The organism is Celeribacter baekdonensis B30 (assembly GCF_000299875.1).
GTDB lineage: Bacteria > Pseudomonadota > Alphaproteobacteria > Rhodobacterales > Rhodobacteraceae > Celeribacter > Celeribacter baekdonensis_A.
Genome location: NZ_AMRK01000003.1, coordinates 227,328 through 282,807, shown reverse-complemented (window position 1 = coordinate 282,807; position 55,480 = coordinate 227,328). Strand labels below are relative to the sequence as shown.

Genomic DNA, 55,480 nt, shown 5'->3' with positions numbered 1-55,480 from the left:
CCCGAGGGATTTGATATAGGTGTTGGCGCTGTCATTGAGCGTATTCAACCAACTTTCCAGCCGGCAGGATGGTGCGGAAAAGGCGGATGTGGCGGCAAAAAACAGCGAGGCAAGGCCAAAGACTGCGATCCGGGCGAGGCCAGAGCGGAAAATCCAAAAAGTGCGTCTCAGATCAAAGGTCATGGGAAGGGCCACGCGTTTTGGTCTGTGATAACTGAAAAAGCGTCAAAATCTGGTTTACGCAACAGGAGCGCAGCACAGGTCAAAGGGGTATGGGGCGATTTTCCGGCTGCGGAAATGCGCCCGAGCACTGTCTCGGACTTCCATCAGCGGAAAAGGCCGTGTATTGAAGGGCTGATCAAAATGAGGGGGCCAGAATGCGCCGAGTAGTTGTCACAGGACTTGGGATGGTTTCGCCGCTGGCGTGCGGTGTTGAGGAAACATGGACGCGCCTGTTGGCGGGGGAATCGGCCGGGGGCACGATTCAGCGGTTTGACGCGAGCCATTTGGCCACCGATTACGCCTGTGAGGTGAAAATCGGCGATGGCACCAACGGGACGTTCAACCCCGAAGATTGGATGTCGAACAAAGAGCGCAAAAAGGTCGACGATTTCATCCTTTTTGGCATTGCGGCGGCTGAACAGGCGCTGACCGATGCAGGATGGAAGCCGGAAGACGAGGAAGATCGTCTGCGCACCGGTGTGTTGATTGGCTCGGGCATTGGCGGTCTGTCGTCGATTGCAGATGCGGCGGTTTTGCTGAAAGAAAAAGGCCCGCGGCGGATTTCGCCGTTCTTTATTCCGGGCTCTTTGATCAACCTGATCTCGGGCCAAGTGTCGATCCGCTACGGGTTTAAAGGCCCGAACCATTCGGTCGTGACCGCCTGTTCGACGGGCGCACATGCGATTGGCGATGCGGCGCGTCTCATTCAGTGGGGCGACGCGGAGGTGATGGTTGCGGGCGGTGCGGAAGCAGCAATTTGCGAATTGGGCATCGCGGGCTTTAACGCCTGTAAGGCGCTTTCGACCAAACGCTCCGATGATCCGGCAAAGGCGTCGCGGCCCTATGACGATGACCGTGACGGCTTTGTCATGGGCGAGGGCGCGGGCATTGTGGTGTTGGAAGAATATGAGCACGCCAAAGCGCGCGGCGCGAAGATTTATGCGGAGATCGTCGGCTATGGCCTGTCGGGCGATGCCTATCACATCACTGCACCGGCCTCCGATGGGGACGGCGGGTTCCGGGCGATGCAAGCGGCGCTGAACCGCGCCGGGCTTGAACCCAAAGACGTGGATTACATCAACGCCCACGGCACATCGACCATGGCGGATACGATTGAATTGGCGGCTGTGGAGCGGCTTTTGGGGGATGCGGCGGCGAAAACCACCATGTCCTCGACAAAATCCTCCATCGGCCACCTTTTGGGGGCTGCGGGGGCTGTTGAGGCGATTTTCTGTGTCCTGGCGATCCGCGATCAGGTGGCACCACCAACGATCAACCTTGAAAACCCGGCAGTGGAGCCGGTGTTGGATTTGGCGCCGAACGTGAAACGTGAGCGTGAGATCAATGTGGCGCTGTCCAACTCCTTTGGCTTTGGCGGCACCAATGCCTCGCTGGTGTTGAAGAAGGTGACAGATTGATGTGGAGGTCTATCGCCTCGAATGCGCTGACACTTTTGATTGTGGTGCTAATCGCGTTTGCGGGTGTGATTGCATGGGGCAAGCGGGAATATACAGCGGCGGGTCCGTTGGAGCAGGCGGTGTGTTTGCGCGTGCCCTCCGGGTCAACGATGCGCCGGGTGTCGGATGATCTGGCCTCAAAAGGCGCGATTTCATATCCGTCGATTTTCCGCATTGGCGCGGATTATTCCGACAAAGCGCAGCAGTTGAAAGCCGGGTCGTTTTTGGTGCCGGAAGGGGCGTCGATGGCGCAGATCACCGATTTGATTACCCGTGGCGGGGCTTCCACCTGTGGCACCGAAGTGGTGTACCGGATTGGGGTGAACCGCGCCCAGATGCAGGTGCGACAGTTGGATCCGGCGACCTCGGCCTATGTTGAAACGGTTGAGTTTCAGCCGGGCGAAGAGGGCGTTGCGACGCCTGAGGCCTATACCAAGGTGCGTGGTGAGGCGGACACACGGTATCGCGTGTTGGTGGCCGAGGGGACGACGGTGTGGCGCGTGGTGGAGAGCCTGAAACAGGCGGATTTCCTCAGCGGCAGCGTTGAGGGTGAGGAGATGCCGAAAGAGGGCATGTTGGCTCCTGACAGCTATGAGGTGCGTGCGGACTCTGACGTGGATGAGTTGATCGCGCGGATGCAAGAGTCGCAGCAGATGCGGATTGATACGATCTGGGCGCAGCGCACCGAGGGTCTGCCGTTTGAGACGCCGGAAGACATGCTGACGCTGGCGTCGATCATCGAGAAAGAGACCGGCGTGGCGGAAGAGCGGCGTCAGGTGGCGTCTGTGTTTGAGAACCGTTTGAAACGTGGCATGCGGTTGCAGACCGATCCGACGGTGATTTACGGCGTGACCAATGGAGTCGGTGTTTTGGGGCGTGGTTTGCGGCAATCTGAGTTGCAATCTGACAGCCCCTATAACACCTATGTGGTCGAGGGCTTGCCGCCGGGACCGATTGCCAATCCGGGGTTTGCCTCTTTGGAGGCCGCTGTGAACCCGGATGCCACGCCCTATCTGTTCTTTGTGGCGGATGGTACAGGCGGGCATGCCTTTGCCGAGACCTTGGCCGAACACAACGCCAATGTTGTGAAATGGCGCGAGATCGAGGCACAAAGAGCGAGTCAGTAAGTCATTAAAGCGCCATGCCACAAACCTGAAACACGGGTTTATGGCGTGGCGCTTTAATATAATTTAGAGAAGGGCGCGTTCATTGCGCCTTTTTTCGTTTTGAGGGACCGAGTGTAAAAACATTGGCGGTAAGCCGGACGTCGTAAGGATCTTTCATCTTCGCTCCTATGTGCGCGGTGATGTTTGATTACGCGTTTGTTTTCAGAGGGAAAGGCGTGGGAACGCAAAAGGTTAATGGTGCGGAAATTCGAGAGTTCTGTTGGTTAACTTATTGAAAGTATTAAATAACTTGACGTGAGAACGATTTTATGGCAGCCTTATGGCATGCTAGAAGACGTGGGTGAAGCGGCCAAAGTGGGTGCCTGAGGGGGCGCGCGCGATGGGCCGCTTTTTCTTTGGGGTGATCCCGCGGGACCGTCCATATCAAAGCGCTCGCCTCTCTCGTGCGGAGATTCAATGCATGAGAGGCAGATCCTATGAAAGTAGAGACTTCATCTGTGGGGGATGACCGCAATCGCGACAGTCTGGTCGAGATTGCAAATGAGAGCGTGGTCCGGGCGATCCGGGCCATTCACGATGCCATTGACGGCGTGCGTGCCGGAGATCCGAAATCGGCGAGCGAGATCGCCAAACATATGGCGGATCTGAACAAAGCGCTGAATATTTCGTTTGAGGAAAGGAAGCGTCTCGATGACCACAAACGCAAAACCGGAGAGCTTGGGGGCGGAGAACTTGATCTTGACGCAGCCCGATCTCAGATCCTTGATGGCCTGGGTCGCCTCAGAGCCGCGAGAGGTTCAGGGCCAATTTCTCAATGATCTCGATGAGGGGGCGCTTTTGGCGCTCCCTTTTTTGTTTGAGGCCTGGGCATTGGATCACCAATTGCCGCCCGAGGGCGATTGGCGCACGTGGGTGATTTTGGGCGGACGCGGTGCGGGCAAGACACGGGCCGGGTCCGAATGGGTGCGCGCGATGGTGGAAGGATCGCGGGCCTGTGATCCGGGGTGGGCCAAACGCGTGGCCTTGGTCGGCGAGACCTATGATCAGGCGCGCGAGGTGATGGTGTTTGGCGACAGCGGTATTTTGGCCTGTAGCCCGCCGGATCGGCGTCCGAAATGGGTGGCAACGCGGCGCACGCTGGTGTGGCCCAATGGGGCGGAGGCGACGGTGTTTTCAGGCAATGATCCGGAGGCATTGCGGGGGCCGCAGTTTGATGCGGCCTGGATCGACGAATTGGCGAAATGGAAAAAGCCGCAAGAGGCGTGGGACATGCTGCAGTTCGGCCTGCGGTTGGGCGATGATCCGCGCGCGGTGGTGACAACGACGCCGCGCAACATCGCGATTTTGAAAACGCTGTTGCAACGGTCCTCGACAGTCTCGACCCATGCGACGACAGAGGCGAATGCAGCGAATTTGGCGGCGTCGTTCCTCGAAGAGGTGAAAACACGCTATGCGGGGACACGATTGGGGCGGCAGGAACTGGACGGCGTATTGATCGACGAGGAAGAGGGCGCGCTGTGGTCTTTGGCCCGGCTTGAAGAGATGCGCGCGGGCGATTTGCCGGAGTTTGACCGGATCGTCGTGGCGGTGGACCCGCCGGTGACCGGCCATGCGGGATCGGACGAATGCGGGATCGTCGTGGTGGGTGCCGTGACCCAAGGCGCGCCACAGAATTGGCGGGCCTATGTGTTGGAGGACGCGACGGTGTCGGCGTCGTCCCCGACCGTGTGGGCCAAGGCGGCGATTGATGCGTTGGCGCGCTGGGAGGGTGACAAGATCGTGGCGGAGGTAAACCAAGGCGGCGATTTGGTCGAGACCGTGTTGCGGCAGATTGATCCGATGGTGCCGTATAAATCGGTGCGCGCGACGCGGGGCAAGGCCGCGCGGGCGGAGCCTGTGGCGGCTTTGTATGATCAGGGCCGGGTCAGGCATGTTTGGGGCGGGTTGGACGCGCTGGAAGACCAGATGATCAAGATGACGGCACAAGGGTTTCAAGCGCCCGGAAGCCCGGACCGTTTGGATGCGCTGGTCTGGGCGGTGCATGAGTTGATGATTGTGCCTGCGGCGGGGCATTTGCGGCCACGGATACGGACGCTTGGTTAGGTGTTGCGTGTCACGCGGAGCAGCGCGCGGCCTGCTTAGAACTTCTTTTACCCTGTCGTTTAGAACGTTTTTACCGAAGGCGCAGTGATGGACACATCAAGGGTCCTGAGGGGCGGGAGAGCCCGCAAGAGGTCTCGGGGAGGCGCGGGCGCCACGACAGGTTTGGTGAGGTTGAAAGATCCCATCATGCTCCCTTTCCGGGCCTCGTGTGCGTCAGGTGGATCGGGGCAGGTGCCCGGATGCGCCAATGCCACGAGGCCGAAACAGTCGAGAGTAACAGCCAAGGCTTGGCGGGGTTCTTTGCGGGCCGCGCACAGTGGAGGCATGGATGCCACAGCGGCATCGCCGGACAAGAGATGAGGAGAGACACGGATATGGTGTTTGACTTTCTGAAGCGGGGCGCACCCGAGATGCCCGAGATGAAGGCCTCGGCGACCGGGCCGGTTGTGGCGTCGGTTTCCGGCGTGGGCCGCGTGGCCTGGAGCCCGCGCGATACGGTGACGTTGACGCGGGTGGGGTTTATCGGCAATCCGGTTGGGTTTCGCTCGGTCAAATTGATTGCGGAAGCGGCGGCGGCATTGCCTTTGGTGATGCAGGATGCAGAGGCGCGGTATGACGTGCATCCGCTTTTGTCGGTGATTTCGCGTCCCAATCCGGCACAGGGCCGGGCGGAATTGTTTGAGGCGCTCTATGCCCAGCTTTTGCTGTCGGGCAACGCTTACCTTGAGGCGGTTGGCGACTGGGGCACGGCACCGCAGGAGTTGCATGTGTTGCGCTCGGATCGGATGAACCTTGTGCCCGGTGCGGATGGTTGGCCAGTTGCCTATGAATATGCGGTGGGCGGGCGCAAGCACCGGTTTGACGTGATCGACGGGCATTCCTCGATTTGTCACATCAAGACCTTTCACCCGGCGGATGATCATTACGGGCTGTCCCCGATCCAGGCGGCGGCGACGGCGATTGATGTGCATAATTCGGCCTCGCGTTGGTCGAAAAGCCTTTTGGACAATGCGGCACGGCCTTCGGGCGCTATTGTGTACAAGGGCATGGATGGTCAGGCGTCGATGGGGGCGGATCAATATGATCGGTTGCTCAGCGAGATGGAGAGCCATCATCAGGGCGCGCGCAATGCGGGTCGGCCAATGTTGTTGGAAGGGGGGCTTGATTGGAAACCGATGGGGTTCAGCCCCTCCGACATGGAATTTCAAAAGACCAAAGAGGCCGCGGGACGCGAGATCGCCCTGGCCTTTGGGGTGCCGCCGATGCTTTTGGGCATCCCCGGTGACATGACCTATTCGAATTACCAAGAGGCGAACCGGGCGTTTTATCGTCTGACGGTGCTGCCGATGGTGAGCAAGGTGACGGCGGCGATCGGGCATTGGTTGTCTGAGCGCACGGGGGAGGCGATTGAGCTGAAACCCGACCTTGATCAGGTCTCCGCGCTGTCGAGTGAACGCGACGCGCAATGGAACCGGGTGGCGAGTGCCGATTTCCTCACACCCGAAGAGAAGCGCGCGATGTTGGGTCTGCCGCCCTTGGCTGCGGAATCCGCTTCACCAAAGGCTGAGGATCAGGCCCAAGAAGATGAGGGGAACTGAGATGAACAAGGAGTTTCAAGGCGGTCTTGAGCACAAGTTTAGCCGGTTGGGCGAAGATATTGTGGTGACGGATGGGGTCGAGATCGAAGGCTATGCCTCGTTCTTTGGGCTGACAGATCAAGGCGGCGATGTCGTTTTGAAAGGGGCCTATGCCACGTCTCTCAAAACGCTGAAATCGAAGGGTCGTTCGGTGAAGATGCTGTGGCAGCATGATCCGAGCCAGCCCATCGGCATTTGGGACGAGGTGCGTGAAGACGCGCGCGGGCTCTATGTCAAGGGACGCCTGCTGACCGACGTTGCAAGAGGTCGCGAAGCGGTGGCGCTGATCGAGGCGGGGGCGATTGACGGGTTGTCGATCGGATACCGCACCGTGAAGGCGCAAAAGGACGCGAAAGGCGCGCGCCTTTTGTCCGAACTGGAACTTTGGGAGGTGTCTTTGGTGACATTTCCGATGCTTCCCGAAGCGCGGTTGAGCACGGAGGCAAAGGGGGATGACCCGTATGCGACCGAGACGATGCTGCGTGACCTTGCGGACGCTTTTACCAGAGCCCGCAAGCAGCTGGCCAGCGAGAGCTAACGCCAGCGCAGTCACCCGCGATACCCAACACAACAACGAAGGATTGTTTGGATGAGCAAAACCGAGATGAAGGCCCAAGGCGGCTTTCAGGCCGGGACCGGTATGTCCGAGACCTCGGCCTATAAGGGGGGCCAGTTTGGTGCCCAAACCGGGGCCCATATTGGGACCGGACCGGCCACCGAGGTGAAGACCGCGTTGGCCGAATTCGTAAGTGATCTCAAAGACTTTCAAATCGAAATCAAATCTAAACTTCAAGAACAGGAAGAGCGACTGACCATGCTTGATCGTAAATCCCACACCTTTGGCCGTCCGGCCCTGTCCGCAGCGCGTGATGTGGACATGTCCCACAAATCGGCTTTTGTGACCTATGTGCGCAACGGCGACGATGACGCGTTGCGTGGCGTCGAACTCGAAGGCAAATCCATGTCCACCGCCATCAATGGCGACGGTGGCTATCTTGTGGACCCGCAGACCTCTGACGTGATCAAATCGGTGCTGAAATCCACCGCGTCTATCCGGTCCATCGCGACTGTGGTGAATGTCGAAGCGACCTCTTATGACGTGCTGATCGACACCACGGATATTGGCTCGGGTTGGATCACGGAAACTGGCGCCGTGGGTGAAACTTCCACGCCGACCATCGACCGTATTTCGATCCCACTGTTTGAGCTGTCGGCTTTGCCGAAGGCCTCTCAACGTCTGTTGGACGACTCTGCGTTTGACATTGACGCGTGGCTTGCCGGTCGCATTGCCGACAAATTCGCCAGTGCTGAGGCGTCTGCCTTTATCAACGGTGATGGCGTTGATAAACCGACCGGCTTTTTGGCGCACGCACAAGTGGCCAATGACAGCTGGGCTTGGGGCAGCCTTGGCTATGTCGCCACCGGCACCGATGGCGCGTTTGATGCGGCCAATCCGGCGGATGCGATTGTGGAGCTGGTCTATGCGCTGGGTGCACAGTACCGCGCCAACGGCACCTTTGTGATGAACTCGAAAACTGCGGGCCAAGTGCGCAAGCTCAAAGATGCGGATGGCCGTTTCTTGTGGTCAGACAGTCTTGCAGCGGGTGAGCCGGCGCGTTTGATGGGCTACCCGGTTTTGATCGCGGAAGACATGTCGGACATCGCCTCTGATGCGGCTGCAATTGCCTTTGGTGATTTTGCCTCGGGGTACACCGTTGCCGAACGCCCGGACGTGCGCATCCTGCGCGATCCGTTCTCGGCCAAGCCGCATGTGCTGTTCTATGCCACCAAGCGCGTGGGCGGTGACGTGTCTGACTTTGCAGCGATCAAACTGCTGAAGTTCTCGGTCTCCTAAGATCGTTTGAAGACGTGCCCATGGCCGCACCGCATCGGTGAGGTCATGGGCAATGGATGCGCGCCCCATAAAGCCCGTGTTGTCTAGCTGCTCCCCCTCCGTCCGAGCAACAAGGGGGGACGCGCATCCATACTCACTGCAACCAGGGGGACCCGGAAACGGAGATGTACCATGATGTTAATGGAGCAGACCCAGGTGCCAAGCGCGGCATTGCCGGTCGCTGAATTCAAAGATCATTTGAGACTGGGCACCGGGTTCGGCGATGATGGGGTTCAGGACGGGGTCCTTGAGACGTTCCTACGGGCGGCGATGGCGGCTGTCGAGGCGCGGACCAACAAGGTTCTGATCATTCGCGACTACACCTATACGCTGTCGGCGTGGCGTGATCTTGGCGCGCAGGGGCTTCCTGTCGCTCCGGTCCGTGCGATCACTGCTTTTGTGATTACGGATCGTTTGGGCGCGGAAACTACGATTGACCCAGCCAAATATGTGCTGGAGCAGGATATGCACCGCCCCCGGCTTGTCTCGACAGGGTTCGTGTTGCCGCAAATCCCGGTCGCCGGACAAGCGCGGATTGAATTTACGGCCGGGTTTGCAAATGCTTGGGGCGATTTGCCCGCAGATATTGCGCAGGCCGTGATGCTTTTGGCGTCGCATTATTACGAACACCGCCATGAGACGGCGGTGGGTGAGGCAACGATGCCTTTTGGCGTGAATGCCCTGCTTGAGCGCTATCGCAACCTGCGTCTGTTTGGAGGGCGTTTGTGATGGCAGACGTCGTTCACCTTAATCGCAAACTCGTTTTGGAGGAGGCCAACCGGGTCTCCGACGGGGCGGGTGGTTATGTTGAGACCTGGGCACAGGTTGGCACGCTCTGGGCGTCCATTCAGTCGGGAACAGGGTCTGAGACCTCAGAGGATTTTCTAACCGTGAGCCGAGTGCCGATGAAGATCATCGTACGGGGCGCCCCGGTTGGATCGCCCCGACGTCCGAAACCCGATCAACGCTTTGTCGAAGGCGGGCGGATGTTTCGCATCCTGTCCGTGACGGAGCTTGATCCGCAGGGGCATTACCTGACCTGCAATGCGCGTGAGGAGGTGGCGTCATGAGTTACGGTGTTGCGGCAGCTTTGCAGACAGCGGTGTATCAGGCGCTTGTAGCCGATGCGACGCTGACGGGGATGGTGGGCAGCGCGATTTACGATGCGGCCCCGACCGGCACCTTGCCCTCTTTGTATGTGAGCCTTGGCCCGGAGGACGTGACAGATGCGTCTGACAAAACCGGAGCGGGGGCGCGCCACGAGTTCACGGTGTCCGTGGTGGCGGATACGGCGGGTTTTTTGACGGCAAAACAGGTGGCCACGGCCATTTCCGACGTGCTTGTCGATGCGGATCTTGCGTTGAGCCGCGGTGTGCTCGTTGGGCTCTATTTCGTGTCGGCCAAGGCCCGGCGCGTTCAGGACAGTGATGTGCGCAGGATTGATTTGAAATTCCGCGCGCGTGTTGAAGACAACTGATTATTCCAAGACGGAGTACACGACCATGGCTGCTCAAAACGGCAAAGACCTTCTCATTAAGCTGGATATGACTGGCTCCGGCTCTTTCGAAACCATTGCGGGGCTGCGGGCGACGCGGATTTCATTCAACGCAGAAAGCGTGGATGTGACCTCGCTGGAAAGTTCCGGCGGTTGGCGAGAACTCCTCGGTGGTGCCGGGGTGAAGAGTGCCACGATTTCGGGTTCTGGTGTGTTTAAGGACCAAAGCACGGATGAACGCGCACGCCAGATTTTCTTTGACGGTGAAGTGCCCAATTTTCAGGTGATCATCCCGAATTTTGGCGTTGTCGAAGGGGCGTTTCAACTGACCTCTATCGAATACGCCGGCTCTTACAATGGCGAGGCCACCTATGAGCTGGCGATGTCATCGGCGGGTCAACTGACCTTTACGGCGGTGTAAGTCATGGCGAACCCCTTTCAAGGTGAAGTGGCGCTGACGCTCGATGGTGAACGTCATGTTCTGAAGCTCACGCTTGGGGCGTTGGCGGAACTCGAGGCGGGTCTGCAGACGGACACGTTGGTGGAGTTGGTCGAGCGCTATGAGGCGGGTCGGTTTTCGTCCGCGGATGTGCTGCGTGTTGTTGTGGCGGGCCTGCGCGGCGGCGGCTGGAAGGGGCGCTATGACGACATTCTGACGGCAGAGATCGAAGGTGGGCCGCTTGAGGCGGCGCGGGTTGGCGCAGAGCTGATCACGCGGGCCTTTATGGTGCCTGGATGAGGGGGGGCAAATGAGCCTGATGACAGATAAGGGGGGGGTCGATTGGCCCGCGCTGATGCGGATCGGCATCCGGGGGCTTGGGTTGAAACCCGATGAGTTCTGGCGGCTGACGCCTGCCGAACTGTTGCTGATGTTGGGCACAGGAAGCAGCACCGCACCGATGGGCCGCACCCGGCTCGATGAATTGGCCAAAGCCTTCCCCGACGAAGGCGCAATGAAAGGGCAAGACGATGGCTGAGATCAACGGCACAGATGTAAATGGCCTTGACGCCTTTGAAGACAAGGTCACGCAGATGGAAAGCGCCATTGGCGGTGCCGAGGCGATGGCGGCGGCATTCAACCAAGAGATGGTTCGGCTTCAGGCAACGGTGGCCGAGACTCAGCGTGAGGTGTCCGCACTTGAGCGCGGGATTTCCCGAGGCTTGAAAAAGGCGATTGATGGCTTGGTGTTTGATGGCGACACGCTGGCACAGGCGCTCAAGGGCGTTGGCACGTCGATGTTGGATGCGGCTTACAATGCGGCATTGAAGCCCGTGACGAGCCATGTGGGTTCGGTGCTGGGCTCCGGGCTTGAGAGTATCATTCGGGGCCTAATGCCGTTTGAAAAGGGCGAGGCTTTTGCACAGGGCAATGTGATGCCCTTTGCCAAGGGCGGCGTTGTGTCCAGCCCGACTTATTTCCCGATGCGCGGCGGCACGGGTCTTATGGGCGAAGCGGGAGCGGAGGCGATCATGCCACTGACGCGCGGGGCCAATGGTAAATTGGGCGTTCAGGCATCAGGGTCAAGCAGCCCAGTCAATGTCACGATGAATATCACCACGCCGGATGTCGAAGGTTTTCGGCGCAGTCAAAGCCAAGTGGCGGCGCAGCTCAGCCGTGCGCTGGGCCGTGGTCAACGCAATCAATAACGCAATACGGGCCGGGACCGGCCTCAACCGCCATTCGAATGGAGGGGAACACCTATGGGTTTTCATGATGTGAGATTTCCGGCGAACCTGAGCTTTGGGTCCGTTGGGGGACCAGAACGGCGCACCGATGTTGTGACGTTGGCAAACGGCTTTGAAGAACGCAACACCCCATGGGCACACTCCCGTCGGCGGTACGACGCGGGGCTTGGGATGCGGTCCTTGGATGATATCGAATTGCTCATCGCGTTTTTTGAGGCGCGGCAAGGGCAACTCTACGGGTTTCGATGGAAAGACTGGTCGGATTACAAGACATGTCGGGCCTCTGCGGCCGTCGGATTTGAGGATCAGATTGTCGCCTATGGCGATGGCGAAACCACGCAATTCCAACTCACCAAGAGCTATCAGTCAGGGGACGCGGTTTATGTCCGTCCGCTGAAGAAGCCGGTGTTGGGAACGGTTAAAGCGGGTGTGCAAGGTCAGGAGCTTTTTGAAGCGATTGATTGGGAGGTAGATACCTTGACGGGGATCATTACCTTTACCACTCCGCCAGCGGAGAACGCGGTCGTGAGTGCCGGGTATGAGTTTGACGTGCCTGTACGGTTCGACACCAACCGGATCGCGACCTCTGTGGCGTCATTTCAGGCCGGAGAAGTGCCCAATGTGCCGATTGTGGAGGTGCGAGTCTGATGGCTTTTCCAGAAAATTTGCAAACACATTTGGCCAGTGGGACGACGACGCTGTGTCGCGCTTGGGTGCTGGTGCGTCGCGATGGTGAGACCTATGGATTTACCGATCATGACAATGATCTGAGTTTCGACGGGTTTGTTTTTAAAGCGGATACGGGTCTTACGGCCAATGCGCTTGAGCAATCCACGGGTCTGTCGGTTGACAACACTGAGGCGCTGGGCGCGTTGAGTTCGGCCTCGGTACAAGAAAGTGACATTCGGGCTGGGCGCTTTGATGGCGCTCTGGTGCGCTCTTGGCTTGTGAACTGGGCCGACGTGGATCAGCGTGTGCTGTTGTTTAAAGGGACATTTGGCGAGATTACACGGGTGTCCGGCGGTTTTCGTGCGGAACTACGGGGTTTGACCGAAGAGCTCAACCAGCCACAAGGGCGGGTCTATCAACCCGGTTGTTCGGCGGTTTTGGGCGCAGAAGGCTGTGGGTTTAACCTCAATCAGCCGGGGTATTTTGCCGAAGTTGCGGTAGAACGCGTTGAAAAAGGGAAGTTATTTTCGTTTTCTACGTTCGAGGGATTTGATGACCGTTGGTTTGAACGCGGGCGTTTGAGTGTTCAAACGGGTGCTGCCGCGAACCTTGTGGGGGTGATCAAAAATGATCGCCTGTCGGCGGATGGGCGGACAATCGAACTCTGGGAAGAGCTCAGAGCCGAGGTCGCGCCCGGAGACCTCATTCGGATTGAGGCAGGATGTGATCGGCGCGCGGCGACATGTCGGTTGAAGTTTGACAACTTTCTAAACTTTCGCGGGTTTCCGCATATTCCGGGCGAAGACTGGCTGGCCAGCTATCCGATCCAAGGCAAAACCAACGATGGTGGCAGCCGCAGGTCGATTTTTGGTGACCCAAGCACTCCGGTTTTTGGGGGCTAGAATGATGGATATGACGATTGCAGATCGTGCCCGTAGCTGGCTTGGAACGCCCTATCGGCATCAGGCCTCTTGCAAAGGGGCGGGGACGGATTGTCTTGGGCTATTGCGTGGAATTTGGCGCGAGGTCTATGGCGAAGAGCCTGAAATGATCCCGCCCTACACGAAAGATTGGAGTGAGCCGCAGAACGAAGAGCGGCTTTTGGATGCAGCTCAACAGCACCTCATTGCCAAGCCGGTGAGCGAGATGGCCGCAGGTGATGTGCTTTTGTTTCGAATGCGCGATGGAGCGGTGGCCAAGCATCTTGGCATCGTCGGAAGGGTGGGCGAAAGCCCCTCATTCATTCATGCCTATTCCGGTCACGGCGTCGTTGAGAATGCTCTGAGCACACCATGGCGCAGGCGTGTTGTGGCCTGTTTTGCATTCCCACTTAAGGGAGATAAGTAATGGCAACTATTGTACTTTCAGCCGCAGGCGCGGCGATTGGGGCCTCCGTTGGCGGAGGTGTATTGGGCTTGTCTTCTGTGGTCATTGGTCGTGCGATCGGGGCCACACTTGGGCGTGCGATTGACCAGCGACTTATGGGCGCGGGAAGCCAGACCGTGGAAACCGGTCGGGTGGAACGGTTCCGTCTGACGGGTGCCTCCGAGGGAGCGCCTGTTGCGCAGATTTACGGGCGAATGCGCGTAGGTGGACAGGTGATTTGGGCGACCGAATTTCAGGAGAATGTTGCCACATCGGGCGGTGGGGGCAAAGGGACTCCAAGCGCTCCGACAGTCAAGCAGTATAGCTATTCGGTGTCTTTGGCGGTTGCCCTATGTGAAGGTGAAATTTCTCGTGTGGGCCGGGTCTGGGCCGATGGCACTGAGATTGATGTCAGCACGTTGAATATGCGCGTTTACGCAGGTACGGAAAATCAGTTGCCAGATCCCAAGATGGAAGCGGTGGAAGGGACGGGCGACGTGCCCGCATATCGCGGCATTGCTTATGTTGTGCTTGAAGACGTTGATTTGACGCCATTTGGCAACCGGGTGCCGCAGTTTACGTTTGAGGTGATGCGTCCAGATCAGGCCGAGGGGCAAAAGAGCGATTTGACCCATTTGATCGAAGCCGTCGCGATGATCCCTGGGACGGGGGAATACGCGTTGGCGACGACGCCTGTGTATTTGCAAGGCGGCGCGGGGGATGTCTCAGCGTCCAACGTCAATTCCGCCTCAGGTCAACCCGATTTCACAACCTCTTTGACGGCAATGTCGCAGGAGTTGAAATCCTGTCGATCGACGTCGCTTGTGGTGTCTTGGTTCGGGGATGATTTGCGCTGCGGATTCTGTCAACTACAGCCGAAGGTAGAGCAAGCGGAGGCGGATGCGTCGAACATGCCATGGTCTGTGTCTGGGGTGTCGCGTGGCTCTGCAAGCCTCGTGCCGCGTGATGCTGATGATCGGTCTGTATATGGCGGGACGCCGACAGACCAGTCCGTGGTTCAGGCCATTCATGCGCTGCATGATGCGGGGCAGGAGGTTGTGTTTTATCCATTTATTCTGATGGATCAGCTTTCAGGCAATGGCTTGGTTGATCCGTGGACGGGAGAGCTTGAACAGCCGACACTGCCTTGGCGGGGGCGCATTACCACGTCTTTGGCTCCCGGCATTTTGGGGACCACAGATGGCACTGCCTCCGCAGATGCCGAGGTTGCCGCCTTTTTGGGGACCGCACAGGCAACGGATTTTACAGCCTCCGGATCAACCGTGTCTTACACGGGGCCAGCCGAGTTTTCGTATCGTCGGATGATCCTGCATTACGCTCATCTGTGTGCGCTGGCAGGTGGGGTTGAGGCATTTTGTATCGGCTCAGAGATGCGGTCTCTGACGCGTATTCGTGGTGCGGCTGGTTTCCCTGCCGTTGACGCCTTGGTCCAGCTTGCCGCAGACGTGCGCGGTATCCTTGGAACACAATGTAAGATTGGCTATGCGGCGGATTGGTCTGAATATTTCGGTCATCAAGCGGAGGGTAATCTTTATTACAATCTTGATCCTCTTTGGGCCGATGCAAACATCGACTTTATCGGGATCGACAATTATATGCCGCTGTCGGATTGGCGCGATGGCGACGATCATGCTGACGCGGGTTATGGAGCGATCTATAACCTCGAGTATCTCAAAGCCAACATTGAAGGCGGTGAGGGGTATGATTGGTATTATGCGTTTGACGAGCACGACAAGGCACAGATCCGCACCCCGATTGTAGATGGCACTTACGGTGAAGATTGGGTCTGGCGCTACAAAGACATTCGGGGCTGGTGGCAGAACGATCATCACGAACGGGTCGGCGGTGTGCGCAATGAGACATCCACGGCCTGGGTGCCTGGGTCCAAGCCGATTTGGTTTACTGAAATGGGCTGTGCCGCGATTGATAAGGCGACCAATCAACCCAACAAGTTTTTGGATGCTAAATCGTCGGAAAGCGCACTCCCAAAGTACTCTTCCGGGGGGCGAGATGATTTCATTCAGCTTCAGTATGTCCGGGCGATGACGGAATACTGGAAAGATGAGAGCCATAACCCGATGTCAGACATTTATGGTGGCCCAATGATCGACATGAGCCGGGCCCATGTTTGGGCTTGGGACGGACGACCATATCCGGCTTTTCCGGCTGTCGCCTCCGTTTGGAGTGATGGTGACAATTACGCCAGAGGACATTGGTTGAACGGTCGCAGCACGTCGCGATCTTTGGCTGATGTTGTTACAGAAATCTGTGCGCGTTCAGGTGTTTATGAACTTGACGTGAGTGAGCTATGGGGCGTTTTGCGTGGCTATAGCGTCAGCGACATCTCGGGGGCCCGCTCTGCGTTGCAGCCGCTTATGTTGGCCTTTGGCTTTGAGGCCATCGAACGCGAAGGTCGGCTGATTTTCCGATCTCGCGATGGCAAAGCAAAGGTCGCGCTGAGCGAAGATCAAATGGCGGTCTCCGATGAGTTGGACGGGGTTCTGGAACGGACCCGTGCCCCAGAAGCGGAAGTGGCGGGACGGGTTAAGCTGACCTTTGTCGATGCGGACGGGGATTATGCTGCCCGCGCCGAAGAGGCTATGTTTCCGGATGAGCAAAGCCGGCTTGTGTCCCAATCTGAATTGCCTTTGGCTCTCACGCGCTCAGAGGGGCGGCAGGTTGTGGAACGATGGTTGGCAGAATCGCGGGTGGCGCGAGATACGGCCCGATTTTCGCTCCCTCCATCGCTGTTTTCTTATGGGGCTGGTGATGTGATCACCGTGACCACGGAGGACGGCGCGTTGCGGTATCGGGTCGATCATGCCACATTTGGTGATCTACAACAGATCGAAGCGGTGCGGGTCGAGCAAGAAATCTATGTGCCCTCTGATGCGGTTGAAGACATCATTGAGGCCAAGCCGTTTGCGGCCCCTGTGCCGGTCTATCCGTTGTTCTTGGATCTTCCGCTTTTGACCGGGGATGAAACGCCTCATGCGCCGCATGTTGCGGTCACGGCAAACCCCTGGCCGGGGTCTGCAGCGGTCTATGGCTCTGCATCAGACAGTGGCTATGAGTTGAACACGTTATTGCCAACTTGGGCCACCATTGGTGTGACGCAAACGGCGCTTGAGAGTGCGGAGCCTGCGGTTTGGGATCGGGGGGCGGCTTTGCGGGTCAAGCTGACCAAAGGAGAGCTGGCCTCGGTCGGCCTCATTGATGTTCTGAATGGTGCCAATGTCGCCGCGATTGGCGATGGATCGTCTGGCAATTGGGAAGTGTTCCAGTTTGCCACTGCAGAATTGGTTGCGCCGCAAACCTACGATCTGTCGTTGCGCTTGCGTGGACAGGTGGGGACCGATGGATTGATGGCAAGCTGGCCTGCAGGATCTCGCTTTGTCCTGTTGAACTCGGCGCTTCGACAAATCGACATTGCCCAATCGGCTCGTGGCCTCGCGCGTCATTACCGCATAGGCCCGTCACAACGCGGCTATGACGATCCAAGCTATCAGCATTTGGTCGAAGCCTTCGATGGGATCGGCCTGCGCCCCTACGCTCCGGCGCATCTCAAAGCCCAGATGGCCCTCTCGGGCGACACAGAACTGACTTGGGTGCGGCGCACACGGATCGACGGGGACAGTTGGCAATCGGTCGACGTGCCGCTTGGCGAGGCCTCCGAGCTTTATGTTGTGCGGGTCGTTCAGGGCGGGTCCATTCTGCGCGCAAGCGTCGTGGCGGCCCCAAATTGGAGCTACTCCGTTAGCCAGAAAACCAGCGACGGCGTGACCGGCGCGTATGAAATCCATGTTGCCCAGATGTCTGAGAGTTTCGGACCGGGCCTCTTTCAAAGGATTGAGATCAATGAGTGACACATCCCGCTTTGAATTGCCGCTGCTGCAAGCGTCACAAGCGCAAAAACATGTAACCGTAAACGAGGCGCTGACCCGGATCGACGGGTTGCTGCAACTCACGCTCCAATCGGTCACCCTCAACACACCACCGCTGACCCCGCAAGAAGGGGAGGCCTACGGGGTGGGGGCGGCTGCTGTGAATGAGTGGGCTGGGCAGGAGGGCGCGATTGCGCTTTACGTTAACGGCGGCTGGGCTTTTGTACCCGCCAGCTTGGGGATGCGGGCCTATGTTGCCGATCAAAACGGTTGGGCGGGGCACGATGGGGCCGGTTGGGTGCTCGGGATGCAGACTCTTTCCGCGCATGGGGCGGGGATGATCTCAAAGGTGATTGAGGTAGATCATGTGCTCTCTGCCGGGCCGACGTCCAATGCCGCCTACGCTATTCCGGGGCAATCCGTTGTGTACGGCGTCACCGGCCGTGTACTGGCCGATATTACGGGGTCGGGCCTCTCTGGGTTCTCTTTGGGTGTTTCCGGGTCCACCAACCGCTATGGTTCCGGCCTGTCGCCCGCTCAAGGCAGTTGGTTGCGTGGCCTAACTGGGACACCTTTGACCTATTATTCCAGTGAAGATCTTATCCTCACGGCTGAAGGCGGGGATTTCACGTCTGGAACGCTCCGTCTGGCCATCCACTGTTTGCAGTTCACGCTGCCCTCTGAATAATTTATCTCTCAACACATTCTATACCCCGTGCCGTTCCCGGCGCGGGGCTTTTTGTGTTTGCGCACCTCAAATTCACATTGTTTCCCTCGATCGCACTCTTGCTCTTTTGAAATCAGGCCTATCTATAGTAAGCTCTCTCAAAAGAGGAAAAGCGCATGGCCAAAACACGCACTCACCTGTCCAAACTCGACCCGGTTTGGACCCAAATCGTTTCCGAGGCCCGTCAGGCCGTGGATGCTGAGCCCCTGTTGGGCGGGATGGTGCATGCCTGTATCCTTCACCATGAAACCCTTGAGGCCGCTTTAGCCTATCGCATCGCGCAAAAAATGGCCTCTGCGGAAATGTCAGAACAGCTTATTCGCGAAATCGCCGATGCCGCCTATGCCGCAGACCCGTCCTTGGCCGAATCCGCACGTGCCGATATTTCCGCCGTTTATGAGCGCGACCCGGCGTGTCACCGCTACATCCAACCTTTGCTTTATTTCAAAGGGTTCCAAGCCATTCAGGCTCACCGCGTCGCCAATTGGCTCTGGCGCGAAGGTCGTCGTGATCTGGCCTATTTCTTCCAAATGCGCATGTCGGAGCAATTCTCCGTCGACATCCACCCCGCTTGCCGGATCGGCAAGGGTCTGTTCCTTGATCACGCCCATTCTCTGGTCTTTGGCGAAACTGCCGTCATTGGTGACAATGTCTCGATCCTGCATGACGTGACCTTGGGTGGCACTGGCAAAGAGGACGAAGACCGTCATCCGAAAATTGGTGATGGCGTCCTGATCGGGGCTGGGGCCAAGGTGCTTGGCAATATCAAAATCGGCTGCTGCTCGCGCATCGCTGCCGGTTCCGTTGTCTTGGCCAACGTGCCACCCGCCACCACGGTTGCGGGCGTTCCGGCCAAAGTTGTGGGCGAGGCGGGCTGTTCGCAACCCTCGGTGTCGATGAACCAACTCATCGGCGCGCGCGATAAATAAATTTTATTCAATCCATAATAAAAATGCCCCACTGGACATGTCCGGCGGGGCGTTTTTGTATGCCATTAAGGTGTCGTAAATGCGCGGCGAAATACCTTCGCCGCGCGTTCTCTTACGCCAGCATCGCCACCGGATTCTCCAGATTATCAACGATGGCTTTGAGCAAGTTCGCTCCCAAAGCGCCGTCAATCACCCGGTGATCCACGGACATCGTCACGCTCATCACCGTTGCAACCGTCAACTCGCCATCATCCCCTACAACCGGCTTTTTCACACCCGCGCCGACGGCCAAGATGCCCGCGTGCGGCGGGTTCACGATGGCGTCGAAATTGTCGATGCCGAACATACCGAGGTTGGAGATTGCGAACGATCCCCCTTGGTACTCATGGGGTGCGAGCTTGCGGTCGCGTGCGCGGTGGGCGAGGTCTTTCATCTCTTTCGAGAGCGTTGAGAGTGACTTCATGTCCGAGTCCCTGAGCACCGGCGTGAACAGCCCGCCCTCAATCGCCACAGCCACGGCCACATCGGATGATTTCATCTGCAACACACGGTCACCGGCCCACACTGCGTTGGCCTCTGGGACCTCTTGCAGCGCATTGGCGACGGCTTTGATGATGAAATCATTGACCGAAAGTTTCACACCCTTGCCGGTGAGCTGATGGTTCAACTCAGCACGGAATTTCAACAGCGCGTCGAGTTTGATGTCGCGGCGCAGGTAGAAATGCGGGATGGTTTGTTTCGCTTCGGTCAAACGCGCGGCAATGGTTTTGCGCATGCCATCGAGTTTGATTTCCTCATACGCGCGATCCGCGTACATTTTCGCAACCATATCTGCGGTCGGACCCGTTGGGGCCGCTTTCGCAGGGGCGGCCTCGGAGGTCGCGGCGGCTTTCGGAGCCTCCGCTTTCGGTGCGGCCGTGGCGTTTTCGACATCGGCTTTCACGATCCGGCCTTTCGGGCCAGAGCCGCTCATGGTGGCCAGGTCGAGACCCTTTTGCGCCGCAATCCGACGCGCCAAAGGTGAGGCAAAGATGCGCTCGCCAGACGCCGCAACCGGAGCTGCCGGGGCTGGGGTCGCAGCGCTGGCCTCTGCCTTCGAAGCCTCAGCCGGAGCCGCTTCAGCTGTCGCAGGGGCGGGAGCCGCCCCCATGTTGTCCATCGCAGAGGCGTCTTCGCCCTCTTCCAACAGGATCGCGATGGCCGCGTTGACCTTCACACCCTCGGTGCCTTCCGCCACAAGGATCTTGCCGATGACACCTTCGTCCACCGCCTCGAATTCCATCGTCGCCTTGTCGGTTTCGATCTCCGCGATCACATCGCCAGAAGAGATCGTGTCACCCTCTTTGACCAACCATTTCGCCAAAGTGCCTTCCTCCATCGTCGGAGACAGCGCGGGCATAAGTAGTTCAATTGCCATTGTCTTTTCTCCTTAACGGTAGGTGACGTCTTTGACGGCCTGGATCACGTCAGCCGTGGTCACAAGCGCGAGTTTTTCCAAATTGGCGGCGTAGGGCATGGGCACATCTTTGCCCGCACAGGTGATCACCGGTGCGTCGAGATAATCAAACGCCTTTTGCATGATCACCGAGGAGATGTGGTTGCCGATGGAGCCGACCGGGAAGCCTTCTTCAACGGTCACACAGCGGTTGGTTTTCATCACAGAGGCAATCACCGTGTCATAGTCGATCGGGCGCAGGGTGCGCAGGTCGATGACCTCCGCGGAAATGCCCTCTTCGGCCAGTTTGTCCGCCGCTTCCAAGGCATAGGTCATGCCGATGCCGAAGGAGACGATGGTCACATCCGTGCCCTCGCGCCAAATCCGCGCCTTGCCGAACGGGATGGTGAAATCGTCCATCACGGGCACTTCAAACGACTTCCCATACAGGATTTCGTTTTCGAGGAAGATCACCGGGTTCGGATCGCGGATCGCGGTTTTCATCAAGCCTTTGTAGTCGGCTGCCGAGTAAGGCATGACCACTTTCAGACCCGGAATATGCGCATACCATGCGGCATAACATTGCGAGTGCTGCGCGCCCACACGGGCCGCCGCGCCGTTCGGCCCCCGGAACACCATCGGTGCGCCCATCTGGCCGCCAGACATATAAAGCGTCTTGGCGGCAGAGTTGATCAGGTGGTCGATCGCCTGCATGGCAAAGTTAAAGGTCATGAATTCAACGATCGGACGCAAACCACCAAAGGCCGCCCCGGTCGCGATTCCGGCAAAGCCATGCTCGGTGATCGGTGTGTCGATGATGCGTTTCGGACCAAATTCGTCCAACATGCCTTGGGAGATTTTATAGGCGCCTTGATATTCGGCCACCTCTTCGCCCATCAGGAACACGCTGTCGTCGCGGCGCATCTCTTCGGACATGGCGTCGCGCAATGCTTCGCGCACCGTTTGTTGTTTCATCTCGGTGCCCGCCGGGTAATCCGGTTCGACCGATTTCGACACAATCGGTGCGGCGGCTGTGGCGGGTACTTTGGCCGGGGCAGGGGCCGCGGCCTCAACCGCTGCCGCCTCTTCAGCCGGGCCTGACGCAGACAGGTTGGAGGCGTCTTCGCCCTCGTCCACGAGGATCGCGATGGGGGTGTTCACCTTCACGCCCTCAGTGCCTTCCGCGATCAGGAGTTTCCCCATGATCCCTTCGTCCACGGCTTCGAATTCCATCGTCGCCTTGTCGGTTTCAATTTCCGCGATAATGTCGCCGGAGGACACGGTGTCCCCCTCTTTGACGAGCCATTTCGCAAGCGTGCCTTCCTCCATGGTCGGAGACAGCGCGGGCATCAGCAGTTCGGTAGCCATTGTCGTCTATCCTCCCAAATCAGGCGTCGTGCTGCGGAATTTCATCCGCATAAATGTCAGTCCAAAGCTCGCTCAGCGCCGGTTCCGGGCTTTCTTTCGCGAACTCAGCAGAGGCGTTCACCACCGCTTTGATGTCTTTGTCGATGGCTTTGAGATCGTCTTCCGTGGCGTGGTTGCCGGTCAAAAGAATGGACCGCACGGCCTCAATCGGATCGCGCTCTTCGCGCATCTTCTGGACCTCTTCGCGGGTCCGGTATTTCGCCGGGTCGGACATCGAGTGGCCGCGATAGCGATAGGTTTTGACCTCAAGGATGTAGGGGCCTTTGCCCGCGCGACAATGCGCCGTGGCCCGCTCTGAGGCCTCTTTGACCGCCAAAACATCCATGCCGTCGACTTCTTCGCCTTCGATTCCATAGGCGGCGCCACGTCCCCAATAGCTCGGCGATTTGGTCGAGCGTTGGGTCGAGGTGCCCATGGCGTATTGATTGTTTTCGATGACGAAAATCACCGGCAAGTCCCAAATTTCAGCCATGTTATAGGTCTCGGCAACCTGACCTTGGTTCGCCGCGCCATCACCGAAATAGGCAAAGGTCACATTGTCATTGCCTTTGTATTTGTCGGAAAAGGCCAGACCCGCACCCAACGGCACCTGTGCGCCGACGATGCCGTGACCGCCATAGAAATGTTTCTCTTTCGAGAACATATGCATGGAGCCGCCTTTGCCTTTGGAATAGCCGCCCTCGCGACCGGTCAGCTCGGCCATCACACCTTTCGGGTCCATGCCGCAGGCGAGCATATGCCCGTGATCGCGGTAAGAGGTGATGCGTTTGTCGCCCTCTTTGGCGGCGGCCTCAAGCCCAACCACAACCGCCTCCTGGCCGATGTACAGGTGACAAAAGCCGCCGATCAGGCCCATGCCATACAACTGGCCGGCCTTTTCTTCAAAACGGCGAATAAGAAGCATATCCTTGTAATAGGCGAGCAATTCGTCTTTCGAGACGTTCGCTTTGCTCGCCGGCGTGGATGCTGATTTCCGGGTTGCCATATGGCCTCCTCCTCCAAAGTCCGACATATAAAGTGGTCTGCGTGACATCCGCGTGACGAATGCTGTGCAAGGCGCCCACGCCCCTCAAAGAAGCGCGGTCCTTTTCCGCTTTTCCCGATGAGGAAAAGGCGTAAAAGGGTTTAGTTTAGTATTAAACTATATAATACAGACGCAACGTCACGAATGCACGGGTTTTTTGAGTTGCAATTTGGGACGCAGCTATGCGTTTGGGGAATAGCTTTGATCCGACGCCCTTAACGACAGCTGATAAGCTGTGCCTCATAGCGCGCGGCCCGTGCGGCCACCCCATCCGCCACGTCCAAAAGCCATGTCTTGCCGTTGTGTGATCCGCGCCGATAGCCCGTGCGGCCCTCGTGATAGGCCAGATAGCTGTTGCGGGCGTCCGTGTTCGCGATCCCTAGGGCGGCATTGTTGGTCGAGACATACCAGCCGATGAAATCGGTGGCGTCGCGGATGTTGCTGCGGCTGGCACCGGCGCGCCCCGGCCCGTTGCGGTAGTCGTCCCAGGTGCCATCGAGCGCCTGAGCATAGCCGCGCGCCGAGCTGGCCCGGCCTTTCGGGATGATGAACAGCACATAGCGTTTCGGAGGGCGGGCCGTCGCGCGGAAGGTGGATTCTTGATAAATCAGCGCCATTTGTACCGGAATTGAGACGCCCCATTTGCGTTCCGATGCTTTGAGCGCCTGTTGGTAATGCGGGCGTTCTTTGAAAATGGAGCAAGCGTTTTCGGGGTCCTGTGGTGGGTTTCCGCCACCGCTGCACGCCATGAGCGCGCCAAGCAAAAGACCCGCAAAACCCAATTTGGAACGGCGCGTCAGGCGGGTCGGGAAAATGGCTTTCATATCGGGACTCGTTTTGCTCGTGTGTCCTTGGTGATCCGCCTTGGGCCTTGTGCGGCCTTAGCGAATGACGATCTCATCCGAACGCAGGTATCCCAAAATATCGCGCGCCTGTTCGTCCAGAAGGTCAAGGTCAAGATAGCTGTCTGACAGGCGCATCGTCTTGTTGCGCATCACCGCCAACTCTTCGTCAAGTTGGCCGCTCACCGTCTGCAAACTCGACAATTCAGCCTCGATTTGCAGACGGCGAAAAAGTCCGTACTCACCCTGCACGGAGGCAAAAGTGAAATAGCCACCTAAGGTGACAATCACGCCGGTGTACAAAAGCACGGCCAGCGACGGACGTTTGCGCGGATGAGCCATGATAGGCTTCTTACCTTTGTATGATAGGTGCTTTTGGCACCTGTACTGCCTCAAACGGGCCACCTCTTTGGTCGGGTCGCTCCGTAACTCTCTTATGACACAAGTGATTCGCTCTGTGAATCCCAAAAACGAATCATCGGCAGAAAAAAGCTCTCAAAAACAAAGCGCCCCAGAATGGAGCGCTTTGCCGTCTTGTCATAGGGCTGGCTTAGCCTGCGATGGAGGCCGCGTGGATGCTGTCCACGGCGGCCTGTAACATGGCGTCAAATTCCGCGTCGGTTTGTTTGGCGTTCAACCCTTCGGACAGAGCGCGCGAGAAGGACGCGATCATGCCGGTGTTTTGGCTCAGGATGGCGTTGGCGTCGTCGCGGGAATAGCCGCCGGACAATGCCACAACCTTCAAAACGCGCGGGTGATCGACCAGCGGTTTGTAGAAATTCGCAACACTGGGCAGTGACAGTTTCAACATCACTTTTTTGCTTTCATCCAAAGCGTCGAGATGGGTCAAAATCTCGTCGCGCAGGATCGCTTCGGCCTCGGCCTTATCTGCGATGGTGATGGTCACTTCCGGCTCAAGGATCGGCATCAGGCCCGCCGCAATCACTTGCTCGCCAATCTCAAACTGCTGATCCACAACCGCTTTGATCCCCACCGGGTTGGCGGCATTGATCACAGAGCGCTCTTTGGTGCCAAACACGCCCAATTTGAACGCCCGCGCCAAAAGGTCGTCCAGACCCGGCATTGGTTTCATCACCTGAACGCCGTTGTCTTCGGCCTCAAGCCCTTTGTCGATTTTCAAAAACGGCACAACGCCCTTTTCTTCCCAAAGGTAATGCGAGGTCGGCTTGCCCGCCACATCGCGGTCCATCGTCATTTCAAACAGGATCGCACCGATCACTTTGTCGCCGGTAAACGCCGGAGATTGCATGATCCGCGAGCGCATCGCATGCACCGCGTCAAACATTTCGGCTTCGCCGTTATAATCGCTTTCCTCAACGCCATAGAGTTTCAGCGCCTTGGGTGTCGAGCCACCCGATTGATCCAGTGCTGCAATAAAGCCTTGGCCTTCGCTCATCTTGGCGGTCATTTGTTCAATAGACATCTGTATCCTCTTTTGGCTCACTCGTTGCTCACGTGACCCCTCATCAAGGGGAGGCTGCGGGTCTTGCTCCGGGTTACCGTGCCCAGCGATTTGCCGCAATCGTGGTGGCGCTAACATTTTGGATGATTGCGCTCACGGCCCCATCGCGTGACACGCTAGGCGGTTTTGCAGGCACGGGATTTGATTTGGAGCAACAGACGGCCACATAGCCGCCATTCGATTTCGCGATTGCACCCAAAATAGAAAAGGCCCACGCGGGGATCATCCGAGAGGGCCTTTCCATGTGTTGAAAGCAGGGCGGTTAGCCGAGCGCCACAACCCCCGGAAGCGCTTTGCCTTCCATCCACTCAAGGAACGCACCGCCTGCGGTCGAAATATAGGTGAACCCATCGGCAGAGCCTGCCATGTTGATCGCTGACACCGTGTCGCCACCACCCGCCACTGAAATCAGCTTGCCGGCTTTGGTTTGTGTCTCAATCTCCGCCAACATTGCAAAGGTACCGGTGTGGAACGGCGTCAATTCGAACACACCCAACGGGCCGTTCATGATCAATGTTTTCGCCTCGTCAATGATGTCGATGATGCGCTTGACCGAAGCCGGGCCCGCATCGAAAATCATCGCATCGCTCGGGCATTCGGTCACCGGAACGACTTCGTTTGCCGCATTCGCTTTGAATTCGCGCGCCACGACCACGTCGATGGGCAAAACGATCTCGCAACCCGCCTCATCGGCCTTTTTCACGATCTCAAGCGCGGTTTCCGCCAGATCATGTTCACACAGGGATTTGCCGACATCGACGCCTTCTGCGGCCAAGAATGTGTTGGCCATGCCGCCGCCGATGATCAGATAATCGACCTTGCGCACCAGATTTCCCAAAAGATCCAGTTTGGTCGACACTTTCGCCCCACCGACCACCGCCACGACCGGGCGCTCCGGTGTCGCCAAAGCGGCCTCAAGCGCGGAAAGCTCCGCCTGCATCAACCGACCGGCGCAGCAGGGCAACAATTTCGCCAAGCCTTCGGTCGAGGCATGGGCGCGGTGCGCCGCTGAGAAGGCGTCATTGACATAGACATCGCCCAGAGCGGCCAAGGAGGCGGCGAATTTCGGGTCGTTTTGGGTCTCACCTTCATGGAATCGGGTGTTCTCAAGCAACAGCACCTCACCAACCTGAAGCTCGGCCACGGCGGTTTTCGCCGGTGCGCCAATGCAGTCGCTGGCAAATTTCACCGGCACGCCCAAGACCTTGGCCACCGCATCTGTGATCAACCCAAGGCTCATCTCGGGGACAACCTGACCTTTCGGGCGACCAAAATGCGCCATCAAGACGGGTTTGCCGCCTTTGGCCAGAATATCGTCGATCGTCGGTTTGATCCGCTCAATCCGGGTGGCGTCGGTGACATGGCCCGCCTCAAAGGGGACGTTGATGTCCACCCGTGTGAGCACCACTTTGCCGTCCAAATCCATGTCGTCGAGGGTTTTCCATGCCATGTTTGCGTCCTTTCGGGGAGGTTGCAGCATCTTTGGCCCTTGTTTGCGCTTTAGACACGCTTTCGTCAACTCCGGGCTGCCCCTCTGTGCGCGCTTGCCTCTTTCCCTCGCGCGCGTGCCGCTTTAGAGTGCGCGAAATTTCTGATGGTGAGGAGGCTTCCATGGCCGAAATTAAAGATCCCGAAAACACGATTATCCTGACGCTTGAAAATGGCGAAGTGGTCATCGAGTTGATGCCCGAAATCGCGCCCAAACATTGCGACCGGATGAAAGAACTGGCCCGCTCGGGTGCCTATGATGGCGTTGTGTTCCACCGCGTGATCGACGGGTTCATGGCCCAAACCGGCGATGTGCAGTTTGGCAACAAAACCAAAGACTACGAGCCGCGCCGCGCTGGCACAGGCGCGTCCGATTTGCCCAATGTTGAGGCCGAGTTCTCCGGCATCCCGCATGACCGCGGCACCATCGGTGCGGCCCGCGCGCAAAACCCGAACTCTGCCAACTCGCAGTTTTTCATCAACTTTTCCGACAACCATTTCCTCAATCGCCAATACACGGTCTATGGCCGGGTGATTTCGGGCATGGATGCCGTGGATAAAATCACCCGTGGCGAACCGCCGCGCGACCCCGATGTCATGGTCTCGATGAAGGTGGCCGCAGATGTTTAAATCCGCACTGACAGCTCTGGTCATCTGCGTGGCCGCGCCGAGCTTTGCGACGGGTCTCGACATCGTGGTTGAAGGCGCAGCCAATGGCGTGGTCCATATTGACCTGTTCGAGGATGTGGCCCCCGGCCATGTCGCCCAAATCACCGCGCTTGCCAATGAGGGTGCCTATGATGGCGTGGTGTTCCACCGTGTGATCGACGGTTTCATGGCGCAAACCGGCGATGTTGAGTACGGCAAAATGGGCGCGGAGGGCTTCTCCATGCAGATGGCTGGCCGTGGCGGGTCGCATTTTGACGACCTCAAGGCCGAGTTCTCTGACAAGACCTTTGACACCGGCGTCGTTGGCATGGCGCGCTCGCAAAACCCGAACAGTGCCAATGCGCAGTTCTTCATCATGTTCGCTCCGGCGCCGCATCTTGACGGACAATACACGGTGGTTGGCAAGGTGACGCAGGGGATGGATGTGGTCAACGCGATCAAACGCGGCACAGGTCCGAACGGGGCCGTCATCGGCGCGCCGGATGTGATGACGTCGGTCAAAGTCACCGATTAAGCCCTACCGTAAGCAAAGATCAAAGGGCGCTTTCGGGCGCCCTTTTGGATGTGGCTGATTAGAATTCCAGCCGCAACCCCGCCATAAAGGCGCTTTGCGTGTCCGCATAAGAGGCTGCGGCATTCAATGACCACGCCCCGCCAAGCCCGACCTGCGCCCCCAGTGCCACAAGTGCTTGATCCGGCGCCGAGAGCGGCACAGAGACGATCTCGCTCAGGGTCACACGCCCCCCAACCGGATGGCGATAGGCCAGTTCCAATTCCGTGCCCGCCGCATTGGCGCCGCTGTAAAACAGGCTGGCCGAGGCCGCGCCGGGGCCCAGGTCGCGGTTCAGTTGCAGTTTCGCATTGGCCTTGGTCGTGTCGCCATCGACCAGCTCAAGAGCAGCATCGACGCTCATATCGGAGAGATCCATACGCCCAGAGACGCCCAGGATATAGGTGTCATAGTTTTCCACATAGTGCAGCGACATCGCCGCCCCATTGCGGGTGTAAGAGGCCCCAAGCGGTAGGTATTTCGGCTCGGTGATCGTGCCATCCGTGGCGCGGCTAAGGCCCACCTCACTGCGCTCAAGGGCCGCCGACACAAACACATCGGTGAGGGCAGGGCGGGCAAAGAGATCATAGGCCGGGCGCGGATTGCCAACCGAAAACCGGTCCCCTTGCACGGTCTGCCACGTCACGGCGGCGTAGGTCTCGTGCAACCGCCCAAGGTTGCCAAATGCGCCAAAGCTCAGGCCTAGGCCATCCCCGTGCGTCGACCAAGTGCCATTGCCACCGAACGTCAGGGCTTCGTCCTTTGAGCTGTGGTCAAGCCCATCTGTGGCCCCCAACATCACCCAGCCCTCGCCAAGCAACCAGGAGTCCGCATTGGCCGTCCCGGCACAGGATGCGCCAAAGCCGAGGCCGAAACAGAGAGACACCAGTGCAATCCGTGGACAGTGAGAGGGTTTGGAATAGGTCATAGACCCAATATGTCTTGTGCTGCCGCAGCATTCAAGTTTCACGGGCGGGTCCAAATGCACATTCGAGTGAGCATAAAATGCCGCGCCCAGAGGCATAGGGCGCGGCAGGCCGTTCACTTTATGGTCAAACCTGACCGGTGTTTCAGGCTTTCAACGTCACCAAAGCGTGGCGCTTTTTGCCCGCTGAAAGTTTCAGCGGTGTACCAAGATCGGCGGCAGTGATCAAAAGACCTGCGTCTTTGTGGTCGGCATCGTTCACCTTGGCGCCGTTGTCGGCAAACAAGCGCTTTGCCTCTTTGCCCGTGCCCACAAGCCCCGAGCGCACAAACAGTTGCACGATGGAAATCCCGTCGCCAATCTCCTCGGCCGAAAGTTCCAACGTCGGAAGGTCGTCGCCCATTCCGCCCTTTTCAAACACTTCGCGTGCCGTGGCTTCTGCCGCCGCTGCGGCCTCAGCCCCGTGCAAAAGCGTAGTGACCTCATTGGCCAAAATGATCTTCGCCGCGTTGATGTCAGAGCCTTCCAACGCGCCAAGACGCTCACATTCCTCCACCGGCACTTCGGTAAAGAGCTTCAAAAACCGCCCGGTGTCCGCATCCGTGGTGTTGCGCCAGAATTGCCAGAACTCATAGGGCGACAACATGTTGCCATTGAGCCAGATGGCCCCGCCTTGGGATTTGCCCATCTTGCGGCCATCAGAGGTGGTCAAAAGTGGTGTGGTCAGGCCAAAGATTTCATTGTCCAGCACGCGCCGGGTCAGGTCGATCCCGTTGACGATATTGCCCCACTGATCCGATCCGCCCATCTGCAACACACAGCCATAGCGGCGGTTCAGTTCCAGGAAATCATAGGCCTGAAGGATCATGTAGTTGAATTCGAGGAAGGACAGGCTTTGTTCCCGGTCCAGACGTGATTTCACGCTCTCAAACGACAACATCCGGTTGACCGAAAAATGCCGCCCGATGTCGCGCAGGAACTCAAGGTAATTGAGCTGATCCAGCCATTCGGCATTGTTGAGCATGAGGGCACCATTTTCAGCCGTCGTGCCATCGTCCTTGTAGTCGAGGTAGCGCGCAAACACCTTTTGCATCCCGTCGATATTGGCGTCGATCTGCTCAGAGGTCAGCAAAGGCCGCTCATCGGCACGGAACGAGGGATCGCCCACTTTGGTGGTGCCGCCGCCCATCAGGGTGATCGGCTGGTTGCCGGTTTTCTGGAACCAGCGCAGCAACATAATGTTGAGCAGGTGCCCGACATGCAAGGAGGACGCCGTGGCGTCATAGCCGATATAGGCAGTGACCATCCCTTTGTTCAGATAATCGTCCAGCTCTTGCAGGTTTGTGCAGTCGGCCAGGAACCCGCGTTCAATGATGATACGCAGAAAGTCTGATTTGGGATGGTAGGTCATCGGTCACATTTTCCGTTCAAAGGGTCAGCGCGGCCTGATATATCCGGGCAAAGGCCAAAGGGAAAGAGTGTCATGCGCGGTATCAGTAGAGCAGAGCCAATCTGGGTGGCCGGATGTATGTCCGGCACCTCGTTGGATGGGGTCGATGTGGCCATGGTCCTGACCGATGGGATTGAGATTTTCGAATTCGGCGATAGCCATTTTCGACCCTATTCTGAGCCGGAACAGGCGCTGTTGCGCGCCGAACTGGGAGGGTGGTCCGCCTCAAAAGGGCTGTGCGAGCTGATCGAAACCGCCCATGCGGAAGCGCTTTCAACCCTCAAAGGGGTTGATCTTATTGGCTTTCATGGTCAAACACTGGCTCATGATCCCGACATGGGCCGCACCTATCAGGCTGGCGATGGCGCGGTTTTGGCCGAGCTGTTCGACGTGCCTGTGGTGTGGGATTTTCGCAGCGCGGATGTCGAAATGGGCGGGCAGGGCGCGCCGCTTGCGCCGTTTTACCATCACGCTTTGGCCCGTCGCATCGGTGCGACGTCCCCGATGGCTTTTCTCAATATGGGTGGGGTTGGCAATCTGACTTGGGTCGACCCGCGCGTCGCCGATCCGTCAGAGGCGGGCGCTTTGCTGGCCTTTGACACTGGTCCTGCCAACGCCCCGGTCAATGATCTGATGCGCGAACGCCGCGGATTGGCCTATGATGCCGATGGCGCTTTGGCCGCCAGTGGCACGCCCGATATGGCCGCCGTGTCGATGGGGCTGGAGCTTCCGTATTTTTACAAAATGCCGCCCAAGTCTCTGGACCGGAACGATTTTCACGGCATCATAAATGCGGTTTCAACTTTGACAGATGCCGATGCCGCCGCCACCTTGACCGCCTTCTCTGCCGCCTGCGTTGCCCGCGCGATGGAGCATTGTCCCGCCCCACCGAGCGCGCTGTATGTCACGGGCGGAGGGCGGCACAACGCCACTTTGATGACCATGCTCGCCGCCGGGGTCGCCGGTGATCTTGAGTGCCCGGTGCTCCCGGTGGAAGAGGTCGGTTTGGATGGCGATATGTTGGAAGCACAGGCCTTTGCCTTTCTCGCCATGCGCGTCAAACGCGGCTTGCCGACCTCATGCCCTGCGACCACAGGGGTGCGGGCGGCGATTGGCGGTGGGCGTGTGTCGAAACCCGGCAGTAAGGCTGACCCGTAAGGTTTGGGCAAAACACCCCCGATCCATGGTGGACGGGGGTGTTTTGTCGTTCGGACCGCTTTAGGCGGCTTCGGCCGCGTCCGATTTTGCGGTCAACAGGCCTGCACCCTTTTCAGAGACAAAGCCAAACAGCGTGCCGATGATCATCGACACCAGAACCATCACCGTGGCCTGCGCGGATGCGACCAGATCGCCAATCGCCACGCCGGACAAAAGCGCAAACCCTGCGGTTGCGGCATAGCCATAAACCGCCGCCGGGATGGTGGCCAAGGCCGGAAGATGCGCGCCCAGCACAAGCACCACAACCGACAGGCCAACAATGATCGAGGTGACTGCGACCGAACCGCCAACCGTTGCCACAACAAACAAGGCGGCCGTGGCGACAACCGCGCCCCAGGCGTGGTTGATGGCGCATTTGCTGATGGAGGCGGCGGTGCCCCCGGTGTGATAATAGGCGCCCCAGCCAATAAAGAGCGCCCAAACCTGTAGGCCCAATCCGGTCCCAAGGCAAAGATATGTGGCGACCGACGCCAGCACGCCGATAGAAATCGCCAAAGCGTTGATAAGATTCATGTGACTTTCCTCCCAGTCTGTTCGAGGCGCTTTGCCCTGTGGTCTACAGGTTCTTCTCAGCGCGCCTCTTGATGTGAGCCTAGAGGGACGGGATGTTTCGCGGCTATCGGGACCATGGTGGGTCGGGTCTTGCGACCGACCCGACCAAAGGCGCGAATGCAGTTGCGGCATGAACTGGCCGATTCTATTGGAAAGCTATTGGGAAAGATCAGAGTTTGACAGCTGAGATGTGGAACGTGGCTGGCGGGCAGGCAGAGTGGCGGTTCCCCCCCAGCCCCTCCTGACCGACCAGCGCTTACTCCACCAACCCAACGGGACAGGTAAACACACCACACGTTCCCGCACTCTTTAACTGACGCTAAGTTAGCCTTGCGTTAGTTTGGGGCTAGTGTGGAAATCCTTACCTTTGGGGGGAATGGGCGGGGAAAAAGACTGTGGATTTCCCCGCTGCTTTGCCGGGAGGGCGTCATGTAAGGCCATTGTCATTGCCGCTGGTGTTTGTTTCCTGTCCCATGGCGCTTCCCATAGCCTTCGTCTTTGGCCGCCTTCCGCCGTCAAGAGGCAAGGCGGGCGTAGGCCGGGAAGGGTACGGGACTGGATGGCGCATTTTGCTTTGGTTTGGCCTTGGCGTTTGTGGTCTTGCGGGACGTCTGGCCTGTTTTCTCCTGTCCTGACGAGTGGTCGCGCGCGTTTCCCGGACTGATCGGCGCGGCTCACGCGCGGGCGATGTCAAACCCAACAGGGGCCAGTTCAAACCCCTCAAACCGGAAGCCGGGCGAGACGGTACAGCCCACCAGCGTATAGTCGCCTGTGCTGCGGGCGGCCTGCCAAACCCCTTTTGGAACAATCCGTTGTGGCTCTTGGCCCTGTGCGAAATCGGGTCCTAAAATCACATCCCGTGCCGGACCGCCGTCCGTTTCAGACAGTGACAGGATCAGCGGCGCCCCGGCGTAGTAGTGCCAGATTTCGACCGCATCGACGCGGTGCCAATGGCTGTTCTCGCCCGCTTTCAGTAGGAAATAGATGCAGGTTCCCGCCGGACGTGTGCCGTCTTTGGCCTTTGCCACCCATGTCTGACGAAAATATCCGCCCTCGGGATGGGGCTGTAACTTCAGGCGCTGGATCAACGCTTCGGCGGTGGGGGTGTTCATGGCAAACGCTCTCAAATCTTGGGGATATGGCCGGCCGCATCGCCCCGCACCGGGCCATTCATGCGTGGATCGTCCATCACCTCGATGGCTCGACCATAGGGCACAAAGCCCGAACGGATGTAAAATCCCACCGCCTGCGGGCTGTCGAGCGTACAGGTGTGCACGAACAGCCGTGTGATCGGGCGCTTGAACGCCAAATCCAGCGCCCGCTCCATCATCCACCGCCCAGCACCCGTGCCGATCAACTCTTTCGACAGGCCAAAAAATGTCAACTCCGTGTTGTCCGGGTCGCGGAAATCCAATTCCAACAGCCCCAACGCCCGCCCGTCTTTGGTCAACGCAGAGACCTCAACATCCTTATGATGCAGGATCGCTGCCAGCGCCGCATCCTCCATATACAGCCGCGAGAACCACAGCCAATCCTCGCCGACCGCGCGATACAGCCCGCGATACCACGCCAAATCCGCCGCCTCATGCGCCACCAATGCCACGCCCTCAGGCTCCGCCACATCGCGTGGCGCGGGACGACTGGTCATCTCAAGATAAGTCACCACCGCCGCCAGCTTGCCGGAGGGGAGGGGGTGGATACCGTCAGGAAGAGGCGAGGCGGGGAGAGGGGATGTGTGGGTCATGGGTGGACACTGTCGCAGGATAGCCGGATTGGCAAGATGTGCATTTTCAAAACTTGATAGCCCAAGCTTTCACGTTAATTACCCACTCCAAACCGTTTAGAGAGCTTGGATATGAGAGGTTTGGAGCGTCCTGCGAAACTTGTACTTTGCGCAGCCCATCGCACATTCCAACTCAGCATTTGGCGGCTATTCAAAAGTACGGTTTCTCCGCCTTTCCAGCCTGAAACGAATCCAACTGCAAGTTTTGAGCCGAAGGCTGCCCACAATTCTACTTTTCCATCTTTAAGGCCGCCTGATTTTGCCCCTCTATTTAGTAGGCGCAATACAGGATTACTGCCGACAATGAAAATATCTTTGGGGTTTGACGGTTTCGCAAGGACAACTGGTATCTTTGACAGAAAATCGAGAAGGTCCTTGGGTTGGTCACGCAAGGCCGCGACCCGGATATTGTCGATTTGCTGCATCGAATACTCTGCTTCAGAGGTATGACGCTCTAACATTGGTCCGTGTACATCGGGGGAGCGAAACATGTGATTGAAAAAGAACTGGATAAGAATTTTCTCTTCCTCTTCCGTCAATGCATCCGGTAGTGCTGTAAATTGAGACTTCAATTTTCCTACAATATCGGGAAGATAATTCTCGAATTCTTTATCGTAAAATTTCTCAAGTGATTTGTTTTTTGTACCATCATGCATGTGAAATGTGTTCAGATGCTTTTTGTAGAAAATGCTGCCTATATTTCGTTGTTCAACGCCTTTTTCTGGTTTTTCTTTGTCGTAGAAAAACAGGTTACGTTTGCCCGAAATTGCGAACTCTTTGAGAAGACCTTTGGGGATATAGTGATGGTCATTGTTCTTGCTCATGCTTGCCAATTCCCACCATTAACAAAAAGCCCCACCAATCTGGCGGGGCTTTTCTCATTCCGTCAAGCATTGACGCTTATTTCTTCAAAATAGACGTCCCGGCATATTCCGCCGTTGCACCCAACTGTTCCTCAATGCGGATCAACTGGTTGTATTTGGCCATCCGGTCCGACCGCGACAGGGAGCCGGTTTTGATTTGGCCACAGTTGGTCGCCACGGCCAGATCGGCGATGGTGGCGTCTTCGGTTTCGCCCGAGCGGTGCGACATCACGTTGGTGTAGCGGGCGCGGTGGGCCATATCGACGGCTTTGAGGGTTTCAGACAGGGTGCCGATCTGGTTGACTTTGACCAGCATCGAGTTGGCCACGCCCTGAGCAATCCCATCGGCCAAGCGCACGGGGTTGGTCACGAACAGATCGTCACCGACGAGTTGCACGCTGTCGCCCAGCTTCTCGGTCAACAGTTTCCAACCGGCCCAATCGTCCTCGGCCATGCCGTCTTCGATCGAGATGATCGGGTAATCGGCACAAAGCGCGGCGAGGTAATCGGCGTTCTCGGCGGAGGTCAAAGATTTGCCTTCGCCCTTCATTTCATATTTGCCATCGACGTAATATTCGGTCGAGGCGGCGTCCAGTGCGAGGTAGATGTCCTCGCCGGGTTTGTAGCCGGCTTTCTCGATGGATTTCATGATGAAATCAAGCGCTTCGCGGGCGGAGTTGATGGCGGGCGCAAAGCCGCCTTCGTCGCCGATCCCGGTGTTGTAGCCCGCCGCCGAGAGCTCTTTTTTCAACGTGTGGAACACTTCGGAGCCCATGCGGATGGCCTCTTTGATGTTCGCAGCGGAGACCGGCATGATCATGAATTCCTGGATGTCGATCGGGTTGTCGGCATGTTCGCCGCCGTTGATGATGTTCATCATCGGCACCGGCAGGATGCGCGCGGCGGACCCGCCGATGTAGCGGTAGAGCGGCAAGGCGGAGTAATCGGCGGCGGCTTTGGCACAGGCCAAAGAGACGCCCAAAATGGCGTTGGCGCCAAGGCGGGATTTGTTCGGCGTGCCGTCGAGTTCCATCATCACCGCGTCGATGGCTTCCTGCTCGGTCGCGTCCATGCCGACCAGCGCTTCCAAAATCTCGCCATTGACCGCAGCCACAGCTTCCAAAACGCCTTTGCCCATGTAACGGGATTTGTCGCCGTCGCGTTTTTCATTGGCTTCATGCGCGCCGGTCGAGGCCCCTGACGGCACAGCGGCGCGGCCCATGGTGCCGTCTTCCAGAATGACGTCGACTTCGACGGTGGGGTTGCCACGGCTGTCAAGAATTTCGCGGCCGATGATGTCGATGATGGTGCTCATGGCGGAGGTCCCTTTGTGAGATTGGGTAGCATGGGTGTTCGGCGCAAGCCTCGCGCGTCACGTTGGTGCTTTGATACCAGTCAAGACGCGCGCGTCAACAATTGAGCGCTAACATCGCGCGCTTCTTTGAGGGTTGTATGACAGAAGTGGCGTTAGCGGTAACTTATTTGGGTCAAAGTGGGGAGATTGGCGTAAGTAGATCGTCATGGTTTGGGCAAATGGTGAATTTGAGCCCTATGCAGACTGACCTCACTTTGGCTTGTCCTGCGCATACTCAGGGGATTTGACGCAGATTTCATAGACGAAGTCTTTTCTATCGTCGCAATCAACTCGGCATATTTCCGTCGCAGATCACGCCTTTCATCCATGTCTTCAATTCATCAGGACCCCGCTCAAAACCCGTGCGTTTGTACTTCCTCGCCAAGTGTCGCCACCGAAAGCCGCGCCAGTTTGCGTTCGCGCAGATAGGCGTAGAGGCCGGAAGCGATGATCAGCGCGGAGCCGAGATAGGTCATCAGATCGGGTCGTTCGCCAAACACCGCGATCCCCACCAACATGGTGAACACCAACCGCGTGTAGCGAAACGGGGTGACGGCGGACGCATCGCCCAACCGCATCCCTGCCACGATACAGGCATAGCCAATGGTGCCAAACACGATCCCGGCGAGAACCATCAGCGCCTCAGGGGCATCGGGCATCAGCGGCGGTGTGCCGGGGGTGAGCGCGAGCATTGCGACAGATGCGACTGCGACCGTCAGATAGGCCTGAAACGACACGACATTGGAGGGCACAGCGGCGTCCATGACGCGGGTCATCAGGTCGCGGATCGCCACGGACAGGACGGCCACGAGCACCCACAAGGCCTCGGGTTCAAAGCCGGAAAGTCCGGGGCGAATGATCATCAAAACCCCGACGAAGCCGATGACAATCGCCACCCAGCGCCGCCAGCCGACCGATTCATTCAAAAACAACGCCGCCCCCATGGTCACCACCAAAGGCATGGATTGAAACACCGCGCCGACGGTGGAAATATCCACCAAGGACAGCGCCGTGGCAAAGGACAGTGCGGCAAAGGCTTCGGTCCCGGCGCGGGCCAAAATCACCGGGCGCCAATTGCGCCGGGCAAAGATCGCATTGCCCTTGATCCAGGCGATAATCCCAAAGACGATACAACTCCCGATCGCGATCAACGCCAAAATCTCGCCCACCGGCAGGGCGGCAGAAAGGCGTTTGATAAACATATCCTCGACCGTGAAACTGGCCATAGCGGCGACGACGAGAAGGATGGCATTGAGATTGTTCATCGGAGCGGACCTTTGTGTTGCCCTCCCGATTGCCGTGTTCTCGTGCGTCTCGCAAGCCCGCACCCCGGATCAAAGCCGCAGATGGGGGGTGCAAAAAGGGGTCAGGGCTTTTTGCGCACGCCGTATAATTCAAAGCGATGGCCCTTGAGATCATAGCCTAGCCGGTCCGCGATCTGTTTTTGCAGGGCTTCGATTTCAGGGTCGACAAATTCGATCACTGCGCCGGTTTCGATGTCAATCAGGTGATCGTGATGGGCGCGATCTGCCGCCTCATAGCGGGCGCGGCCATCGCCGAAGGCCAGCTTTTCCAAAATCCCGCGCTCTTCAAACAATTTCACCGTGCGGTACACCGTGGCCAGCGAAATACCCTGATCCTTGGCGGCAGCGCGCCGATGCAATTCTTCGACGTCGGGATGATCCTCAGCCTCCTCCAACACGGAGACAATCACCCGACGCTGTTCGGTCAGGCGCAGCCCCTTGGCCTCGCAACGAGATAGGATCGTGTTAGACATCGGGCCTCCGGGTCAATGTGGCTCTAGGGTAGGAAAACGGGCCGGAATGGTCCAGCCCAGTTTTTGATCACACGGGTTGAAAAGGCGTGTTGCGGCGCGCGGCCTGTGCGAGGCAGCTAAAAGCAGAGCCGCCCTTGCATCATCCGGACCGCGCGCCCTTCGATGGTCACGGCCTTTGGCGTGGCAGTCACGGCGATGCGCGACGGTCGCCCCATGTCTTCGCCCTGGTGGATCATCAAAGCCAGATCGCGCCCCTCCACCTCACAGAGCAAACGCCCTAAAGCCGCTGCCGCTGATCCGGTCGCCGGGTCTTCGGGAATATTGTCCAGTGGCGCAAACATCCGCATGTGGATCGTCTCGCCATCGCGGACATAGGGCGCCAGGGCAAAATCCAACCCCTGCGGATGGCGGGCGTGACCGTCGCGCAGGGCCGCAATGTCGATGGTGATGCGTGACAGCGCCTCCCGTGAGGTCAGTTCGACAAAGGTAAAGGCCAAGCCCATGCTGGCCATCACCGGGGCGGTGGCGAGATCGGACACCATAAGGCCCAAAGCGCGGGTCACCAAGTCGGGGGCGGGCTCCGCGAGGATGTCCAGCGGCTGCGACGCGGTAAACGCGGCCGCGCCGTCTCTGGCCTCAGCCGCGATTACGCCAACAGGCAACTCCAACCGCATCCGTGGCCCGTGCCCCAACTCGCAGAGCGCCACAGCCGCGCCGATGGTCGGATGCCCGGCAAAGGGCACCTCCATCGTCGGCGTAAAAATTCGGAGACGTGCGGTGTTGCCGGGGTCTTGGGGCGGCAAAAGAAACACCGTTTCAGAGTAATTGAATTCCCGCGCAATCTTTTGCAACTGATCCTCGGGCAGATGTGCCGCATCGGGGATCACCGCCAAAGGATTGCCGCCAAACGGGCGATCGGTGAACACATCATAGGTGAGATAGGTCGTCATACATCCAACCCCGGTTCGCGGCCCATGCGTTTGGCCAAAGGCGCAACGGTCAGGCCCTGAACGATAATCGAGAACACCACGACGATATAGGTCGCGGTCAGGATCACCGGTTTCCATTCGCTGTCCGGCAGTGAGAGGGCGAGGGCGACCGAGATGCCGCCCTTCAGCCCACCCCATGTCATGATCGGGATGGTGCCTTTGGAAAAACTGCGGAAGGGTTTGAGCAACAGCACGGGCACGGCCACGGCGGTGAGCCGGGCCAAAAGCGCCAAAAGCACCGCCATTGCACCGCCCAAAACCGACGACATGTCAAAGGCCACGGCAAAGACTTCAAACCCGATCATCAAGAACAGGATGGCGTTGAGAATCTCGTCGATCATCTTCCAAAACGCATCGACATAGCGCCGGGTCTCTTCCGACATGCCGTATTTCGCGCCGACGTCACCGATCAACAGCCCGGCACAGACCGCCATGATCGGCGCGGAGACCTGTAGCGCCACGGCAAGCTCATAGCCACCAAATGCCAGCCCGAGCGTGATCAACACCTCAAGCGCGTAATCGTCAATCAACCGCATGACGCGGAAGGTCAGCCAGCCCAAAACGAGCCCCAAAAGCGCGCCGCCTATGGCCTCCTGAGCAAAAAGTTTTGCCGCGCCCTGTACCGCGCTGTCCGCATTATGCGTATCGCCATGCCCACCTGTCGCGCCAAAGGCCAGCCCAACCAAAACAAGGTAAACCACATAGCCAACCCCATCGTTGAACAGGCTTTCTCCGGCGATTTTGGTCTCAAGACTTTTCGGCAAAGACGCCTGACGCAACACACCCAGAACGGCCACCGGATCGGTCGGCGAAATCAGCGCCCCAAAGGTGAGCGCGATCAACAAAGGCATCCCGGTCATCCAGCTAAAGCCCACGCCAACCACCACGGTTGAAAGGCCGACCCCCAAGGTGGCCATCAAAAACACTGGCACCCATTGCGCCCGCAGATCAGAGATTTTGACATGCAGCGCGCCTGCAAACAGCAACAGCCCCAACATGCCCTCCAGCAACGTGTCCGAGAAATCAAAAGCCATGACCTCGGTGCGGATGGTTTCTTCGACCAGGGAGGCGGGGAAAATCGCGTCCAAGCCGATGATCACCAGCGAGGCAATCAGGGCGACGACGAGAATGCCGATGGAGGACGGGAGTTTGAGAAACAGGTAATTGATCGCGCCGAACGCGCCTGCGAGGACGATCAAAAGCGAGGCGATTTGCAGAAGTGTCATAGGGGAAAGCCTTTGCCAGTCAATGCCGTCTGTTTAACAGGCGAGGCGCGCGCGCCTAGGGGAAAATATGCGCATCCCGCTGTGCCACATCGGCCCAGATCGGCAAATGATCGGAGGCCCGGCGCGACAGGACCGTTTCCATCACCCCGGCGTCGCGCATTTCAAGCCCCTCGGTCAGGGCGATCCGGTCCAGTGCCGCCATCGGGCGGGCGGCGTGAAAGCTGCGACCGGGGGCGAGAATGTCAAAGGTGGCGCGCAGTGGATCAAGGCCTCTGTGCGCGGACCATTCGTTGAAATCGCCAAGGATCACGGTGGGGCGGGTGTCAAACGCGTGCAGCTGATCGAGAATGGCATGGAGTTGCTTTTGCCGCGACGACCGCAACAGCCCAAGATGCACCCCCACAATCCGCAGCCCCGGCACATCAACGGCCACCGCGCCGCGCGCCTCCAACCCCGGCAGGGTGAGCCGATGCGTGGCCTCCGCCACCGTCCCTTTGCGCAGTAAAATTGCATTGCCATGCCATCCCAAAGACACCGGGGAGGTGTTGAGGGGAAGCGCGACAAAATCCGTATGGGTGTCGATCATCCGGGCGGGCAGGGCGGCCGGGCGCGCGCCCAGTCGCATGTCCGCCTCTTGCAGCGCCACCACATCGGCCTCCATCGTGTTGATCACATCCAGGATGCGTCCCGGCGCGCGCAACCCATCGGTCCCGCGGCATTTGCGCAGGTTATACGAGGCGAGGCGCAGGGCGCCCATTTCCTTCTTCGTCATCATATGACTAACATAGGAACGCAGGCCTTGGATTGCATCCCATCGCAGAGGTCTTGTTTGGGCTGCCCCTTATGTGCGGCAGTGCGGCGCGACAGTGAAGGACAGATATGAAACGGTTGTTCAAAAACGCCAAATCTCAGCCATTGGTGATGCGACTGGTTTGGCTGGCGCTGATCTTTGAATTTTGTGCCGGGCTGATCACGGCGCGCTACGCGTCGTCCTTTGTGGCGCTCGGTACTTTTGGGTTGACGCTTTTGCCGCTGCTGTTTGCAAGCCGCTACCACATTTATGTCCCGCGCTCTTTCATGGCGGGGATCGTGCTGTTCCTGTTTGCCACATTGTTTTTGGGCGAGGTGGGCGATTTTTACAATCGCTATTGGTGGTGGGATGTGGTGCTGCACGCAGGCTCCGCGCTTGGCTTTGGCTTGATCGGGTTTGTGGCGATTTTCATCCTGTTCCAAGGCGACCGCTACGCCGCACCGCCTTGGGCCATCGGCATGTTTGCCTTTTGCTTTGCCATGTCCATCGGCGCGCTTTGGGAGATTTTTGAATATGCTATGGACCAAGCCTTTGGCACCAACATGCAAAAATCCGGCCTACAAGACACGATGTGGGATTTGATCGTCGATGCCGGCGGCGGTTTGATTGGGGCCATCTCAGGCGCGCTCTATGTGGCGCGCGAGCGGGGGTCGCTGTTCGCGGGCCCGTTCGCCGGATTGTTTCGCGATTTCATCACCCGCAATGCCCGTTTGTTCGGCAAATTTCGCTCCAAATAGACGGGCTTGCCCAACTCCATTAGGTGCCGCAGAACGTCTGTGCCACCACCTCATCCTCGGCAGGCGGTTGGATCAAGTCGCGGTCTGCCTCCGCCAGATCAAATGGCGTGGACAACACCCGCACCAGCCGTAGGGCCAGACTGTCATCGCCCGCCAAAGAGGCTTCAATCGCCTGTTCAATCCGATGCGTGCGCGGGATCACGGCGGGGTTGGCGCGCGCCATGTGGGCGGCAAAATCTGCGGACCGCCGCGCCTCCCAACGCTCAGACCAGCGATCAAACGCCTCGCGATCCAACAGCCAATCCCGCGCAGTGCCGTCCGACAAGCCACGGAACACATTGGTGAAATCGGCCCCGTCCTGGGCCATCAGGGCCAAGAGGTCCTGGACCAAGGGCACATCGTCCTCGGCAGCATCCGCAAGGCCAATTTTCGCCCCAAACACCCGCCGCCACTCGGCCTGATAAAGCATGGGAAATCGGTTCAACACCTCGGACAGCGCGTCAATCGCCTGCGCTTGCGACCCAAGTTCGACCTCCATCAACGGCACCAAACACGACCCAAGCTGCGCCAAATTCCAATGCGCGATCGAGGGCTGTTGCTCATAGGCATAGCGGCCCTGTCGGTCGATTGAGGAATACACCGCCTTGGGCGAATAGCCGTCGATAAAGGCGCAGGGACCATAGTCGATGGTCTCGCCGGAGACGGCCATATTGTCGGTGTTCATCACCCCATGGACAAAGCCCAAGCCCATCCATTTGGCGATCAATCGCGCCTGGGCTGCAAGGATCGCCTCATATAGGCCCAGCGTGCCTTTTGCTTCGGGGAAGTGCCGGGCGCGGACGTGATCGGCGAGAACACTCACCGCTTCCACATCCTCCTGCGCGGTGAAATATTGAAACGTGCCGACGCGAATATGGCTGGCCGCGACCCGTGTGAGGATCGCGCCGGGCAGGGCGCGTTCGCGTTGCACCCGCGCGCCGGTGCGCACGGCGGCCAAGGCGCGCGTGGTCGGAACCCCCGCAGCATGCATAAATTCGCTGACGATAAATTCACGCAACACCGGACCGATCCACGCCCGCCCATCGCCATTGCGCGAATAGGGGGTGCGGCCCGCGCCTTTGAGGTGGATGTCAAATCGGCCATGCTCTGTGACAGCCTCACCCAACAACACCGCGCGCCCGTCGCCCAAACGTGGCGACCAACCGCCAAACTGATGCCCGGCGTAGACCTGTGCCAGAGGATCGGCCCCGTCCGGGATCACATTTCCGGCAAACACCGATGCGTCCCAATCGGAGGCACCCAACTGCGCCGCAAGCTCTGCGTTGAACAGCACCATCTCGGGGGCGGGCACCTCTTCGGGGGCGATCTTGGTATAAAACCGCTCCGGCAGTCGGGCGTAGCTGTTGTCAAATTGGACCATGTCGCGCCCTCCGTTTCGTGTCACGCGTTTACTTAGCTCATCCGTTCAGCCGCGCCACCCTTTCGGTCAAAAGCGCGAAAAACCCGTCCGCATCAGCCTCCGCCATAAACATTGCATTTGGCGCGCGGTTTGTGACCCCCCACCAATCGGCAACGGTCATGCCACGGGTCAGATCGGAATGGGTTTCAATCTCGACATTGATAAACCGCCCCGAAAACAACTCGGGCTTGATCAGATAAGCGATCACGGTCGGGTCATGCAGCGGGCCGCCCAGCGAGCCATATTTTTCGACATCGAAGCGCTCAAAAAAGTCCAGCCACCCGGCCACAACATCGCCCAGATGGGTGCCAAAGTCGCGAAAGGCCTGAAGGCGCGGAGCGGTCACCAGCACCTTATGGGTGCAATCGAGTGGCATAACGGTCAGTTGAACGCCAGATTTAAACACAATATCAGCGGCTTCCGGGTCAACGTAAATGTTGAATTCGGCGGCAGGAGTGACATTGCCGACCTCAAAATATGCACCTCCCATCAAAACGATTTCCTGAACCTTTTCAATAATATCCGGCGCCTTGTTGAATGCTGTCGCAATATTGGTCAAAGGCCCCAAAGGACAGAGCGTCACCGTGCCCGCAGGTTCCGCTCGCAACGTGTCGATGATGAAATCGACGCCGTTTTGATCCTGGAGCGGCATCACTGGATCGGGCAATTCGATACCGTCCAGCCCGGTCTTGCCATGCACATGCTCCGCCGTTACCAACGTGTGCGCCAGCGGGCGGTCGCAGCCTTCAAACACTTTGACATCGGGCCGCCCGGCCACTTCGCAGACCTTGCGCGCGTTCTTTGCGGTTAAGGCCAAAGGCACGTTTCCGGCGACCACGGTGATGCCGAGGACGTTCACCTCTTCGGGCGAGCCAAGCGCCAAAAGGATCGCCATGGCGTCGTCTTGGCCCGGATCGGTGTCGATGATGATATTGCGGGGGGAGTTGGGGGACATCGCGCGCCTCTTAGGTGTTTCGTCGAGGCGCAGGATGTCTTGGCAAAGCCGGGATGTAAAGGCGGGCCAGAGCGCGGCCCGCGCCGTTTTAGCGCCGCACTTGACGTGCGCCTGCGGCCCCTTTGATGAGGATGGTACGAATGCCCGCAAGATCTTCGTTCGAGAGCGATTTGGCCGCGGTGATCCGACGTTGTGCGGCGGTGCCCGTGGGCGCGGCGGAGGTCGGTGGGCGCAGGCGGAAGTCATAGGCGGCGACAGAGGCATCCGCAGAGGCCACACGGACCAGTTCGGCGTCGAAATAGCCAAGCGTGGGCAGGGTTGCGGTGGCGGTGATGATGGCACCAGAGGCCGATTTGACCACGTTGACATCCGAAATGGCCGGCGCCAAGGGCCGGGTGTCAACGAAGTTCGGATAGCCTTTGCGCGGCGCCAAGGAGGGCAGGACGGTGACAGCGGTGTCATCATTCAACACGGCGACCGGTTCGGATTTGCCAAACCAGTTCAGAGGATTGATCCGCGACTCTTTGATCGAGGCGCAGCCCGTTACCAACATGAGCACCAACCCAGAAACAATCACCTGACGCCGCATCGGGCCTCTCCCCATAAATCTCTTTGCCCAAGGGCTACCTGAAAACAGCGGGCTTGAAAAGGGTCGCAATCGGCGCGGATGCTGGACCTTCTCCCCCTGACGCCTTATGTGAAGGGTCAACGGAACAAGGAGAGACCCGATGGCGACGGAGCGCTTTGAAGACATCGTTGAAACCTTTGAGTTTCTGGACGATTGGGAGGACCGTTATCGCCATGTGATCGAGATGGGCAAGGCCTTCGCCCCCTTGGATGATGCGTTCAAAGTGCCCGCCACCAAGGTTGAGGGCTGTGCCTCGCAAGTCTGGTTGGTGCCAACGGTTGAAGAGGGACGGTTTGACTTTGCCGGGGCCTCGGATGCGATGATCGTTCAGGGGCTGATTGCCATTCTGCACGAACTCTACGCCGGGTTGACTTTGCCCGAGGTTATGGCCGTCGATGCCCCTGCGGAATTGGCGCGGTTGGGCTTGGACGAACACCTGTCTGCGCAACGCTCAAACGGGCTGCGGGCCATGGTCACCCGCATTCGCGAAACGGCGGCCAAAGCCAAAGCGTAATCGCATCAGGCGCGGATAAACCGTTCAAGATCGCCGTAGCCGGTAAAGCGACGTTCGAATGTCAGGCCCAGACGGTCGGCACACACGCGCGCCGTCTCGGTCAAATCCGCGTCCTCGGTTTGCGCCAGATAGACCAGTTTTTCGTAATTGCCGAAATACATGTGACGCAAATCCGGGTAGCGATCCAACCCCAACGGTTTCCACACAAAGGCGTCAAATTGCCGGGCGAGAAAATCCGTCAGGTAGAAACTCGTGACTTCGCCATGGGCGGCAAAAGCCTCGGCCCCTTCAAAGAACGAGTAACAATGCGGGGCTGAGATCATCTCTGCCCCGTATCTCTCACATAAATTCTGCAACTGCCCGCCGGTGCCACAATCCCCATAAGCCACGAGGATATGGTCATATTTCCCACGGTGCTTGAGGATCGCGGCCTCGACCGCCGGGGTGATTTTTTCGGGCGTGTTGTGTAAGATCGCGGGCAGGCAGGTCAGCGTCAGATGATCCAACCCGTTGGCCGCAATCAGGGCCAAGACCTCGCGGGCCAAAGCGCCACAGGCGATGACCAAGGTCTTGCCCGTGCCGACCTGATCGAGGCCCTGATCGCGCAGGGCCTCATCACTGAGCGGAACGGGGTTCATTTCAGTTTGACCGCGGTCCCATAGCACATGACCTCAGACGCCGATTGGGCGATGGCCGAGGTTTGAAACCGCACCGCGACAATCGCATCTGCGCCAAGTGCTGTGGCCTCTGCGATCATCCGATCCATCGCCTGTTCGCGGGCTCCGGCCAAGAGGGAGGCATATTCTTTCACCTCGCCGCCGACGATATTGCGCAGGGATGCGACAATGTCAGAGCCGATGTGTTTGGCCCGCACGGTCGATCCGCGCACCAGTCCAAGAGAGACGGACACCTCACTCCCGGCGACGGTTTCAGTTGTCAAAACAAGCATTTATAGACCCTTTTACTTTTCAATTTTGTCGTAATGATCGTCTTCGGCGCTCGACAGACGGTCCTCCAGAACGCGCCATGCGATATAGCCCACGACGAGGGCGACGATCACCACAGGCCACATCAGGGGCATTTGCAAACTGGCCAAAATCATGGATCCCAACCACAGCGTCCCTAAAATTGCGCCGCCCACGACCACGAGGATTAAGGCCAATTTGTCAATTTTCATGTCTGGCTCCTGCGGTCGTGGGCACGTGGTTAGAGTTGATTGTGGCGCGCGGCGATCAGGCGTTTCGCGGTTTCCACCGCAATCGCCGCATCATCGCAATAGGCATCCGCGCCGATGGCCCGACCGAACTCTTCGTTCAAGGGCGCACCGCCGCAGAGCACGATATATTTGTCGCGCAGACCCTGTGTGGTCAGGCTCTCGATCACGGTTTTCATATAGGGCATGGTCGTGGTCAACAGGGCGGACATGCCAATAATGTCCGCGCCCTCGGCCTCTGCCGTGCCAATGTAACTCGCGGCCTCGGTGTTGATGCCCAGGTCAATGATCTCAAATCCCGCGCCTTCCATCATCATCGCCACAAGGTTTTTGCCGATGTCATGAATGTCGCCTTTGACCGTGCCGATGACCATTTTGCCCATTTTTGGCGCGCCGGTTTCGACCAAAAGCGGTTTCAGGATCGCCATGCCGCCCTTCATCGCCTGCGCCGCACGCAGCACTTCGGGGACAAACAAAATCCCGTCGCGGAAATCGTCGCCGACGATCTGCATCCCCGAGACCAGCGCTTTGGTCAGGATGTCGTAAGGGGTCCATTTCCGCTCCAACAGGATGCGCACGGATTCTTCGATCTCGTCTTTCAGACCGTCATAGAGGTCATCCATCATCTGTTCGGTCAATTCATCGTCGTTGAGATCGGACAGGATCAGGTCGTCTTCATTGTCAGACATCTGCATTTCCTTCTTGGACAGGGCCAAACTGCGCCTGTGTGTGCGGTGATTTCTGCCAAGTCCCGCGCAATGGGGATTGGCATATGTTCTCATTTTGTTCTACATTTTGGGCATGGCTCATGATTCCACTCAACACCCAGATTTGCTTGCCGATACGCTGCCGCTTGGGCTGGTGCCCAAGGCGCGCGGGGCACAGTCGAATGCCAGCGGCCGGTTTGAACGGCTGGCGCGTGAAACCTTTATCGACGGCTGGGATGCCGAGCTTGAGCAAACCATCGCGCGCACCACGACCGTGGACGAACGTCCGCGCAAAATCATCACCCGCAACGACAGTCCCGACATTCCGTTTGACCGCTCGATCAACCCGTACCGGGGCTGTGAACACGGCTGTTCTTACTGTTTCGCGCGGCCCACGCATGCCTATCTCGGGCTGTCTGCGGGCTTGGATTTTGAAACCCGACTGACCCGCAAAAAGGGCGCTGCGGAGGTTTTGGCCCGTGAACTCAGCGCCGCATCTTACAAGGTGGCCCCGATCGCCATCGGTACAAACACCGATCCCTACCAACCGATCGAGGCGCGTGATCGGGTGATGCGCGGGCTGCTTGAGGTGCTGTCCGCGTACAATCATCCGCTCACGATCACCACCAAAGGCACGTTGATCGAACGCGACATTGATCTTTTGAAACCGATGGCGGCCAAGGGGCTGGTGCAGGTCGGTCTGTCCGTCACCACCCTGGGCTCGCGCTTGTCGCGACAACTCGAACCTCGGGCTCCGGTGCCGGCGCGGCGGTTGAAAACCATGCGCCTTTTGACCGATGCGGGCATCCCCGTGCGCGTCATGATTGCGCCAATCATCCCGGCGCTGACCGATCACGAGCTGGAGGCCATCATGGGTGCCGCCGCCAGTCACGGCGCCAGGGCCGCAGGCTACATCATGTTGCGTCTGCCTTTGGAAGTCGCGCCCCTGTTCGAAGATTGGCTGGCCACCCATGTGCCCGACAGGGCGCAGCGGGTGATGAACCGCGTGCGCGAGCTGCATGGCGGTAAAGTGTATGACAGCCATTGGGGCAAGCGGATGAGAGGCGAGGGCGAATGGGCCGAACTCATGGCGCAACGCTTTGACATCGCGCTCAACCGCACCGGCCTCATGACAAAGCTGCCCGCGCTCAAACAGGATCTGTTCGCGGTGCCGCCCAAAGCGGGCGATCAATTGAGCCTGTTCTGAGACCGGGCGGGTCATCTGCATTTTCCTCTATGGATCAATCGCGGGCCCGGCGACGGCCGGAGCGTTCGCGTTTGGCGGGGCCTTTGTCGTCGGTGCCATCTGAGGCCGAAGAAAATCCGCCAAGTTTCGCGGTGATCTGTTCCAAGGTTGGGCGCTCGCCGCGCGGACGGGTTTCAAGCGCCTCTTTCATGGCGCGCAGGTGTTCGGGCGTGGTGCCGCAGCAGCCGCCGATGATCGTCGCCCCGGCATCGCGCGCCATACAGGCGTAATCGCCCATCAATTCGGGCGTGCCATCATAATGGATGTGCCCGTCCATGTAGCGTGGGATACCTGCGTTGCCTTTGGCAATGATCGGGCGCTCATGGCCTTGTGCTGAAAAGCCCAAAACCGTGCGCAACAAATCCGACGAGCCGGTGCCGCAATTGGCGCCATAGGCTACGGGAGGCGTTGGCATTTTTTCAACCATATCCGCAAGTCGCGCCGAGGTGACGCCCATCATCGTGCGCCCCGCCGTGTCAAAACTCATCGTGCCGACCCAGGGCAGCCCGGCCAAAGTCGCGCCTTCTGCGGCGGCTTTATATTCGTCGGCGGCAGAGATGGTTTCGATCCACGCCACATCGGCGCCACCGGCTTTCAGCCCCTCGGCCTGTTCGTGGAACATCTCGACAGCGGCAGAATAAGACAGCGGTCCCATCGGTTCCATGATCTCTCCGGTCGGGCCCATGGACCCGGCCACAATCACCACACGCCCGGCACGATCAGCGACGTTGCGGCCGATTTCGGCGGCGGCTTTGTTCAGCTCATGCACGCGGTGTTCGGATTTGTGCAATTTGAGGCGCGAGGCGGTGCCGCCAAAGGAATTGGTGAGAAAAATATCAGACCCGGCCTCGACTGCGCCCAGATAAAGCCGGGTGATGTTTTCGGGTTTGTCGACATTCCAAAGCTCCGGCGCGTCGCCAGAGGACAGGCCCATGTTGAACAGCGTTGTGCCCGTCGCCCCATCAGCCATCAGCCAATCGCGGGTTTCGAGAAGTTTGGAGAGGGCGTTGGGCAGGGGGGCGTCGGTCATGGCGGCTCCGGGGGACTGAATAAGGGGGCGCGAGGGCGCGCGGACAAAGAAAAAGGTCCCGGACGGGCGGCCCGACCGGGGGTTTGTAGCCCATGTGCCATGTCTGGCCCGATTTATCAAATTCAATCAGGTCATAAAGATCATGAGCGTGCTGCACATTCGCACGACCAGGAGCGAACAGAAGGGATGCGCCGTGTTCGCCTCAACCCGCACCAGTGGGACGGCGGCGAAACAGATGCAGGGTGCGGTGGGTGGCAAAGCGTGAGGCTTTCATCGGGTTCGCGGTGGGTCTGGGCGGAGGTGCGGTCACCCGGCGCAAAATATCCATACCCGCCACCGCAAGCGCCAAGCGAGACGGGGCGGCGAGGTAGAGCGTTTCCCACTGTGGGGCAAAGGCGGATTTGAACCGGCGCAGACCCGCAGCCCCCGATTTGGCAAGGAACTTACCCCGAAGCCAACGGGTCAAAGCGTCATCGTCGTGACCGTCCCAGGGCACGGCGGCCAAGGACAGGCGCGGACAGCCATAGGCGGCAGCGGCGCGAATGGCCTCGATGATCAGCAACTGTATTGTGCCATCCGGGGCCGCAGATCCCGCGCGCATCAGATCCAGCGTCATCTCATGGCGGCTTTCATGTAGCGAAATGAAGGCCACAAGATTTTCACCTTGATAGGCGAGAAACACCCTTTGGCAGGAAATATAGCCGCGGTCATAGGTGCCCATGGAAAACCCGCGCTCCTTGCCGCGCATGCCGAGCCATTCCTGTGCCACGCGATCCATGTCTGCGAGGGGCAGGTCGCGGGCGCCTTCGCGGACTTTGATCTGCGCCTCTTCGGCCTTGCGGATCACCCGGCGCAGTTGTCGGGTTTTTGAGCCTTCGAGCGAAAACCGAGCGGGTACGAGCCACGCCTCTTGTGCTGTCGGGAGGACTTTCCACCCCGCCTTGCGCGCCGAGGCGGCCATGCGCGCGCCGCATTTGTAAATCGCGGGCATGCGGTAGCGCATCCGCGCGGCACGAGACAGGGCGTCGCGGGCGGCAGACGGGCAGCCCCGTGCAGCAATCGGATCGGAGAGCATGACAAGCGATTGGCCAATCGGGGCGGCAAGGCCCAAGGGGCGACCCTTTTCCGAGGTCAAAAGGGAAAAATCGCGTGTGCGCAACAGGTTGGCTTCTGCCCGCGGGGCGGAAAAGAGCTGTATTTCCATTTCGGGTGTGAGGTAGGGTGCGCTTTTGGTTTTGACCAGACCGGGTTCGCGTGACAGCGAGCAGGAGCGGGGTCCGCGCAAGATCAGCAGCCCGGCAAGCATGGCGGGGAGGGCGTAATAGACCAAACGAAACGCCAAAACCGCGCCCAAAAGCTGGTCAAGTTCAATTGTATGCAACAATGAGGCCAGCGTGGCCTCAAATGGACCGACCCCGCCCGGTGTCGAACCAATGATGCCAGCGCCCAGTGAAAACAGATAGGCGGAAATGGTTTGGCCGATGGCAAGGGACACCTCAGGCGGCATCAGCGCATAAAGGGCAAGGCCCGCGAGGATGGTGTCACAGGCGGCCAGACCGATGACCGTGCCCATGGCGCGCAGGCTGGGCCACGGCACACGCACCAACGGTCCGGGCGGGTAGACCGAAATCACAGCCATCGCAATCGCCAGAGCAATCGCCCCGGTGGCGAGCGATTTCATCCACGGGATATCCGGTTGAAAGGCCAGCACCGCGACGGCGGCGACCACGGCCCAACCGGCCAAAAAGGAGAGCGCGACCGCAGCAGAGAGGCGTGCGGCCTGCCAAAGCGTCAATTCCGGCAACATCCGCCAGCGGATCAACGCGCCCGTCAAAGCGCCAAAGCCTAAGGATTGCGACAATCCGATTGCCGCAATGCCAGAAAGGCGTGCCGCACGGGCGGAAATGCCGGTGCCGAGCTGAGCATGCAGCACACGGTCATATTGGCCGACGGCCCAGAAACTGCCCATTGTGGCAAGCCCGGCGAGGCCCCATTGACCGGGGCCAATCGTGGTGATGGACGCGGCAATGGCGGCAAGGTCGAGATGGGCGATCTTGCCCCAGACCAGCCAGCCGATGAACAGGGTCATGGCCAGCGGCAAAAGCTGTTTGCCCAAAAGTGCGCGCAGGCCGTTCGTCTTCTCTGGTTTCGCCCCCTGTGTCACCCCCGGTTTCACCCCGAGTTGCGGTCGCACCGGCTTGGACTTCGAGCGCACGGGATCGGGGACGCGAAGGGCCTCTTCGATGTCGAACGGGCTGTGGCGCATGGCGAAGGTGGTCCTTTTGGGCTGAGCCTGAGGTCGGGTTCTGGCGCGCTGGGGGGATCAAGCGCACACATGATTGGTCTGTGAGCAATAGTCCCGGTTTGCCAAGATTCGATTAATCCACGTTCAATTTGAGCGCGGCGCAGCCAAAACCGGCAAATAGACCGGCAAATAGAACTGTGTTTGAGGTGGAGATGTGAAAACGGCCCGCAGGATGACTGCGGGCCGTGATGCTAAAATTGACTGTGATTGACACAGTGATTGACGGTGTCTGTTGGGGGCTGAACGATAACCACCAAACCCGACCACAGCCGGGCTTGTCGGATCGGCACTACGCCAAACTTATTGCATCATCTCTTGTTGAGCCTCGACCAGGAAGGCGGCATATTTTTCGCGGATCGCTGCGGCGGTTGAGCGCGCGCCGAGGTCTGCGGCGACTTTGGCGATCACATCTTCGGCACCGGATTCTTGCATATCGGCGCGGATCACCTCCGCCACATAGGCCAAAGCGTCGGCTGCGGATTTGCCCATAATATCGGCGGCCCAAAGCGCAATTTTTTTGTTCGCACGGGCCTCCAATCGAAATTGGGTCTCGGCGTCATGGACAAATTTGGATTCAAATGCGGCTTCGCGGTCGTCAAATGTGGTCATTGTTGGCTCCTCCTCAACTGCTGATCTTACTTAAAATATGGGACTTATCTTTGCGACATATCAAGACGCATGAATGAATATTTATCAAAAACTTTAAAAGGACACAGCGTGTTGGCATGGGGCAGGTGGCGTTTGGACAGAGTTTTCCGCTCTGGCGGGGGCAAATATGGCGCCGAACTTGCTCCCGGCGTTCCCTTGCCCTAAAGAGCGGCATAAAGAGGCCGGTCGCGATGATTCCCGGCCCATCAGCTTTTGGAGGCCCCATGGCGCGCCGTAAAAAAATCTATGAAGGCAAAGCAAAGACTCTTTATGAGGGTCCGGAGCCGGGCACGCTGATCCAGTATTTCAAAGATGACGCCACCGCGTTCAACGCCGAGAAGCGCGCCACCATCGAAGGCAAGGGCGTGTTGAACAACCGCTTGTCCGAGTTTTTCATGAACGGCCTGACCGCCATCGGCGTGCCGAACCACTTCATCAAACGCCTCAATATGCGCGAGCAGTTGATCCGCCAGTGCGAGATCATTCCGCTCGAAGTCATCGTGCGCAACTTTGCCGCGGGGTCCATGGCCAAACGTCTGGGTCTCGAAGAGGGGATGCGCCTGCCGCGTCCGATCATCGAATTTTCCTACAAAGACGACGCTTTGGGCGATCCTTTGGTGCCCGAAGAATACATCATCGCCTTTGGTTGGGCCTCGCAACAGGACCTCGACGACATCGTCGCTTTGGCGTTGCGGGTGAATGATTTCATGTCCGGCGTGATGTATGGCGTTGGCATCAAACTGATTGATTTCAAAATCGAAATTGGCCGGGTCTGGGACGGCGATTTCATGCGCCTGATCGTGGCTGATGAGATTTCGCCGGACAGTTGCCGGTTGTGGGACATCGAAAGCGGACAAAAGCTTGATAAAGACGTGTTCCGCCGCGACCTGGGCTCGCTCACCGATGCCTATTCCGAAGTGGCTCGCCGCCTTGGCGTTTTGCCCACGAACGGCCCGATCGGCGACAAGCCGACCCTGATCAACTAACTTCCTAAAGGATTGCCCACGATGAAAGCCCGCATCGACGTCATGCTGAAAACCGGTGTTCTCGACCCTCAGGGGGCGGCCGTCCAACACGCGCTCGGCGCGCTTGGGTTTGAGGGCGTCAACGAGGTCCGTCAGGGCAAGGTGATCGAATTGGATCTGGCCGATGGCACCTCGGAAGAGTCGATCAAAGAGATGTGCGACAAGCTTTTGGCCAACACGGTGATCGAAAGCTACCGGATCACCCTGCTCTGATCTGAGTTGGGTCTGTAAAACATTGAAAAGCCGCTCCCTTGGGGGCGGTTTTTTGTTGGGCAATTGGGTTTTCCCAGTTGCATTTCTTGTTTGGTCAAGCCCCGTCCTCCGCAAGTCACGGCGCTTCGGTCCCCAAATCCGTTTCCACAGGATCCGGGTCGCCAAATGAGGGGTGGTTTTTTAGGTCTGAGGCACATCCACACAGGAGCGTTACGATGATCTTTCAAGGACTGCCCACCCTCACCGCCCATGCGCTGCGCCTTGGCAAACCGGATGCCAATGGCCAGACGCCTGAGCGGGTGTTGAACCCCTATGACGCCGCGCCGTGTCGGCATTGTTTGTGCCATGTGCCAAAAGGGGCGGGGATGTTGATTTGCGCGCATCGACCGTTCTCTATATTGCAACCCTATGCTGAAACCGGGCCGATCTTTCTGTGCGCCGCCGAATGCCCGCCTTACTTCAGTTCGGAAACCCCGGCGGTGTTGACCAGCTCGCCGGACTATCTGATCAAAGCCTATAATGCCGAGGAACGCATTGTTTATGGCACCGGGCGGATCACGCCACAATCCGAGATCAAACCCTATTGCGCCGAATTGCTGATCCGTGAGGACATTGCTTTCGTCGACATCCGTTCAGCGCGCAACAATTGTTGGCAAGTTCGGGTGACACGGGGGTAATCTGGGCTGATCTCCACTTGATCCAAACCCCGTCCCATCGTATCAGGCGGGCGAATGCCTCCCATCTGCCTATCTGCCAAGGAGCTCTGCCGATGAAAGCCGCCGTTCTGCAATTCCCCGGATCGAACTGTGACCGCGATATGTACACGGCGCTCAAGCGCGCGGGGGCGGATGTCACGATGGTTTGGCACAAGGACGCGGACTTGCCCGAGGGTGTCGATGTTGTCGGCGTGCCGGGGGGCTTTTCTTATGGCGATTACCTGCGCTGCGGTGCGATTGCGGCGAACTCGCCCGTCGTGGCGTCGTTGAAGAAACACGTTGAGCGCGGCGGCTATGCCTTTGGCATTTGCAACGGCTTTCAGGTCCTCACCGAGGCGCGGCTTTTGCCCGGCGCTTTGCTGCGCAACGGCAATTTGAAATACATCTGCCGCACGGTGGGATTGGCCGTTGAAATCACCGACAGCCCCTATACCTCCGCCTATGCCCAGGGTCAGCACATCCGCATTCCGATCGCGCATCACGACGGCAATTTCACCGCCGATGCCGACACGCTGGACATGTTGGAGGGCGAGGGGCTTGTGGCGTTCCGCTATCTTGACAACCCGAATGGATCGGATCGCGACATTGCGGGCATCCTGTCACCGAACCGGCGCGTCTTGGGGATGATGCCGCACCCGGAACGCGCCGCCGAACCTGCGCATGGCAATGAGGACGGGGCTTTGTTCTTTGCCTCGCTGCTTGAGGCTGTGGTCTCGGCCTGAACCGGTTAAGGGTGGGTCAACTCTGGCTCGCCATGGACCTCTGTGTGGCGAAACTCCGCTCAAATTGTTGAAAACCGTCAAAAATCCGCTGGGTTTGACGCGGCATGCGCGCTCGCGACCTCTTGCAGGTCCGGGGTGGGCGGGCGTATTCTGCTTGCATGAGTGAGCGCGACCTGATGGGGCCGAAAAGGCCGAAAACAATGACCTGGGCCGGGCGGCTGGCGCTTGTTGCGTTTGTCGTGGCGGCCATTGGCGTCATTTGGGTCACCAACCTGTTTT

The 55,480-nt window shown here is 58.7% G+C and carries 60 protein-coding genes (2 of these 60 only partly in view); 30 read left to right on the top strand and 30 right to left on the bottom strand.

The genetic code is table 11. The features are described from left to right. Nucleotides 1-183, bottom strand: the start of a protein-coding gene (locus B30_RS07230; protein WP_009571389.1) for a PilZ domain-containing protein. The gene continues 993 nt to the left of window position 1, outside the view; only the first 183 of its 1,176 coding nucleotides appear in the window; its start codon is at nucleotides 181-183; its stop codon lies off the left edge, out of view. 194 nt (nucleotides 184-377) lie between these two features. On the opposite strand from B30_RS07230, the gene fabF reads away from it, so the two are divergent. The 19 genes from fabF (at nucleotide 378) to cysE (ending at nucleotide 19,216) form a co-directional block, all read left to right on the top strand. After that, entirely contained in the window at nucleotides 378-1,640 is a 1,263-nt protein-coding gene (fabF, locus tag B30_RS07225) for a beta-ketoacyl-ACP synthase II (RefSeq protein WP_009571388.1), read from the top strand. Further along, entirely contained in the window at nucleotides 1,640-2,806 is a 1,167-nt protein-coding gene (gene mltG / locus B30_RS07220) for an endolytic transglycosylase MltG (RefSeq protein ID WP_009571387.1), read from the top strand. The genes fabF and mltG overlap by 1 nt, the downstream gene beginning before the upstream one ends. Nucleotides 2,807-3,496: 690 nt before the next feature. Then, nucleotides 3,497-4,909, top strand: coding sequence for a DNA-packaging protein (locus B30_RS07210; RefSeq protein WP_009571385.1), 1,413 nt, complete (start codon nucleotides 3,497-3,499; stop codon nucleotides 4,907-4,909). Nucleotides 4,910-5,283: 374 nt separating this feature from the next. Beyond that, nucleotides 5,284-6,507 carry a phage portal protein gene (locus B30_RS07205; protein WP_009571384.1) on the top strand — a complete coding sequence of 408 codons (1,224 nt, stop codon included), beginning with the start codon at nucleotides 5,284-5,286 and terminating at the stop codon, nucleotides 6,505-6,507. Nucleotide 6,508: 1 nt separating this feature from the next. Beyond that, nucleotides 6,509-7,084, top strand: coding sequence for an HK97 family phage prohead protease (locus tag B30_RS07200; protein WP_009571383.1), 576 nt, complete (start codon nucleotides 6,509-6,511; stop codon nucleotides 7,082-7,084). A gap of 102 nt (nucleotides 7,085-7,186) precedes the next feature. Next, nucleotides 7,187-8,401, top strand: coding sequence for a phage major capsid protein (locus tag B30_RS07195; RefSeq protein WP_081583683.1), 1,215 nt, complete (start codon nucleotides 7,187-7,189; stop codon nucleotides 8,399-8,401). A gap of 171 nt (nucleotides 8,402-8,572) precedes the next feature. Further along, a complete protein-coding gene (locus tag B30_RS07190) occupies nucleotides 8,573-9,169 on the top strand; it encodes a head-tail connector protein (RefSeq protein WP_009571381.1) in 597 nt (198 codons plus the stop codon). Beyond that, nucleotides 9,169-9,510 (top strand): head-tail adaptor protein, encoded by a 342-nt coding sequence (locus B30_RS07185; protein WP_009571380.1) that lies wholly within the window; start codon nucleotides 9,169-9,171, stop codon nucleotides 9,508-9,510. The genes B30_RS07190 and B30_RS07185 overlap by 1 nt, the downstream gene beginning before the upstream one ends. Next, on the top strand, nucleotides 9,507-9,917 hold the full coding sequence (locus B30_RS07180; RefSeq protein ID WP_009571379.1) for a DUF3168 domain-containing protein: 411 nt from the start codon (nucleotides 9,507-9,509) through the stop codon (nucleotides 9,915-9,917). The genes B30_RS07185 and B30_RS07180 overlap by 4 nt, the downstream gene beginning before the upstream one ends. Before the next feature lie 25 nt (nucleotides 9,918-9,942). Further along, a complete protein-coding gene (locus tag B30_RS07175; RefSeq protein ID WP_009571378.1) occupies nucleotides 9,943-10,356 on the top strand; it encodes a phage major tail protein, TP901-1 family in 414 nt (137 codons plus the stop codon). Between the two features lie 3 nt (nucleotides 10,357-10,359). After that, on the top strand, nucleotides 10,360-10,674 hold the full coding sequence (locus B30_RS07170) for a gene transfer agent family protein (protein ID WP_009571377.1): 315 nt from the start codon (nucleotides 10,360-10,362) through the stop codon (nucleotides 10,672-10,674). Nucleotides 10,675-10,684: 10 nt separating this feature from the next. After that, nucleotides 10,685-10,912, top strand: coding sequence for a rcc01693 family protein (locus B30_RS07165; RefSeq protein ID WP_009571376.1), 228 nt, complete (start codon nucleotides 10,685-10,687; stop codon nucleotides 10,910-10,912). Next, a complete protein-coding gene (locus tag B30_RS07160) occupies nucleotides 10,905-11,582 on the top strand; it encodes a phage tail tape measure protein (RefSeq protein WP_009571375.1) in 678 nt (225 codons plus the stop codon). The genes B30_RS07165 and B30_RS07160 overlap by 8 nt, the downstream gene beginning before the upstream one ends. A 54-nt stretch (nucleotides 11,583-11,636) precedes the next feature. Continuing rightward, nucleotides 11,637-12,269, top strand: a complete 633-nt coding sequence (locus B30_RS07155) for a DUF2460 domain-containing protein (protein ID WP_009571374.1) — start codon at nucleotides 11,637-11,639, stop codon at nucleotides 12,267-12,269. Further along, nucleotides 12,269-13,192: a DUF2163 domain-containing protein gene (locus tag B30_RS07150; RefSeq protein WP_009571373.1), complete on the top strand. Its 924-nt coding sequence runs from the start codon at nucleotides 12,269-12,271 to the stop codon at nucleotides 13,190-13,192. Before B30_RS07155 ends, B30_RS07150 begins: the two co-directional genes overlap by 1 nt. Before the next feature lie 4 nt (nucleotides 13,193-13,196). Next, nucleotides 13,197-13,637: an NlpC/P60 family protein gene (locus tag B30_RS07145; protein WP_009571372.1), complete on the top strand. Its 441-nt coding sequence runs from the start codon at nucleotides 13,197-13,199 to the stop codon at nucleotides 13,635-13,637. Then, the gene (locus B30_RS07140; protein ID WP_009571371.1) at nucleotides 13,637-17,542 is read left to right on the top strand and encodes a baseplate multidomain protein megatron; all 3,906 of its coding nucleotides are present in this window, start codon (nucleotides 13,637-13,639) and stop codon (nucleotides 17,540-17,542) included. Before B30_RS07145 ends, B30_RS07140 begins: the two co-directional genes overlap by 1 nt. Next, a complete protein-coding gene (locus tag B30_RS07135) occupies nucleotides 17,535-18,248 on the top strand; it encodes a DUF2793 domain-containing protein (protein WP_009571370.1) in 714 nt (237 codons plus the stop codon). The genes B30_RS07140 and B30_RS07135 overlap by 8 nt, the downstream gene beginning before the upstream one ends. 155 nt (nucleotides 18,249-18,403) lie before the next feature. After that, nucleotides 18,404-19,216, top strand: coding sequence for a serine O-acetyltransferase (gene cysE, locus B30_RS07130; RefSeq protein ID WP_009571369.1), 813 nt, complete (start codon nucleotides 18,404-18,406; stop codon nucleotides 19,214-19,216). 112 nt (nucleotides 19,217-19,328) lie between these two features. Here cysE and B30_RS07125 read toward each other — a convergent pair whose 3' ends face one another. From B30_RS07125 to B30_RS07090, 7 genes are all read right to left on the bottom strand, one after another. After that, nucleotides 19,329-20,633 carry a pyruvate dehydrogenase complex dihydrolipoamide acetyltransferase gene (locus tag B30_RS07125; RefSeq protein ID WP_009571368.1) on the bottom strand — a complete coding sequence of 435 codons (1,305 nt, stop codon included), beginning with the start codon at nucleotides 20,631-20,633 and terminating at the stop codon, nucleotides 19,329-19,331. Between the two features lie 12 nt (nucleotides 20,634-20,645). Then, nucleotides 20,646-22,019, bottom strand: a complete 1,374-nt coding sequence (locus B30_RS07120) for a pyruvate dehydrogenase complex E1 component subunit beta (protein ID WP_009571367.1) — start codon at nucleotides 22,017-22,019, stop codon at nucleotides 20,646-20,648. A gap of 19 nt (nucleotides 22,020-22,038) precedes the next feature. Continuing rightward, nucleotides 22,039-23,064, bottom strand: coding sequence for a pyruvate dehydrogenase (acetyl-transferring) E1 component subunit alpha (pdhA, locus tag B30_RS07115; RefSeq protein WP_009571366.1), 1,026 nt, complete (start codon nucleotides 23,062-23,064; stop codon nucleotides 22,039-22,041). Nucleotides 23,065-23,318: 254 nt separating this feature from the next. Next, nucleotides 23,319-23,927: a transglycosylase SLT domain-containing protein gene (locus B30_RS07110; RefSeq protein WP_009571365.1), complete on the bottom strand. Its 609-nt coding sequence runs from the start codon at nucleotides 23,925-23,927 to the stop codon at nucleotides 23,319-23,321. A 57-nt stretch (nucleotides 23,928-23,984) separates the two neighbouring features. After that, complete coding sequence (locus B30_RS07105; protein WP_009571364.1) at nucleotides 23,985-24,287, bottom strand: FtsB family cell division protein; 303 nt, start codon at nucleotides 24,285-24,287, stop codon at nucleotides 23,985-23,987. Nucleotides 24,288-24,495: 208 nt separating this feature from the next. Beyond that, nucleotides 24,496-25,389: a fructose bisphosphate aldolase gene (locus B30_RS07100; protein ID WP_009571363.1), complete on the bottom strand. Its 894-nt coding sequence runs from the start codon at nucleotides 25,387-25,389 to the stop codon at nucleotides 24,496-24,498. 301 nt (nucleotides 25,390-25,690) lie between these two features. After that, entirely contained in the window at nucleotides 25,691-26,878 is a 1,188-nt protein-coding gene (locus B30_RS07090) for a phosphoglycerate kinase (RefSeq protein ID WP_009571361.1), read from the bottom strand. Between the two features lie 161 nt (nucleotides 26,879-27,039). Here B30_RS07090 and B30_RS07085 point away from each other — a divergent pair, with 161 nt between their 5' ends. Together B30_RS07085 and B30_RS07080 are read left to right on the top strand one after the other, a co-directional pair. Next, nucleotides 27,040-27,546 (top strand): peptidylprolyl isomerase, encoded by a 507-nt coding sequence (locus B30_RS07085; RefSeq protein WP_009571360.1) that lies wholly within the window; start codon nucleotides 27,040-27,042, stop codon nucleotides 27,544-27,546. Further along, on the top strand, nucleotides 27,539-28,099 hold the full coding sequence (locus B30_RS07080) for a peptidylprolyl isomerase (RefSeq protein ID WP_009571359.1): 561 nt from the start codon (nucleotides 27,539-27,541) through the stop codon (nucleotides 28,097-28,099). The genes B30_RS07085 and B30_RS07080 overlap by 8 nt, the downstream gene beginning before the upstream one ends. Before the next feature lie 58 nt (nucleotides 28,100-28,157). Here B30_RS07080 and B30_RS07075 read toward each other — a convergent pair whose 3' ends face one another. Both B30_RS07075 and tyrS read right to left on the bottom strand, forming a co-directional pair. Continuing rightward, nucleotides 28,158-29,021 carry a hypothetical protein gene (locus B30_RS07075; protein ID WP_157789795.1) on the bottom strand — a complete coding sequence of 288 codons (864 nt, stop codon included), beginning with the start codon at nucleotides 29,019-29,021 and terminating at the stop codon, nucleotides 28,158-28,160. Between the two features lie 184 nt (nucleotides 29,022-29,205). Continuing rightward, nucleotides 29,206-30,471 carry a tyrosine--tRNA ligase gene (gene tyrS / locus B30_RS07070; protein ID WP_009571357.1) on the bottom strand — a complete coding sequence of 422 codons (1,266 nt, stop codon included), beginning with the start codon at nucleotides 30,469-30,471 and terminating at the stop codon, nucleotides 29,206-29,208. A 72-nt stretch (nucleotides 30,472-30,543) separates the two neighbouring features. On the opposite strand from tyrS, the gene B30_RS07065 reads away from it, so the two are divergent. Further along, nucleotides 30,544-31,668, top strand: a complete 1,125-nt coding sequence (locus B30_RS07065) for an anhydro-N-acetylmuramic acid kinase (protein ID WP_051130594.1) — start codon at nucleotides 30,544-30,546, stop codon at nucleotides 31,666-31,668. A 60-nt stretch (nucleotides 31,669-31,728) separates the two neighbouring features. On the opposite strand, the gene B30_RS07060 is transcribed toward B30_RS07065, so the two are convergent. The 10 genes from B30_RS07060 to B30_RS07015 all read right to left on the bottom strand — a co-directional run bounded on the left by B30_RS07060 (nucleotide 31,729) and on the right by B30_RS07015 (nucleotide 41,047). Next, on the bottom strand, nucleotides 31,729-32,241 hold the full coding sequence (locus tag B30_RS07060) for a DUF1097 domain-containing protein (RefSeq protein WP_009571355.1): 513 nt from the start codon (nucleotides 32,239-32,241) through the stop codon (nucleotides 31,729-31,731). A gap of 713 nt (nucleotides 32,242-32,954) precedes the next feature. Then, nucleotides 32,955-33,392, bottom strand: a complete 438-nt coding sequence (locus tag B30_RS07055) for a cupin domain-containing protein (protein WP_009571354.1) — start codon at nucleotides 33,390-33,392, stop codon at nucleotides 32,955-32,957. Between the two features lie 11 nt (nucleotides 33,393-33,403). Then, nucleotides 33,404-34,024, bottom strand: coding sequence for a GNAT family N-acetyltransferase (locus B30_RS07050; RefSeq protein WP_040401997.1), 621 nt, complete (start codon nucleotides 34,022-34,024; stop codon nucleotides 33,404-33,406). 74 nt (nucleotides 34,025-34,098) lie between these two features. Further along, nucleotides 34,099-34,887 carry a DUF4238 domain-containing protein gene (locus tag B30_RS07045; RefSeq protein ID WP_009571352.1) on the bottom strand — a complete coding sequence of 263 codons (789 nt, stop codon included), beginning with the start codon at nucleotides 34,885-34,887 and terminating at the stop codon, nucleotides 34,099-34,101. 76 nt (nucleotides 34,888-34,963) lie between these two features. After that, nucleotides 34,964-36,241 carry a phosphopyruvate hydratase gene (eno, locus tag B30_RS07040; protein WP_009571351.1) on the bottom strand — a complete coding sequence of 426 codons (1,278 nt, stop codon included), beginning with the start codon at nucleotides 36,239-36,241 and terminating at the stop codon, nucleotides 34,964-34,966. A 392-nt stretch (nucleotides 36,242-36,633) separates the two neighbouring features. Continuing rightward, complete coding sequence (locus B30_RS07035; RefSeq protein ID WP_009571350.1) at nucleotides 36,634-37,545, bottom strand: DMT family transporter; 912 nt, start codon at nucleotides 37,543-37,545, stop codon at nucleotides 36,634-36,636. Nucleotides 37,546-37,646: 101 nt separating this feature from the next. Next, entirely contained in the window at nucleotides 37,647-38,057 is a 411-nt protein-coding gene (locus tag B30_RS07030; protein WP_009571349.1) for a Fur family transcriptional regulator, read from the bottom strand. 116 nt (nucleotides 38,058-38,173) lie between these two features. Beyond that, on the bottom strand, nucleotides 38,174-39,007 hold the full coding sequence (locus tag B30_RS07025) for a PhzF family phenazine biosynthesis protein (RefSeq protein WP_009571348.1): 834 nt from the start codon (nucleotides 39,005-39,007) through the stop codon (nucleotides 38,174-38,176). Beyond that, on the bottom strand, nucleotides 39,004-40,272 hold the full coding sequence (locus B30_RS07020) for a cation:proton antiporter (RefSeq protein WP_009571347.1): 1,269 nt from the start codon (nucleotides 40,270-40,272) through the stop codon (nucleotides 39,004-39,006). The genes B30_RS07025 and B30_RS07020 overlap by 4 nt, the downstream gene beginning before the upstream one ends. 55 nt (nucleotides 40,273-40,327) lie before the next feature. Next, nucleotides 40,328-41,047 (bottom strand): endonuclease/exonuclease/phosphatase family protein, encoded by a 720-nt coding sequence (locus B30_RS07015; protein WP_332835016.1) that lies wholly within the window; start codon nucleotides 41,045-41,047, stop codon nucleotides 40,328-40,330. 104 nt (nucleotides 41,048-41,151) lie between these two features. Here B30_RS07015 and B30_RS07010 point away from each other — a divergent pair, with 104 nt between their 5' ends. After that, nucleotides 41,152-41,820 carry a hypothetical protein gene (locus tag B30_RS07010; protein ID WP_009571345.1) on the top strand — a complete coding sequence of 223 codons (669 nt, stop codon included), beginning with the start codon at nucleotides 41,152-41,154 and terminating at the stop codon, nucleotides 41,818-41,820. Nucleotides 41,821-41,839: 19 nt separating this feature from the next. Here B30_RS07010 and B30_RS07005 read toward each other — a convergent pair whose 3' ends face one another. The 3 genes from B30_RS07005 to B30_RS06995 form a co-directional block, all read right to left on the bottom strand. Beyond that, nucleotides 41,840-43,240 (bottom strand): protein adenylyltransferase SelO, encoded by a 1,401-nt coding sequence (locus B30_RS07005; protein ID WP_009571344.1) that lies wholly within the window; start codon nucleotides 43,238-43,240, stop codon nucleotides 41,840-41,842. Nucleotides 43,241-43,277: 37 nt separating this feature from the next. Then, complete coding sequence (locus B30_RS07000) at nucleotides 43,278-44,234, bottom strand: nucleoside hydrolase (RefSeq protein ID WP_009571343.1); 957 nt, start codon at nucleotides 44,232-44,234, stop codon at nucleotides 43,278-43,280. Between the two features lie 88 nt (nucleotides 44,235-44,322). Then, on the bottom strand, nucleotides 44,323-44,823 hold the full coding sequence (locus B30_RS06995) for a putative lipoprotein (RefSeq protein WP_009571342.1): 501 nt from the start codon (nucleotides 44,821-44,823) through the stop codon (nucleotides 44,323-44,325). A 139-nt stretch (nucleotides 44,824-44,962) separates the two neighbouring features. Here B30_RS06995 and B30_RS06990 point away from each other — a divergent pair, with 139 nt between their 5' ends. After that, nucleotides 44,963-45,376 (top strand): SufE family protein, encoded by a 414-nt coding sequence (locus tag B30_RS06990; RefSeq protein ID WP_009571341.1) that lies wholly within the window; start codon nucleotides 44,963-44,965, stop codon nucleotides 45,374-45,376. Nucleotides 45,377-45,381: 5 nt separating this feature from the next. Here the strand turns inward: B30_RS06990 and B30_RS06985 are convergent, their stop codons facing one another. The 4 genes from B30_RS06985 to B30_RS06970 are packed head-to-tail and all read right to left on the bottom strand — an operon-like array spanning nucleotide 45,382 to nucleotide 47,278. Further along, nucleotides 45,382-46,014, bottom strand: a complete 633-nt coding sequence (locus tag B30_RS06985) for a DUF1638 domain-containing protein (protein ID WP_009571340.1) — start codon at nucleotides 46,012-46,014, stop codon at nucleotides 45,382-45,384. Further along, the gene (locus B30_RS06980; protein ID WP_009571339.1) at nucleotides 46,011-46,325 is read right to left on the bottom strand and encodes a YbjQ family protein; all 315 of its coding nucleotides are present in this window, start codon (nucleotides 46,323-46,325) and stop codon (nucleotides 46,011-46,013) included. The genes B30_RS06985 and B30_RS06980 overlap by 4 nt, the downstream gene beginning before the upstream one ends. 12 nt (nucleotides 46,326-46,337) lie before the next feature. Then, nucleotides 46,338-46,553: a hypothetical protein gene (locus B30_RS06975; RefSeq protein ID WP_009571338.1), complete on the bottom strand. Its 216-nt coding sequence runs from the start codon at nucleotides 46,551-46,553 to the stop codon at nucleotides 46,338-46,340. A gap of 29 nt (nucleotides 46,554-46,582) precedes the next feature. Next, nucleotides 46,583-47,278 (bottom strand): corrinoid protein, encoded by a 696-nt coding sequence (locus B30_RS06970; RefSeq protein ID WP_009571337.1) that lies wholly within the window; start codon nucleotides 47,276-47,278, stop codon nucleotides 46,583-46,585. Between the two features lie 76 nt (nucleotides 47,279-47,354). Between B30_RS06970 and B30_RS06965 the strand changes: the two genes are divergently transcribed. After that, on the top strand, nucleotides 47,355-48,503 hold the full coding sequence (locus B30_RS06965; RefSeq protein ID WP_009571336.1) for a PA0069 family radical SAM protein: 1,149 nt from the start codon (nucleotides 47,355-47,357) through the stop codon (nucleotides 48,501-48,503). Nucleotides 48,504-48,537: 34 nt separating this feature from the next. On the opposite strand, the gene bmt is transcribed toward B30_RS06965, so the two are convergent. The 3 genes from bmt to B30_RS06950 all read right to left on the bottom strand — a co-directional run bounded on the left by bmt (nucleotide 48,538) and on the right by B30_RS06950 (nucleotide 52,486). Then, nucleotides 48,538-49,557: a betaine--homocysteine S-methyltransferase gene (gene bmt / locus B30_RS06960; RefSeq protein ID WP_040402051.1), complete on the bottom strand. Its 1,020-nt coding sequence runs from the start codon at nucleotides 49,555-49,557 to the stop codon at nucleotides 48,538-48,540. Between the two features lie 217 nt (nucleotides 49,558-49,774). After that, on the bottom strand, nucleotides 49,775-51,838 hold the full coding sequence (locus B30_RS06955; RefSeq protein WP_009571334.1) for a phosphatidylglycerol lysyltransferase domain-containing protein: 2,064 nt from the start codon (nucleotides 51,836-51,838) through the stop codon (nucleotides 49,775-49,777). 339 nt (nucleotides 51,839-52,177) lie between these two features. Beyond that, entirely contained in the window at nucleotides 52,178-52,486 is a 309-nt protein-coding gene (locus B30_RS06950; protein WP_009571333.1) for a DUF1476 domain-containing protein, read from the bottom strand. A 263-nt stretch (nucleotides 52,487-52,749) separates the two neighbouring features. Here B30_RS06950 and purC point away from each other — a divergent pair, with 263 nt between their 5' ends. The 5 genes from purC to B30_RS06925 all read left to right on the top strand — a co-directional run. Beyond that, the gene (purC, locus tag B30_RS06945) at nucleotides 52,750-53,511 is read left to right on the top strand and encodes a phosphoribosylaminoimidazolesuccinocarboxamide synthase (RefSeq protein ID WP_009571332.1); all 762 of its coding nucleotides are present in this window, start codon (nucleotides 52,750-52,752) and stop codon (nucleotides 53,509-53,511) included. A gap of 21 nt (nucleotides 53,512-53,532) precedes the next feature. Continuing rightward, nucleotides 53,533-53,763 (top strand): phosphoribosylformylglycinamidine synthase subunit PurS, encoded by a 231-nt coding sequence (purS, locus tag B30_RS06940; protein ID WP_009571331.1) that lies wholly within the window; start codon nucleotides 53,533-53,535, stop codon nucleotides 53,761-53,763. A 215-nt stretch (nucleotides 53,764-53,978) separates the two neighbouring features. Further along, the gene (locus B30_RS06935; RefSeq protein ID WP_009571330.1) at nucleotides 53,979-54,440 is read left to right on the top strand and encodes a DUF1203 domain-containing protein; all 462 of its coding nucleotides are present in this window, start codon (nucleotides 53,979-53,981) and stop codon (nucleotides 54,438-54,440) included. A gap of 92 nt (nucleotides 54,441-54,532) precedes the next feature. Then, nucleotides 54,533-55,201 carry a phosphoribosylformylglycinamidine synthase subunit PurQ gene (gene purQ, locus B30_RS06930; RefSeq protein WP_009571329.1) on the top strand — a complete coding sequence of 223 codons (669 nt, stop codon included), beginning with the start codon at nucleotides 54,533-54,535 and terminating at the stop codon, nucleotides 55,199-55,201. A 158-nt stretch (nucleotides 55,202-55,359) separates the two neighbouring features. Continuing rightward, nucleotides 55,360-55,480 carry the start of a sensor histidine kinase gene (locus B30_RS06925; protein ID WP_193217665.1) on the top strand. Its footprint extends 1,637 nt past the window's final position, so 121 of the gene's 1,758 nt are visible here — the first part of the coding sequence; the start codon lies at nucleotides 55,360-55,362; its stop codon lies beyond the right edge, outside the window.

Coding starts and splice junctions, on each gene's coding strand:
- fabF (WP_009571388.1), top strand. CDS start 378: ATGCGCCGAGTAGTTGTCACAGGACTTGGGATGGTTTCGCCGCTGGCG.
- mltG (WP_009571387.1), top strand. CDS start 1,640: ATGTGGAGGTCTATCGCCTCGAATGCGCTGACACTTTTGATTGTGGTG.
- B30_RS07210 (WP_009571385.1), top strand. CDS start 3,497: ATGACCACAAACGCAAAACCGGAGAGCTTGGGGGCGGAGAACTTGATC.
- B30_RS07205 (WP_009571384.1), top strand. CDS start 5,284: ATGGTGTTTGACTTTCTGAAGCGGGGCGCACCCGAGATGCCCGAGATG.
- B30_RS07200 (WP_009571383.1), top strand. CDS start 6,509: ATGAACAAGGAGTTTCAAGGCGGTCTTGAGCACAAGTTTAGCCGGTTG.
- B30_RS07195 (WP_081583683.1), top strand. CDS start 7,187: ATGTCCGAGACCTCGGCCTATAAGGGGGGCCAGTTTGGTGCCCAAACC.
- B30_RS07190 (WP_009571381.1), top strand. CDS start 8,573: ATGATGTTAATGGAGCAGACCCAGGTGCCAAGCGCGGCATTGCCGGTC.
- B30_RS07185 (WP_009571380.1), top strand. CDS start 9,169: ATGGCAGACGTCGTTCACCTTAATCGCAAACTCGTTTTGGAGGAGGCC.
- B30_RS07180 (WP_009571379.1), top strand. CDS start 9,507: ATGAGTTACGGTGTTGCGGCAGCTTTGCAGACAGCGGTGTATCAGGCG.
- B30_RS07175 (WP_009571378.1), top strand. CDS start 9,943: ATGGCTGCTCAAAACGGCAAAGACCTTCTCATTAAGCTGGATATGACT.
- B30_RS07170 (WP_009571377.1), top strand. CDS start 10,360: ATGGCGAACCCCTTTCAAGGTGAAGTGGCGCTGACGCTCGATGGTGAA.
- B30_RS07165 (WP_009571376.1), top strand. CDS start 10,685: ATGAGCCTGATGACAGATAAGGGGGGGGTCGATTGGCCCGCGCTGATG.
- B30_RS07160 (WP_009571375.1), top strand. CDS start 10,905: ATGGCTGAGATCAACGGCACAGATGTAAATGGCCTTGACGCCTTTGAA.
- B30_RS07155 (WP_009571374.1), top strand. CDS start 11,637: ATGGGTTTTCATGATGTGAGATTTCCGGCGAACCTGAGCTTTGGGTCC.
- B30_RS07150 (WP_009571373.1), top strand. CDS start 12,269: ATGGCTTTTCCAGAAAATTTGCAAACACATTTGGCCAGTGGGACGACG.
- B30_RS07145 (WP_009571372.1), top strand. CDS start 13,197: ATGGATATGACGATTGCAGATCGTGCCCGTAGCTGGCTTGGAACGCCC.
- B30_RS07140 (WP_009571371.1), top strand. CDS start 13,637: ATGGCAACTATTGTACTTTCAGCCGCAGGCGCGGCGATTGGGGCCTCC.
- B30_RS07135 (WP_009571370.1), top strand. CDS start 17,535: ATGAGTGACACATCCCGCTTTGAATTGCCGCTGCTGCAAGCGTCACAA.
- cysE (WP_009571369.1), top strand. CDS start 18,404: ATGGCCAAAACACGCACTCACCTGTCCAAACTCGACCCGGTTTGGACC.
- B30_RS07125 (WP_009571368.1), bottom strand. CDS start 20,633: ATGGCAATTGAACTACTTATGCCCGCGCTGTCTCCGACGATGGAGGAA.
- B30_RS07120 (WP_009571367.1), bottom strand. CDS start 22,019: ATGGCTACCGAACTGCTGATGCCCGCGCTGTCTCCGACCATGGAGGAA.
- pdhA (WP_009571366.1), bottom strand. CDS start 23,064: ATGGCAACCCGGAAATCAGCATCCACGCCGGCGAGCAAAGCGAACGTC.
- B30_RS07110 (WP_009571365.1), bottom strand. CDS start 23,927: ATGAAAGCCATTTTCCCGACCCGCCTGACGCGCCGTTCCAAATTGGGT.
- B30_RS07105 (WP_009571364.1), bottom strand. CDS start 24,287: ATGGCTCATCCGCGCAAACGTCCGTCGCTGGCCGTGCTTTTGTACACC.
- B30_RS07100 (WP_009571363.1), bottom strand. CDS start 25,389: ATGTCTATTGAACAAATGACCGCCAAGATGAGCGAAGGCCAAGGCTTT.
- B30_RS07090 (WP_009571361.1), bottom strand. CDS start 26,878: ATGGCATGGAAAACCCTCGACGACATGGATTTGGACGGCAAAGTGGTG.
- B30_RS07085 (WP_009571360.1), top strand. CDS start 27,040: ATGGCCGAAATTAAAGATCCCGAAAACACGATTATCCTGACGCTTGAA.
- B30_RS07080 (WP_009571359.1), top strand. CDS start 27,539: ATGTTTAAATCCGCACTGACAGCTCTGGTCATCTGCGTGGCCGCGCCG.
- tyrS (WP_009571357.1), bottom strand. CDS start 30,471: ATGACCTACCATCCCAAATCAGACTTTCTGCGTATCATCATTGAACGC.
- B30_RS07065 (WP_051130594.1), top strand. CDS start 30,544: ATGCGCGGTATCAGTAGAGCAGAGCCAATCTGGGTGGCCGGATGTATG.
- B30_RS07060 (WP_009571355.1), bottom strand. CDS start 32,241: ATGAATCTTATCAACGCTTTGGCGATTTCTATCGGCGTGCTGGCGTCG.
- B30_RS07055 (WP_009571354.1), bottom strand. CDS start 33,392: ATGAACACCCCCACCGCCGAAGCGTTGATCCAGCGCCTGAAGTTACAG.
- B30_RS07050 (WP_040401997.1), bottom strand. CDS start 34,024: ATGACCCACACATCCCCTCTCCCCGCCTCGCCTCTTCCTGACGGTATC.
- B30_RS07045 (WP_009571352.1), bottom strand. CDS start 34,887: ATGAGCAAGAACAATGACCATCACTATATCCCCAAAGGTCTTCTCAAA.
- eno (WP_009571351.1), bottom strand. CDS start 36,241: ATGAGCACCATCATCGACATCATCGGCCGCGAAATTCTTGACAGCCGT.
- B30_RS07035 (WP_009571350.1), bottom strand. CDS start 37,545: ATGAACAATCTCAATGCCATCCTTCTCGTCGTCGCCGCTATGGCCAGT.
- B30_RS07030 (WP_009571349.1), bottom strand. CDS start 38,057: ATGTCTAACACGATCCTATCTCGTTGCGAGGCCAAGGGGCTGCGCCTG.
- B30_RS07025 (WP_009571348.1), bottom strand. CDS start 39,007: ATGACGACCTATCTCACCTATGATGTGTTCACCGATCGCCCGTTTGGC.
- B30_RS07020 (WP_009571347.1), bottom strand. CDS start 40,272: ATGACACTTCTGCAAATCGCCTCGCTTTTGATCGTCCTCGCAGGCGCG.
- B30_RS07015 (WP_332835016.1), bottom strand. CDS start 41,047: ATGATGACGAAGAAGGAAATGGGCGCCCTGCGCCTCGCCTCGTATAAC.
- B30_RS07010 (WP_009571345.1), top strand. CDS start 41,152: ATGAAACGGTTGTTCAAAAACGCCAAATCTCAGCCATTGGTGATGCGA.
- B30_RS07005 (WP_009571344.1), bottom strand. CDS start 43,240: ATGGTCCAATTTGACAACAGCTACGCCCGACTGCCGGAGCGGTTTTAT.
- B30_RS07000 (WP_009571343.1), bottom strand. CDS start 44,234: ATGTCCCCCAACTCCCCCCGCAATATCATCATCGACACCGATCCGGGC.
- B30_RS06995 (WP_009571342.1), bottom strand. CDS start 44,823: ATGCGGCGTCAGGTGATTGTTTCTGGGTTGGTGCTCATGTTGGTAACG.
- B30_RS06990 (WP_009571341.1), top strand. CDS start 44,963: ATGGCGACGGAGCGCTTTGAAGACATCGTTGAAACCTTTGAGTTTCTG.
- B30_RS06985 (WP_009571340.1), bottom strand. CDS start 46,014: ATGAACCCCGTTCCGCTCAGTGATGAGGCCCTGCGCGATCAGGGCCTC.
- B30_RS06980 (WP_009571339.1), bottom strand. CDS start 46,325: ATGCTTGTTTTGACAACTGAAACCGTCGCCGGGAGTGAGGTGTCCGTC.
- B30_RS06975 (WP_009571338.1), bottom strand. CDS start 46,553: ATGAAAATTGACAAATTGGCCTTAATCCTCGTGGTCGTGGGCGGCGCA.
- B30_RS06970 (WP_009571337.1), bottom strand. CDS start 47,278: ATGTCTGACAATGAAGACGACCTGATCCTGTCCGATCTCAACGACGAT.
- B30_RS06955 (WP_009571334.1), bottom strand. CDS start 51,838: ATGCGCCACAGCCCGTTCGACATCGAAGAGGCCCTTCGCGTCCCCGAT.
- B30_RS06950 (WP_009571333.1), bottom strand. CDS start 52,486: ATGACCACATTTGACGACCGCGAAGCCGCATTTGAATCCAAATTTGTC.
- purC (WP_009571332.1), top strand. CDS start 52,750: ATGGCGCGCCGTAAAAAAATCTATGAAGGCAAAGCAAAGACTCTTTAT.
- purS (WP_009571331.1), top strand. CDS start 53,533: ATGAAAGCCCGCATCGACGTCATGCTGAAAACCGGTGTTCTCGACCCT.
- B30_RS06935 (WP_009571330.1), top strand. CDS start 53,979: ATGATCTTTCAAGGACTGCCCACCCTCACCGCCCATGCGCTGCGCCTT.
- purQ (WP_009571329.1), top strand. CDS start 54,533: ATGAAAGCCGCCGTTCTGCAATTCCCCGGATCGAACTGTGACCGCGAT.